The sequence below is a fragment of the Mycolicibacterium houstonense genome, from assembly GCF_900078665.2.
In the GTDB taxonomy this organism is placed as follows: Bacteria; Actinomycetota; Actinomycetes; order Mycobacteriales; family Mycobacteriaceae; genus Mycobacterium; species Mycobacterium houstonense.
Map to the genome: position 1 here is coordinate 4,231,860 of NZ_LT546207.1, position 55,855 is coordinate 4,287,714.

A 55,855-nucleotide genomic window follows, 5' to 3' on the forward strand; every position below is an offset into this window, starting at 1 on the left:
CGGCGGCCGATCCGGCCATGGCGAGGGCATCGTGACCGGCCACCCCGAGTTCGGCCAGAGCCTGCCGGTACAGCTCGGCGCCGGGGGCGCTCACGTCATCGGTGGTGACGACGGTTTCCACCAGTCCGTCGCCGACCAGCTGGCGCACCAGCGGCTCGGCCCAGCGGCGCCTGCCGTTGGCGACCACGCCGACCGGCAGGCCGGCCAGGAACGCGTCGTTCACCAGATCCTCCAGCCCTGGCCGGGGCGCCAGGCCGGCGTCGAGGATCATCTCGTCGAACATCAGGTCCTTGGTCATGCAGATCTCGTCGGCGAGCAGTTCGGTCAGCACGTCGCACTCCGGCCCCACGCACCGCTTCCGGAGTTCGGCGGCGACCCGCTGACGTTCGTCGTGCAGCGCGAGCAGCTGCTGATACCGGGTGACCCCCCAGTTGATGGGCAGACCGTGCGCGGCGAACGCGGCGTTGAACACGACGCGATGCCCGTCGACATCGAGGTCAGACAATGCGTCGAGGTCGAAGATCACCGCACGCAGCGGATGGGCGCTGTTGTCCGGCTGCGAACAGTCCCACCAGAACCGTCCGGCACGCCACGACTTCTCTTGTGTTGACGACACCACATGAGAGTGGCCCACGTCACATCGTCGCCGCGTCCCCCGTAGGGGGGATTGAGCCGGTCAAGTTGATCTACCGATAGCGGCACCACCCTTAGGGTGATGCCATGGCGCCCTCCATTCCAGTGCGCCTTGTGCTGGTCGACGACCATGAGATGGTCATCGAGGGTCTCAAGGCCATGCTTGCCGCGTTCGACGACCGAGTCGAGGTGGTCGGTCAGGCCGTCGGCGCCGAGCGCGCGCTGAGCGTGATCGAGACGCTCGATCCCGACATCGTGCTGTGCGACGTGCGCATGGAGGGCTCCAGCGGGCTGGACCTGTGCCGGGTGCTGCGCGAGCGCGACCCGGACCGCAAGGTGGTCATGCTGTCGGTCTACGACGACGAGCAGTACCTGTTCCAGGCGCTGCGGGTGGGCGCGGNCCCGGGTGCCCGATCACATCGAGCTGGCGTTGTACCGGATCGCCCAGGAATGCCTGCAGAACGTGGTCAAACACGCCGAGGCCGACCGGGCGCGACTCACCTTCGCCGTCGACGACGGGGTGGCCCGCCTCGAGATCGTGGATGACGGAAAGGGTTTCGACACGTTCGAGCATCCGCTGGGCAGCGATGAGATGGGCGGCTACGGGTTGCTGTCGATGGCCGAGCGGGCCGAGATCGTCGGCGGCCGGCTGCACATCCGGTCCCGGCCGGGCGCGGGCACCACGGTCACCGCGACCATCCCGCTGCCCGCTGCGACCGGGTAGCCGATGGGCCGGCCGGCGCTACGCTCGAAGCAGTAATTCCACGATCGAGGAGTTATCGGATGCCCGCTCCGCGCTGGATCGCCCGAGCCAACAAGGTCGGCCTGAATCGCCTCACCCGGTTCATCGCCCCGTGGGCACCGGGCTGGGCCGTCGTCATCCACCGCGGGCGCAGGTCCGGCCGGACCTTCCGGACCCCGCTGTGGGCGTTCCGCCGGGGACACGGATTCGTCATCGCACTGACCTACGGGTCCCAGGCCGACTGGGTGCGCAACGTGCTCGCGGCCGGCGGGTGCGAACTGGAGAGCCGACGCCGTCACTACACGATGACCGAGCCCGAGGTCTACCACGACGCGAACGCCACGGACATGCCCGCGTTCATCCGGTTCATGCTGCGCCGGGTGATCAAGGCCCCGGAGTTCCTCAGCCTGCGGATCGCGGATTAACCGCCGAGCTTCCCGGCGAGTTCAGGGCACTCGTACTTGAGCGCCACGGTCACGATCGTCATTAGTGCGTCGGGTGGCAGGTCGCTGCCCATCTGGATCAGCGTGTCGACGACGTCCTGCTTGGACGTGTTGAAGCTGCTCTCGCCCATGATGCAGGCGATGATGATCTGATCGCGGATCGCGGCGTCGGAACCCTCCAGGCCCGCGGCCCGCACCTCGGCATAGGCCTCCGGCGGCAGCTCCGCGGAACCACCGCCCGGCGCCGTGGGAGTTCGTGTCGGCTTCGACGTCGAAGTCAAGGGCGTGACGCCTTCGGGGGCGGTGGCCAGGCCGGCGGTGGTGTTACTGCAGGCGGTCATCACCAAGACAGCGAGGGCACCCAGCGCCGCACCGGCCCGCCTGGCGTTCATCCGCCTCTCCCCTCAACTACTTTCGAGGTTAGTGCGACACGCACCGCGCGGGCCGGTAATCGCGCTCAGAAATCACCCGAATGCCGGCGCAGCGTCTCGATGGAGGACACCAGGGCCTGCGATTGCTCGTCCGACATCCCGACATCGGCGAACACCTGCTCGTTGAGCGTGACGGTGGCGTCCTCGACGGTCGAGCGCCCGAGATCGGTGATGCGCACCAGCGTGGTCCGGCCATCGGTGGGGTGCGGGATGCGTTCCACCAGGCCGTTGGCCTCCAGTCGCCGGATGGCGTGCGTGACGCTGGTGACGTGGACCTGCAGCCGGTCGGAGGCCTTCGTGATGGGCAGCGCCCCGGCCCGGCTGAACGCCAGCAGCCGCAGCAGCTCGAACCGGGAGAAGCTCAGATCGTAGGGCCGCAGCGCGGTCTCCACCCTGGCCAGCAGGATCTGATGGGCCCGCATCACCGATGTCACCGCGACCATGCCACCGGCCACATCGCCCCAGCCGGCGGCCTCCCAGTTCGCGCGGGCCTGCGCGATGGGGTCCCGCTTGTCCGGTGGCGAAGTCACGCCTCTTCTTACCGCATCACCGCGCAGACGCGACACAACCGCGCGCATTGCGCACCGGCGTCCCGCTGCTCAGCAGGCGGCACCCACCGCGCCCAGCACCGCCCGGGTGGACTGCCGCGCCCCGACGGTGATCCGCACGCCACCGTCGGCGTAGTGGCGCAGTTGCAGCCCGGTGCCGTCGAACACCTCCGGCCACGGCGTGGACCGACCGGGCAGGAACAGGAAGTTGGCCTGCGCGTCGGTGCTGTAGACACCGAGCGCCCGCAGCCGCATCTGCAGATAGTGCCGTTCGGCGGCGATCATCCGGATACGTTGGCGCAGCTGGTTTTCCGCGGCGTAGGAGGCGGCGACCGCAACCTGTGCGCTGAGCCCGATACCGAACGGCACCTGCATCCGCCACAGCTCACGGCCGAGATCGGGGGCGCAGAAGCCGTAGCCGATCCGCAGCCCGGCCAGTCCGTACGCCTTCGAAAAGGTGCGTACCACCACGACATTGCCGAACCGGGAGACCAGGTCCGGTCCGTCGATCNCCGCCTCGAGCAGTGCCGAACGGGGCGCGGACATCAGCTGCGCCCGCCCCACCGGACCGCGGCGGCTCCGGCGAAGTCACCGGCGTGGGCGAAGGCGGCCATCAGCACGGTGTCACCGGCCTTCACCCGACCACCGGCGACAGCCCGGTCGAAGTTGACGGGAATGCCTGCGGCGAAGAGGTTTCCACACTCGTCGAAGGTGTCGACGTGACGTTCGGGCGGCAACTCCAGCGCGTCGCGCCAGTTGCGCAGGAAGGCCCGGTTGGGCTGGTTGGTCACCAGCAGGTCGATATCCTTGGGCGGTACGCCGATTCGATCGCACACGGCGTAGGACACCTCGGGAACCTGGCGGTTTCCCCGGGCCAGCACCTTGGTGATCTTGCTTTCGGTGAACCCGATGCAGGCCTCCCCCGGCCCGGCCTGCCACCACTGCCGCGGCGGGTCGATGGCCAGCGTCATGTCACCGGCGTACTCGCCGTACGTGCGGCATTCCACGTCGAGGATCGGCGAGGCATCCGACAGCGTCACCAGCCCGACCGCCGCACCGTCACCGGGGACGGCGGCCTGGGCCTTGGGCCGGATCGTCTTCTGATCGAACACCGTCCCGGCCGCGTTCTGGGCGATCGCGATCAGCGCACTGCGTCCTTCGCCGGAGGACAACAGGTTGCGGGCCAGCTTGAGCGCCAGCACGAACGCCGCGCAGCCTCCGTTGTGCAGGTCGATCACCCAGTTCGGTTTCATCCCCAGCCGGTGCGCCATTCCACCGCCGCCCCCGTAGAACGGCATGTCGGGCAGCTGGGTGTGGGTGATCAGCACGTCGGCCCCCGTCACCGCATCGGCGCCGTGACGTTCGGTCAACCCGGCAGCGGCCCGCTCCACCATGTCGATCGCGGTCTCGCCGTCGGCCACATGATGGCGGTACCTCGGCGCCCGGAACATCCGGTTCTCCCGCAGCTCGTCGGTTTCGGCGAACTGGGCGTAATACTCCGCACTGATCGGCTCACCCGGCAGGTAGGTGGACACGTCGATGAGACTGACGGGGCTCTTGTCGGGGAACATTTCCGGCCTCACTTCATCCAGTCCGGGGTGACCGGCAGGCCGTTGCGGTGCCGGTATTCGGCGATGGCCTTGAGGTTCCGCAGTTCCAGCAGATGCCCGGGGCCGAACATGTCCCAGAAGTCTCCGACCCATACCGGGCGGCCCGGGGGCGCCGTCTCCGGATAGGGGTTCTCGTCGTAGAACGGGTGGTGGCAGTTCGTCCACAGCACAACCGATCCCGGCTTGTCGAAGACCACTTGCGCGTCGACGATGCGCATGAGGTAGATCATCCACAGGTGCTTGCCCTGGTCCCAGGCGCAGTGATAATCGACGGTGAGCGCGTCGCGGTGGGCCACCGTGCGGGTGTAGATCGCACTGCCCGGGCTGGTCGGCCCGGCGCCGAGGCGGTCGTGCGCCAGCCACAGTGCGGGCTCCTCGGTCGGGGTGAACCCGCGCAGACTGTAGGTCCACTCCTCCAGGCAGCGGGTATCGGACAGGTAGTCGAACAACTCGTCGGGCGGACACTCGATGTACTCGTTGACCGTGCAGTATTGACCGAACACCTGGTCGTGCGGGTACACCGACCGCATCATGTCCATGATGATCGGGGTGGCCTTCTCCTTGGGCGAGGTCTCGATCCGGATCAGCCCGTCCAGCGGGGTCCGGGAGCCCCGGTGGGCCGTGATGTCCTCAAGCGCGGGCAGTGACATGGGACCTGTTCTCCTCTGCTGCGGTGGAATGGTTGTCGAGGTTCTTGGTGGTGAGAAAAGCGGCGAACGGCGGAATTTCGTCGGCCGAGCATTCGACGCTGACCACCGCCGGGCCGTCGACGGTCAAGGCCTTGGCCAGTGCGTCGGACAGCTCGCCGGCCTCGGCGACATCGACGGCGAGCAGGCCGGGGAACATGGTGGCCAGCCCGCCGCCCAGCCGGCTCGGCCCGAACCGGTTGTAGGAGTACCGGTCCTGGTAGAACAGCTGCTCGCGGGTGACGCACATGGCGTGGGCGTGATTGTCGAACAGCACGAAGGTGATCGGCAGCCGGTACTGCATCGCGGTGTGAATCTCCATGCCGTGCATGAAGAATGAGCCGTCGCCGGCGATCACCACGGTGCGCTGCTGCGCCGCGGTCGCGGCCCGGTGAAAGGTCATGCCGATGGCCGCGCCGAAGCTGTAGCCCATGCCGCCCATGCCGAGCGCCACCAGGAAGCGACCGCCGCGCCGGGCCGGCAGATAATGGATCGCCGAGGCTCCGATGTTGCCCGCGTCGACGACGATGTCGGTCCCGTCGGGCAGCGCCCCGTCGAGCACCGTCATCGCGTCGCGGTACCGGATGCCCGGCCCGCTGTGGATCGGCGGCTGTAACTCGTTGCGCGGCCCCAGATCCGGCACCCGAACCGGCGTGGGCCGGCCCGGCCCGGAGAGCGCAAGGGCCAGCTGCGCCAGCGATTCGCGCAGGTCGTCGGAATGCACGTGGGTGCACGCCGGGTAGGGCACCTGGGCACCGACGGAGTAGACCGGAACAGATCGCAGCGCCTCGTCGAGCCCGGCCCGGGCCGTCACCGACATGCGGGTACCGACCAGCAGACACATCGCGCTCTGCGCCGCGGCGACGGGCACTCCGGGATGGCCCATCACACCGGATACCCCCAGCGCGGAGGATGAGCCGAGCCCAGGGGTGCCCGCCACGTCCTTNGCCCCGACGGTGATCCGCACGCCACCGTCGGCGTAGTGGCGCAGTTGCAGCCCGGTGCCGTCGAACACCTCCGGCCACGGCGTGGACCGACCGGGCAGGAACAGGAAGTTGGCCTGCGCGTCGGTGCTGTAGACACCGAGCGCCCGCAGCCGCATCTGCAGATAGTGCCGTTCGGCGGCGATCATCCGGATACGTTGGCGCAGCTGGTTTTCCGCGGCGTAGGAGGCGGCGACCGCAACCTGTGCGCTGAGCCCGATACCGAACGGCACCTGCATCCGCCACAGCTCACGGCCGAGATCGGGGGCGCAGAAGCCGTAGCCGATCCGCAGCCCGGCCAGTCCGTACGCCTTCGAAAAGGTGCGTACCACCACGACATTGCCGAACCGGGAGACCAGGTCCGGTCCGTCGATCCGGTGTGCGGCGACCAGGAACTCCACGTAGGCCTCGTCCAGCAGCACGACGGTGTCCTCGGGCAGCCGCATCAGGAACCGCTCGATCTCGCCGGCCGGCTCGATGGTCCCCGTCGGGTTGTGCGGACGGCACACCACCACCACCCTGGCTTTCCTCGCGGCCTCGGCCATGGCCGCCAGATCGTGGTGGCCGTAGGCATCGAGCGGGACAGTGACCGCCTGCAGCCGGGCCATCTGCGCGAAGATCGGGTAGCCGTCGAATGTCGGCGCCGCCATCACCATGGTGTCGCCGGGGCTGGTCACCGCGTGCAGCACCTGCATGATGACCCCGGTGGCGCCGGCCCCGACGATCACTTGCTCCTCGGCCATCCCGTCGTGATCGGCGATCAACGAGCGCAACCGCTGCGGGAGGAACTCCGGATAGCGGTTGGCGGCCTCGTCGCANGGCGGCCAGCGCCTCGGGCAGCGCGGTCAGGATGTCGCGGGGCGTCATGACTCGGCGGCAGTACACCGAGACCGCCGAGAACAGCGTGTGTGCGTCCAGAGCCCCGTTGTCCCCGCTGGTGTCCTGGAAGGCGCCGTGCCCGTCGAGCGCGGTCGGGGCCTGCCCGATCAGCGCAAGCACCGGGACCCGGCTGGCCAGTGACTCCCCGAGCCCGGGGACGGTGTTGAGGCACCCGCCACCGGAGGTCGCTGCCACGACTCCGATGCCCGCCCCGCCGCGGCTGTAACCGTCAGCCATTGTGGCAGCGGAAAATTCGTGCTTGGCCAGGATCGCGGTGATGTCCTCGCGGAAGAACGCCGCATCGTAGAGATCCTCGATGTTGGCCCCGTCCACACCGAAGATGTGCGAGATGCCGTTCGCGGCCAGATAGCCGACGATGTGGTCGACCACTCTGCGACCTGTGACCATGTGTCACCTACTTCCGTGCTCTGTAGGTGACACGACCGGTAGATGAGCCCGGTTCACCGCCAGCCTGGATTTCTGGAAACTCCCGGCCACGCCCCAGGAGACAGCCAGACACCCGCGGCAGAACTGGGCATAGTGGAAGGCAGGGTCGACACGACTGACTCGAGCCGGATCGGAGGCAAACAGGTGACACAGCCGCAGATGGATTGGGACGACGCCTACCGGCAGGACACGCCGCCACCGTGGAGCATCGGCGCCCCGCAGCCCGAGCTCGCGCGGCTCATCGAGGAGGGCAAGGTGCGCGGCGAGGTGCTCGACTCCGGGTGCGGTCATGCCGCCCTCTCGCTGGCACTGGCCGAACGTGGATACACCNCCGGCGGGCCGGCGTCACTGCCCGGTGTGGAACGCGATGGAGCCGGGCACATCATGATGCCCGGCTTCCTGCTGAGCGCCCACAAGGAAGCCGCCAGCTGAACCGACGACGCTCACAGCTGTTTTTCCAGCAGCACCTTGCCCTCAGGGGACGTAACCAATTGCACCGCAGCGATATCCGCCATCGGCGTCTGGGTGTTGCCGCTGGGTAGCGCGGTCGCGCCGGACAATCCCAGCCACGTCGCGATCTCCTCGCGGTGACCGTCGCGGCCGATCACCACCATGCCCAGGTTCTGCGGCGGCGCGTCCTGCTTGCCCCAGTTCCCGTAACTGCAGGCCATGTCGATGCGGGTCCCCCAGGCGTAACTGGTCATCGCGATGCTCGCGTTGATGGGCGTATCCGACATCTTGGACATGGCCATCATGTCCGCACCCTGCTGTTCGGTGCCGGTCTGCAGACCGAACACCTCGGGCCGGATGCCGACCACCACACCCACGGCCAGCAGCGCGGCGGCCAGGCCGACCGCGGCCGTGGTGACCCACCGCGCACGGCGCCGGCGCCAGCTGACTTTGGCCAGCACGGACTGCAACACCTCGGGGCGCAGCGGCGGATCGGGCTGTTCGGATTCGAGGGCGAGCACGTCGTCCAGCTCCAGCATGGCCAGCAGCGCGGGCATACCGCTCAGCTCGGCCATCGCCGACCGGCATTGGGCGCAACCCTCCAGATGGGCCTCATACTCGCGTCGCTCCCCAGGGTCGAGCGATCCCAGCACGTAGGCCGCATCCCAGGTCCGATACCGGTCGGATTCCACCGGATCAGGAATGTGGGGCACACCGAACTGTGTCATCGTGTCACCCCCATTTCCTGCAAGTTCAGTCGTAGCGCGCGTACCGCGTAGTGCAACCGCGATTTCACGGTGCCCTCGGGTATCTGTAGATCGTCGGCGATCTGCCCGGTGGTCCAGCCTTGGTAATAGGCCCGGCGGACCACCGCCCGGTGTTCGTCGGAGAGCTGGCTCAGGGCCGTGCTCAGCAGGATTCTGTCCAACGCGGTATCCACCTGGTCGGGTGTGGCAGCGGCGCCGGAATGGTCTGCCACCTGTTCGGGATCGGGCACCCCGGTTTCGTTGCGAAAGCGGGCGCTCCGGCGTTCATCAATGATCATGTTCCGCGCGACGGTGAACAGCCAAGCCCTGGCCGATCGATCGGTGTCGGCGGTGACATCTGGGTGGCGCCAGGCACGCAACAACGTCTCCTGCACCACGTCCTCGGCCCGGGCTCGGTCACCCGTGAGCCGTAGGGCGTAGCGCCACAGCGCAGCAGCGTGCTCGTCGTAGAGCACCCGCATCATGGCGGCCTCCGGATCATCCACTTCCCTACCTCCGTCTGTGATACGACGTGGGGGGCGATCCGGTTCAATTACTACCTTTGCGCACGGGCGGGCGCCAGAGCTGGCGCGTGATTCAGGTAGTGATTGCTGGCGTTAATTACTGGGTGAGGATTCTGGGCCCGTCCTCGGTGACGGCGACGGTGTGCTCCCAGTGCGCCGCACGGGTGCCGTCGGCGGTGACGACGGTCCACTCGTCTTCGAGGATCACGGTCTCGGTGGTCCCCAGGGTGAGCATCGGTTCGATCGCCAGGACCGAACCCGGCTCCAGATACGGGCCGCGCCCGGGGGCACCCTCGTTCGGCAGGAACGGGTCCATGTGCATCTGCCTGCCGATGCCGTGGCCGCCGTAGCCGTCGACGATGCCGTACTTGCGGTCGTGGCGGGCCTCGGCCGCGTGGGTCTCGACCTCGATGGCGTGCGAGACGTCGGTGAGCCGGTTGCCGGGCAGCATCGCCGCAATACCGGCCTCCATCGCGGATTTCGTTGCGGCCGAAAGAGCTTCGTCCGCGGGGATGAGTGCTCCGATGCCGAAGGTGACGGCCGAGTCGCCGTGCCACCCGTCGACGATCGCGCCGCAGTCGATGGACACCAGATCGCCGGCGGCCAGTTTCTCGTCGGCCGACGGAATGCCGTGCACCACACGGTCATTGACCGACGAGCAAATACTGGCCGGGAAGCCGTGGTAACCGAGGAACGACGGGGTGCCGCCACCGTCGCGGATGACGGCCTCGGCGATCTGATCAAGTTCCAGCGTGGATACGCCCGGGGCCGCGGCTGCCCGCACCGCGCGCAGTGCCGAGGCGACCAGCGCCCCGGCCACGGCCATCGCGTCCAGTTCTCCGGCGCTGCGCTGCGCGACGACCTTGCGCTTGCGCAACCCCGGCAATCTGATCACTTACCCAGTGCGTGCAATGCGCGGGCGAACACCTCGTCGAGGGCACCCACCGCATCCACGGTCTTCAGGTCGTCGCGGTAGTACTCCAACAGCGGCTCGGTCTCGTCCTTGTAGACCTTCATCCGGTTGCGGATGACCTCGTCGGTGTCGTCGGCGCGACCGCGGCCCTTGAGCCGGGTCAGCAGCTCGTCCTCGGAGACCTGGAACTCGACCACCGCGTCCAGCTTGGTGTTGCGCGCGGCGAGCATGTCCTTGAGTGCGGCGGCCTGCTCGACCGAGCGCGGGTAGCCGTCCAGGATGAACCCGTCGGCGGCATCGGCCTGGTCGATGCGGTCCTCGACGAGCCGGTTGGTCAGCTCGGCGGGAACCAGGTCGCCGGCGTCCAGGTAGCGCTTGGCCTCCAGGCCGAGCGGGGTGCCGTCACCGATGTTCTTGCGGAACAGATCCCCGGTGGAGATTTGCGGGATGCCGAGCTTCTCGGACAGCTTCTCTGCCTGCGTGCCTTTGCCCGCACCGGGCGGTCCGAGTAGAACGACTCTCACTTCAGGAACCCTTCGTAGTTGCGTTGCATGAGCTGGCTCTCGATCTGTTTCACGGTGTCCAAGCCGACACCGATCATGATGAGAACAGCGGTTCCGCCGAACGGCAGATTCTGTACCGAACCTGTGTTACCGACCTGCAGGAACAGGTTGGGCAGGACGGCGATGACACCCAGGTAGATCGAGCCGGGCAGGGTGATCCGGCTGAGCACGTACCGCAGGTAGTCCGCGGTCGGCTTGCCGGGCCGGATGCCCGGGATGAACCCGCCGAACTTCTTCATCTCGTCGGCACGCTCGTCGGGGTTGAACGTGATCGAGACGTAGAAGTACGTGAAGAAGATGATCAGGCCGAAGTAGATCGCCACATAGACCGGGTCCGCCGGGTTCGTCAGGTAGTCGGCGACGAACTTGTCCCACCAGCCTGTGCCCGGATTGGAGCTACCGCTCTGGATCAGCTGAGTGATCAGGTGCGGGATGTAGATCAGCGATGACGCGAAGATCACCGGGATGACGCCGGCCTGGTTGACCTTCAGCGGCAGGTAGGTGGAGGTGCCGCCGTACATCTTGCGGCCCACCATGCGCTTGGCGTACTGCACCGGGATGCGGCGCTGGCCCTGCTCGACGAACACCACGCCGACGATGATGAGCAGCGTCGCGGCGACGACCGCGGTGAACACCAGGCCGCCGCGGCTCTCCAGGATGGTCTGGCCCTCGGCCGGGATCCGGGCCGCGATGCCGGCGAAGATCAGCAGCGACATGCCGTTGCCGATGCCGCGCTCGGTGACCAGCTCACCCATCCACATCACCAGCGCCGCGCCCGCGGTCATCACGAGCACGATGACGATCAGACCGAAGACCGAGCTGTCCTGGATGATGTCGAGGCTGCAGCCCTGCAGCAGGCCACCGTTGGCGGCCAGCGCCACGATGCTGGTGGCCTGCAGGACGGCCAGCGCGATCGACAGGTACCGGGTGTACTGCGTCATCTTGGCCTGGCCGGCCTGGCCCTCTTTCCTCAGCTGTTCGAAGCGAGGAATGACGACCGTGAGCAGCTGAACGATGATGCTGGCGGTGATGTAGGGCATGACCCCGACCGCGAACACCGTCAGCTGCAGCAGCGCGCCGCCCGAGAACAGGTTGATCAGCGAGTAGATCTGCGCCGAGTCACCGCCGCTGACCTGCTCGATGCACTTCTGGACGTTCGGGTAGTTGACCCCGGGAGACGGGATCGACGCGCCGACCCGGTACAGGATCACCAGGCCCAGCGTGAACAGGATCTTCCGTCTGAGGTCGGCCGTCCGCAGCGATGAGATGAAAGCCGAAAGCACTCTTCCTCCTGCGCAGCCGACCTCTCAGCGCGGCGTGCCAAATGGGGCTGGTGGGGCCAGCGTCTTGGTCAAAGTCATGTACGACCTGCCCTGCAAGCTCGCAGCCTGCGGACTCAGCCGTCAAATCAGTCTACGAGAGTAACAGTCGCAGACGAGACCACCCTGCATGCGCCTCCATCGGACCGCCGAACCGCGGACTAAGCCTGTCTTCAGATTCGCGGCGTACAGTCGTCGGCAGCTCGTTACATCGCCTAACTAACACGTTGATTCTGACTGAACAAAGGGGGATTCATGGCGCCGACCACCGCCCGATTCGATGGGGACACGTGGGACCTCACTTCCAGTGTGGGCGCCACGGCAACGATGGTCGCGGCAGCGCGCGCGATGGCCACTAATGCCGAGGATCCGGTGATCGACGATCCGTTCGCCGCTCCCCTGGTTCGCGCCGTCGGGATGGACTTCTTCACGAAGCTGGCCGACGAGTCCTTCACCACCGAGGGCCTCGACGAGGAGGCCGCGACCGGCCTGATCCGCTTCGCCAACGGGATGGCGGCCCGCACCCGCTTCTTCGACGACTTCTTCCTCGACGCCTGCCGTGCCGGAATCCGGCAAGCCGTGATCCTGGCGGCCGGGTTGGACTCCCGCGCCTATCGGCTGCCCTGGCCGGACGGCACCGTCGTCTACGAGGTCGACCAGCCCGAGGTGGTCCGGTTCAAGACCGACACCCTGGCCGAGCTCGGCGCGGCGCCGACGACCGACCTGCGCACCGTGTCCATGGACCTGCGGTTCGACTGGCCCGCGGCGCTGATCGCGGCCGGCTTCGACCCGTCGGTGCCGACGGCCTGGATCGCCGAGGGATTGCTCGGATACCTCCCGGGCGACGCCCAGGATCGTTTGCTGGACCAGGTCACCGAGCTCAGCGCACCCGGGAGCCGGCTCGGCGTCGAGGGCGTGCCCGCCACCGAGACCAATGACGAGGAATCGATCCGGGCGCGGATGCGGGAGTTCACCGACCGCTGGCGCGCGCACGGTCTGGACATGGACCTCAACGAGCTGATCTACCTCGGCGACCGCGCCGACGTGACCACGTATCTGGAAGGGCACGCCTGGAAGACCACCGGCGTCTCGTCCAACGATCTGCTGATCCGCACGGGCCTGCCGCCCATCGAGGATGAGGCCCACGCGGCATCGGTTCTCTACATCAGCGCCGAGCGGTAGTTCCGAGAGATCAGGGGGCGCACCATGGCACGTTCTGACACCGACAGTTGGGATCTGGCCTCCAGCGTGGGCGCGACGGCGACGATGGTCGCCGCGGCCCGCGCGATCGCCAGCGCCGAACCCGAGCCGCTGATCAACGATCCCTATGCCGCGAAGCTGGTACGCGCGGTCGGGGTCGAGTTCTTCACCAAACTCATCGACGGCGACATCGCCCTCGACGGGGAGCTGGCCGAGGGCGCGGAGCTGATGATCGGGATCATGGCCGTGCGGACGAAGTTCTTCGACGACTTCTTCGCCGACGCAGCGGCGGCGGGCATCCGACAGGCGGTGATCCTGGCCTCCGGTCTCGACTCGCGCGCCTACCGGCTGCCGTGGCCGGACGGCACCGTGGTCTACGAGATCGATCAGCCCGAGGTGATCGGTGCCAAGACCGCCACCATGAACCAGATCGGGGCGGCACCGTCGGCCGAACGCCGCACCGTGGCCGTCGACCTGCGTGACGACTGGCCCGCCGCGCTGCGCGCCGCCGGCTTGGATCCGGCCGCACCGAGTGCGTGGAGCGCCGAAGGTCTGCTGGCCTACCTTCCGCCGGCAGCCCAGGACCGGCTGTTCGACAACATCACCGCGCTCAGCGCCCCGGGCAGCAGGCTGGCCACCGAGTTCCATCCCGACATGGCGGCCAACCTGCGCGAGCGCGGCAACGCGATGAGCGAGCAGTGGCGCCAGCACGGTCTGGACCTCGATCTGGGCAACCTCTGGTACGACGGCGAACGCAATTCGGTGGTCGAATACCTCACCGACGCCGGTTGGTCGGTGACCGCCCGGCGGCGGCCCGAGCTGTTCGCCGAGTACGGCCGCACCTTTCCCGCCGGGGAAACCGCAGCGCACCAACGTAATTCACAAGCGATCATCGCCATCAGAAATTAGGAACACCATGACCCGCACCGAAGGCGACAGCTGGGATCTGGCCAGCAGCGTCGGGGTCACCGCGACCGGTGTCGCGGCATCCCGCGCGCTGGCCACCAAGCAGCCCGACCCACTCATCAATGACCCATACGCCGACGCGCTGGTGCGCGCGGTGGGAGTCGAGCACAGCATCCGGCTCGCCGACGGCGAGGTGTGCGTCGAGGGTGACCTGATGCTCGACCGGCAGCGGATGTGTGAACAGATCGCGGTCCGCACCCGGTTCTTCGACGACTTCTTCACCGATGCAACGGCATCCGGGATCCGGCAGGCGGTGATCCTGGCTTCGGGCTTGGACACCCGTGCCTACCGGTTGCCCTGGCCGACGGGCAGCGTGGTGTTCGAGGTGGACCAGCCCGCGGTGCTGGAGTTCAAGACCCGCACCCTGGCCGAGTTGGGCGCCGAGTCGGCAGCCGCGGTGCACACCGTGCCGGTCGACCTGCGCGACGACTGGCCGGCCGCCTTGCGGGCCAACGGTTTCGATGCGCAGGCTCCGACCGCGTGGATCGCCGAGGGTCTGCTGATCTACCTGCCGCCCGAAGCCCAGGACCGGCTGTTCGACCACATCACCGCGCTCAGCGCGCCGGGCAGCCGGCTGGCCACCGAACACATGGATACCGCGGCCATGTCGAAAGACTGGTCGCAGCGGGTCAGCGAATGGTCGCGCAAGGTCGGTACCGACGTGGACCTGATGGATCTGTTCTATTCGGGCGATCGCAACCAGGCCCGCGACTACCTCAGCGAGCAGGGCTGGACAGTCACGGTGCAGCCCACCCGGGCGGCCTATGAATCGCACGGCTTCGACTACCCCGACGAACTCGCCGATATCGCCGGTGATTCCGGTTATCTGTCGGCAACCCTCCACACCTCGAACTAGACACCGGGAGACGCAGGATGGCACGCACCGATGGCGACAGCTGGGATCTGGCCTCCAGCGTCGGCGCAACCGCAACGCTGGTGGCGACCGGGCGGGCGATCGCCAGCCGCGATTCGCACGGCCTGATCGATGACCCGTTCGCCGCGCCACTGGTGCGGGCGGTGGGAATCGAGGTCTTCACCAAGATGGTCGACGGCGAACTCGATCTGGCCGACCTGGCCCAGCTCGCACCGGATGCCGCCGAGCGAGCACGCGCCAATATCGATGAAATGGCCGTGCGCACCCGGTTTTTCGACGACTACTTCATCGGCTCGGGCGAAGCCGGGATTCGGCAGGCGGTGATCCTGGCCTCCGGGCTCGACTCACGTGCCTACCGGCTGCCCTGGCCCGAGGGCACCGTGGTCTACGAGATCGACCAGCCCGAGGTGATCGAGTTCAAGACCCGCACCCTGGCCGAGCTCGGCGCGGAACCGACCGCACAACGCCGGACGGTGCCCATCGACTTGCGCGACGACTGGCCGGCCGCCCTGCGGGCCGCGGGCTTCGATCCGGCCCAGCCGACCGCCTGGTGTGCCGAGGGCCTGCTGATCTATCTCCCGCCGGAGGCACAGGACCGGCTGTTCGACAACATCGCCGCGCTGAGCGCACCCGGCAGCGCCGTGGCCACCGAATTCGTGCCCGGACTCAAGGATTTCGATCCGGAGAAGGCTCGGGCCGCCACCGCGACGTTCAGCCAGATGGGGCTGAACATGGACATGCCGTCACTGATCTACCACGGCGAAAGACATTCGGCGGCAGACTATCTGAGCACCAAGGGCTGGAAGATGACCGGAGCCACCCGCTCGGAGCTGTTCGCCCGCCACGGCCTTCCGGTGCCCGCCCTCGACGAGAGCGATCCGATGGGCGAGATCGTCTACATCGACGGCACCCTGCCCTGAACTCAGGCCGCGCGGCCCGATGAGGTGTCGGCTTCGGCGTCGTATTCGACGGGCGGTGGCGCCTCCGGCGTCCCGGGAATCTCGGTACCGTTGATCGGGCAGCGCGCGGTCTCCGGGGTTTTCACCAGCGCCAGGGCGCCGATCACGCATGCGCCCATCATGTAATAGGCCGGCACCAGGTTCTCGCCGGTCACATTGACCAGCCAGTCGTTGATCGCCGGTGCGGTACCGCCGAATATCGACGTGGACACGTTGTAGGCGATCGCGAATCCCGCGTATCGCACCTGCGTGGGGAACATGGCCGGGAAGGTCGCCGAGATGGTGGCCAGCTGCGGCACGTACAGCAGGCCCAGCACCGCGAATCCGATCACCGCGCCAACCAGGTTCGTTCCCATCAACAGGAACATCGGCACACCGGCGACGAACAGGCCCACCAATGAGAACCACCACATCGGTTTTCGTCCCACCCGGTCGGACAGATGCCCGGCGAGCGGCAGGAACACCATCATCGACAGCATGCCGATGATGGGCACCACCAGCGATTGGTCGGTGGACAGCCCGATGGCGCTCTCCAGATACGTCGGCATGTAGGTCAACAGCGTGTAATTCACCACGTTGAGCGCGACGACCAGACCACCCAACCGCAGGACGGGTCCCCAGTACTGCAGCAGCAGATCCTTGAACTCCGTGGTCGGTTGCGGTTCCTCCTCGCCGGCTTCGGCGAGTTCACGGAACACCGGCGTCTCGGCCAGCCGGGTCCGCAGGTAGACACCGATCAAACCCAGCGGTGCGGCGACCAGGAACGGCAATCGCCAACCCCAGGAACCCATCTGGTCCTCGGTGAGCACCAGCGAGAAGCCCAGCATCATCAGCGCACCCAGCGAGAAGCCGGCCAGGGTGCCGAATTCCAGGAAACTGCCGAGGAATCCACGTCGCCGGGACGGGGCGTACTCCGCCATGAACGTCGCCGCGCCACCGTACTCACCGCCGGTCGAGAAGCCCTGGATCATCCGCAGCAGCACCATCAGGATAGGCGCCCAGATGCCGATCGTGGCGTAGGGCGGGACCAGGCCGACACACAGCGTGGCGCCGGCCATCAACAGAATCGTTATGGCCAGCACCTGTTTTCGACCGATTCGGTCCCCCAGCGGACCCCAGACGAAGCCGCCGAGGGGACGGACCAGGAACGACACCGCGAACGTCATCAGGGCGAGCAGCGTCGCACTCTGCGTGTCACCGGGAAAGATCGCCGCGGATATGTAGCTGACCCCGTAGGCGTAGATGCCGTAGTCGAACCATTCGGTGGCGTTACCGATCGCCGAGGCGGCGACGGCACGCCGTTGAACTTCGGGAGGAGTCTCCTCCACGGTGGCCGGTTCGGCCGTTTCCGACGAATCTGGCGTCTTGTCGGTACTGTCCGATTCCGCGGTGCCCACGGGAACCTCCTCGTGTCTGACGACACTGCTCCCGTCGGATCACACCTTCGACGTCGGCTGATTCAGATCAACACCGCAGGGCCAGACCGTAGTTTTATTGGCTACCTTCTGCTCCGCAGCCGACGTTACCGCGCGGGGCCACAGGATGCGAATCACCGCCGTCACCGGCGGGTCGGTCAGCCGGCGATCAGAACCGGTACTCCCCCAGCCAGAGTGCATTCACACCGGTCACGGTGCGTTCAGCCTGATCCAGGATGCCCAGCACCGACTGGCCGAGCAGGCTGCCGACCGCCTGCGGCAGCGATGCGGCCGCCGGCTGCGAGGAAGGCTTGGGCCGCAACATCTCCAGCCACGACGAACCGGGATAGCTGAACACCCGCACCTTGGTGTCCGGATCCAGCCCGGCGAGCACCTTGGCTCGTGTGATCGCGGCGCGCAGCCCGCCGAGCGAATCGACGAGCCCGCGGTCCTTGGCGTCCGCGCCGGTCCAGATCCGCCCCCGCGCCACCTCGTCGACCTGTTCGACGGTGAGCTTGCGTCCGTCGGCCACCCGCTCGACGAAATCGGTGTACACCAGGTCGGTCTCGGCTTCGATCTGGGCCTGCTGTTCGTCGGTGAACGGTGCGTTGGAGGACCAGGCGTCGGCATTGGTGTTGGTACGCAAGGTATCCGAACCGACACCGAGTTTGTCCTTGAGCTCCCGGGAAACCAGCTTGCCGGTGACGACGCCGATCGAACCGGTGATGGTGCCTGCGTTGGCGACGATCTCGTCGGCCGCCATCGACACGTAGTAGCCGCCGGACGCGGCGACCGCACCCATCGAGGCGACGACGGGCTTGCCGCGCTCACGGGCCCGAACCACCTCGCGCCAAATGGTTTCCGATCCGGTGACCGAACCACCCGGGCTGTCCACCCGCAGCACGATGGCTGACACGTCGTCGTCGGCGGCCGCCTCGCGCAGCGCCGCCGCGATGGTGTCGCCGCCTGCGCTGGAGTTCCCGATGGGCAGCACCTGCGGTCCGCCGCGGCCGCTGACGATCGGGCCGTTCAGGGTCACCACCGCGATGGCGGGCTTGCTCTTGAGGCCCGGGATCGGTGGGGTGGGCACCTTCGGCGCGGTGCGCGCATAACGCGAAAGGTAGAGCCGCGGCAGAGCATCCGGATGGTTGTCGGCGTCCGCACCGGCCTCGGTGGGGCCACCGGACAGCTCACCGATGCGGGAGTAGGCCTCGTCTCGGAACCCGATGCGGTCGATCAGCCCACTGGTGACCGCGTCGTCACGCAACACGGGAGCGCGGTCGGCGAGGGCATTGATCGCCTCCGGGGTCAGGTTCCGGGATTCGCCGATGGCCTGCCATACCTGCGATTGCAGGCTCTCGATCATCCGGCCGTCGGCTTCACGTTGCGCTTCGGTGTACCCGCCCTCGGTGAAAACGTTTGCGGCCGACTTGTATTCACCGCGCGCGACGAACTGCGCCTCGATGCCCGCCTTGTCGAGAGCGTCGCGCAGGAACATCGCATTGGTGGCGAACCCGACCAGGCCGACNAAGGCGAACATGCGCCGAGCCTACCGGCGGCCGGACAGTGGCCGTCAGACGCAAAGATCCCCGCACGTCTGGCGTGCGGGGATCTCGGTCTGCTCGCGCAGAGAAAACTACAGCACGGCGGCGAGCCGCCAATTACAGCACGGCGGCGAGCCGCCAATTACAGTTCGGTGGCCGAACCGCCGGCAGCGGTGATGGCCTCACGGGCGCTACCGCTGAACTTGTTGGCGGTGACGTCGACCTTGACGGCAAGCTTGCCGTCGCCGAGGACCTTCACCAGGCTGTTCTTGCGAACCAGGCCCTTGGCGACGAGTTCCTCGACACCGACGGTGCCGCCCTCCGGGAACGCCTTGTTGATGTCGCCGACGTTGACGACCTCATACTCGGTCCGGAAGCGGTTCTTGAAGCCCTTGAGCTTCGGCAGCCGCATGTGGATCGGCATCTGGCCACCCTCGAACATCACCGGGACGTTCTTGCGGGCCTTGGTGCCCTTGGTACCACGACCGGCGGTCTTACCCTTGGAGCCTTCACCACGACCGACGCGGGTCTTGGCGGTCTTCTCCCCGGGAGCGGGCCTCAGGTCGTGAAGCTTGATAACGCTCATTTGACTTCCTCCACCTCGACGAGGTGATGCACAACATTGATCAGACCACGGGTCTGGGCGTTGTCCTCACGAACCACGGACTGACGGATCTTCTTCAGCCCCAGGGTCCGCAGGCTCTCGCGCTGCTTCCAGCGTGCGCCGATGGTTCCGCGCACCTGGGTGATCTTGAGTTCTGCCATGGTTATGCCGATCCCTCACGCGCTGCTGCGGCAGCCAGCGCTTCGCTCTCGCGCCGGGCCTTCAGCATGCCGGCCGGCGCAACGTCCTCGAGCGGCAGACCGCGACGGGCCGCCACCTCTTCCGGCCGCTGGAGCATCTTCAGCGCGGCAACGGTGGCGTGCACCACGTTGATCGCGTTGTCGCTGCCCAGCGACTTGGCCAGGATGTCGTGCACGCCGGCGCATTCCAGCACCGCGCGGGCCGCACCACCGGCGATCACACCGGTACCGGGGCTGGCCGGACGCAGCATCACCACACCGGCAGCGGCTTCGCCCTGGACCGGGTGGACGATGGTGCCGCCGATCAGCGGAACCCGGAAGAAGCCCTTGCGGGCCTCCTCGACGCCCTTGGCGATGGCGGCCGGAACTTCCTTGGCCTTGCCGTAGCCGACGCCGACCATGCCGTGGCCGTCACCGACGATGACCAGCGCGGTGAAGCTGAAGCGCCGACCACCCTTGACCACCTTGGAGACGCGGTTGATCGACACCACGCGCTCGATGTAGTTGCTCTTCTCGCCGCTGTCGCGGCCGCCACGGCCACCGCGGTCGTCGCGACGACCACGGCCGCCACGGTTCTCCTGCGCCGGAGCGGCTCCTGCCTGCTCGGCCATCATGCAGTCCTCTCGTTGACAGTCATCAGAATTTCAGCCCGCCCTCGCGCGCGGCATCTGCCAGCGCGGCGATCCGGCCGCCATAGGTGTAGCCACCACGGTCGAATACCACGGTCTCGACGCCGGCGGCCTTGGCGCGCTCGGCGATCAGCTGACCGACCCGAACGCTGTGTGCCTTCTTGTCGCCCTCGACGGCGCGCACGTCGGCCTCGATCGAGCTGGCAGCCGCCAGCGTGACGCCCTGCAGGTCGTCGACGAGCTGGACGTGGATGTGCCGTGCCGAGCGGTTGACCACCAGGCGCGGGGTCTCGGCGGTGCCGGAGACCTTCTTGCGGAGCCGGGCGTGCCGACGCAGCCGGGAGTTGCGGCGGGTCTCAGAGATGTTCTGCCCCACCGGCTTACGGGCGGCTGCCGTACCTTCTGCTTTGGTAGCCATGGTTACTTACCTGTCTTTCCGACCTTGCGGCGGATCTGCTCACCCTCGTAACGCACGCCCTTGCCCTTGTACGGGTCGGGACGGCGCAGGCGGCGGATGACCGCGGAGATCTGACCGACTTTCTGCTTGTCGATGCCAGAGACCGAGAACTTGGTGGGGGTCTCGACGGCGAAGGTGATGCCTTCGGGCGCCTCGATCACCACGGGGTGGCTGTAGCCGAGTGCGAACTCCAGGTTGGAACCCTTGAGCTGCACGCGGTAGCCGACGCCGAAGATCTCCATCTTGCGGGTGTAGCCCTCGGTGACACCGGTGACCAGGTTGGCCACCAGGGTGCGGGAGAGGCCGTGCAGGGAGCGGCTGCGCCGCTCGTCGTCCGGACGGCTGACCACGATGGCGCCGTCTTCGTTGCGCTCGACGGTGATCGGCTCGGCGACATCCAGAGTCAGGGTGCCCTTGGGGCCCTTGACCGAGACGTTGCGGCCGTCGATCGTCACATCGACCCCGGCGGGAACCAGGACCGGCTGCTTACCAATACGCGACATGTTCTGCTGCCCCCTACCAGACGTAAGCGAGGACTTCGCCGCCCACGCCCTGTCGTGCTGCCTGGCGATCGGTCAGCAGGCCGGAGGACGTGGAGATGATCGCCACGCCCAGGCCGCCGAGCACCCGAGGCAGGTTGGTGGATTTTGCGTAGACCCGCAGGCCGGGCTTGGACACCCGGCGCAGGCCGGCGATGCTGCGCTCACGGCTGGGGCCGTACTTGAGCGACACCACCAGGGACTTGCCGACGCGAGCATCCTCGGTGCGGTAGTCGTTGATGTAGCCCTCTTTCTTGAGGATCTCGGCGATGTTCGCCTTGATCTTCGAGTGGGGCAGAGTCACCTCATCGTGGTACGCCGAATTGGCGTTGCGCAGACGTGTCAAAAAGTCTGCGATCGGGTCAGTCATCGTCATGACAACCGGCTCACCTTCCTCGCGGCGGTTCCCCGTGCCCAGATTTTGGGGAGGCCTTCCGCAACCTGTTGTTGTGGGGTCTGTTACCAGCTGGACTTCTGCACACCGGGCAGTTCACCGGCGTGCGCCATCTCGCGCAGGCAGATGCGGCACAGCCCGAACTTGCGGTAGACCGAGTGCGGACGACCGCACTTGTTGCACCGCGTGTACGCGCGGACCGCGAACTTGGGCTTCTTGTTGGCCTTGTGGATCAACGCCTTCTTTGCCATGTGCTCAGTTCTCCTTGAAGGGGAAGCCCAGCGCCTTCAGCAGCGCACGGCCTTCGTCGTCGTTGGTCGCCGAGGTGACGACGGTGATGTCCATGCCGCGGGGGCGGTCGATGGAATCCACATCGATCTCGTGGAACATCGACTGCTCGTTGAGGCCGAAGGTGTAGTTGCCGGTGCCGTCGAACTGCTTTCCGTTCAGGCCGCGGAAGTCGCGGATACGGGGCAGGGCGATGGAGATCAGCCGGTCGAGGAACTCCCACATCCGGTCGCCGCGCAGGGTGACGCGAGCGCCGATGGGCATGCCCTCACGCAGCTTGAACTGTGCGATGGACTTGCGGGCCTTGCGGATCTCCGGCTTCTGGCCGGTGATCAGGGCCAGGTCGTTGACCGCGCCGTTGATCAGCTTGGCGTCGCGGGCCGCGTCGCCGACACCCATGTTGACAACGACCTTGACGACGCCCGGAATCTGCATGACGTTGTCGAACTCGAACTGCTTCTGCAGCGACTCACGGATCTCTTCGCGGTAGCGCTGCTTCAGCCGGGGCTGAACCTTCTCTGGTGCAGTCATCAGATGTCCTTGCCATTGGTCTTGGCGATGCGGACCTTCTTGCCGGTCTCCTCATCGACGCGGTAACCCACGCGGGTCGGCTTGCCGTCGGAATCGACCACCATCACGTTGGACACGTGGATGGGGGCTTCCTGGGTGACGATGCCACCCGACGACGCGCCCCGCTCGTTCTGCGAAACAGCGGTGTGCTTCTTGATCCGGTTGACGCCCTCGACCAGAACCTTGTCGCGGGTCGGGTAGGCCTCGATGACCTTGCCCTTGGCGCCCTTGTCCTTGCCCGAGACCACCAGCACGGTGTCGCCCTTGTGGACCTTCATCACAAAACCTCCGGCGCCAGCGAGACGATCTTCATGAAGCGCTTCTCGCGCAGTTCGCGGCCGACGGGCCCGAAGATGCGGGTTCCGCGCGGGTCGTTGTCGGCCTTGATGATGACGGCGGCGTTCTCGTCGAACTTGATGTAGCTGCCGTCGGCGCGGCGGCGCTCCTTGACGGTGCGCACGACGACGGCCTTGACCACGTCGCCGCGCTTGACGTTGCCGCCGGGGATGGCGTCCTTGACGGTGGCGACGATGACGTCACCGATGCCGGCGTAGCGTCGCGATGAGCCACCGAGCACACGGATGCACAAGATCTCCTTGGCGCCCGTGTTGTCGGCGACCTTCAACCGCGATTCTTGCTGAATCACTCGATCTCCTGACCTGGTTTTGTATGCACGCCAGATACCGACCTGGACGTGCGCGGTCTTTGTTTCCGAAGGGCACGCGGGGCTGACTCAGAACAGCAGTCAACCGAGGTCTGCCCAAGGCAACCCCTACATACTAGGTGAGCACGTCGAATGCGCCAAATCGTCGAGATTTGCCGCCGAGCGTGCGGTGAGATCGCGGTTGGGCTGGGAAACGCGATCTGGGCGCACCCTCGGTGCGGGAGCCCTTCCCGCTCAGCTCACCACGCAGCGGAAACCGATGTGCGTGGTGGCGCTGTCCTGCGATTGGGGCGAGCGGGCCGCCGGTCGATACCGGTGACAGTACTCGGGCGCGCACAGGTGCGAACCGCCCTTGAGCACCTGGTTCACCGTCGGATCGGCCCCGGCGGGCGGGCAGCAAGCGGGCGCGTCGGCCCCCGGCCGGTGCTGTCCGGCGAACCGCGTGGTGGTCCACTCCCACACGTTGCCGATCATGTCCGACAGCCCGAAGGCGTTGGCCGGGAAGCTGCCGACCGGCGACGTGCCGCGCCAGCCGAGTGCCCCGTCGTTGCGGTAGGGGAAGCGCCCCTGCCAGGTGTTGGCCATGAGCACACCGTCCGGGTTCACGTCGTCGCCCCACGCGTAGGTGCCCTCGACTCCCCCGCGCGCGGCGTACTCCCACTCAGCCTCGGTCGGCAGCCGGCGCCCGGCCCAGGCCGCGTATGCCGCGGCATCCGGGTAGGCCACCTGTACGACGGGGTGGTCGTCGGCAGCTGGGTCCCGATCGGGCCCGAACGGGCGTCGCCAGTTGGCGCCGGGCGCCCAGTCCCACCATCGGCGACGTCGTCGCCGGAAGTGTGGTGACCGGCGCGGCGGTGACGGTGGAGGCGAACGGGCCCTCGACAACGCGACTTCCGCCCCCGCAGGCCGTCGCCGCCACGACCACCGACACTGCGGCACCGATCCGGGTCACCACAGGTTTCATCGGGTCAGTCCTTGGCGAAGGCCGCGGCGAGCTCGCGCTCGAGATCCTGGTACGGCCGGCCGGACAGGTCGACGGTGACCCGCCCGATGGTGCCGCCGGTGAATGCGAACGGGGCCCGATAGCGCCGTGACACCGCGGATCCGGGATTGCGACCGATACAGATGCCGCCGCCGGCGAGCGCGAACATGCCGGGATGGGTCTGCATGCCGGTCAGTTCGGCCACCGTGACGCCGTCGATGAACAGCGCGGTGTCCCCGAGCGGGGTGTGGCTGCCCTCGACGGTGCCGTCCCGTACGAATTGCACACCGAAGATGTGACGTCCCAACGGAATCGGATCCGCAGAGCTGAGCACCTGTTCGTGCTCACCGAGAAAGTTGTAGACGTAGTGCAGCCGGCCTTCGGCCAGGTACAGCACGTGGCCACCGTGGGCCCCGCCCTGCTTGAACAACACGCCATGCGCCTCCCCGCCGGTCACGGTGACATCGGCCAGCACGGTGAATGACTGTCCGCGCAGTTCGGCCGCCGCACCGAGCCCGACCTCGGCGGTGTGGGGGTAGTAGGTGTAGCTGGACCGCTCCCCCGCCAGGTACGGACGCCACCGGGTCATGGTCTCCAGGATGTTCAGGTCGGCCAGCGGGCACCCGTTGTACTTGTCGGCCTCGCTGAACCACAGGGCCTTGAGTTCTTCGAGTTTCTCGGGCTGCTCGGCAGCCAGGTCGTGGCACTGGCTGCGGTCGGACTCGATGTGGAAGAGCTCCCAGCGGTCGGCATCGAAGTGCGACCAGCCCGACGGGGTGGCGGCGTGCACCGTGTTGGCGAACCAGCCCTTGTGCCAGATTCCACGGGTGCCGAGCATCGTGTAGAACTGGGTTTCCTTGCCCGTCGGGGCGTCCGGATCATCCAGCGCCACTTTGAAACTCACTCCGTCAAGCGGCTTCTGCGGAATGCCGCGCACGCTGGCCGGCGGGGTGAGGCCGAGCAGGTCGTACACCGTGGGGGTGATGTCGCAGACGTTGACGTAGTTGTCCCGCACCGCGCCGTGGGCGCGGATCCCGTTGGGCCAGGAGATGATCGCCGTGTCGGCGATCCCCCCTTCGTGGGAGGCGTACCGCTTGAACAGCTTGTAGGGAGTGTTGAACGCCATCGCCCAGCCGATCGGATAGTGGTTATAGGTCTCCGGCGAACCCAGCCGGTCGACGAATCTCAGCCCCTCCTCGGCGGTGTCGATGTAACCGTTGAAGAACTTCGTCTCGTTGACCGATCCGTTCGGCCCGCCCTCGCCGCTGGCACCGTTGTCGGAGATCACCACGATGATCGTGTTGTCGAGCTGCCCGGTGTCCTCCAAGAAGTCCAGGATCCGGCCGATCTGGGCGTCGGTGTAGGACAGGAAGCCGGCGAACACCTCGGCCATCCGGGCGAACAACCGCTTCTCGTTCGCCGTGAGCGATTCCCACGGCCGGACGGTGTCCTGCGCCGGCCATGGTTCACCGTTGGGCCCCTTGACTTCCGCGTACGGGTTGACCGGGGAGAGCTCGGTGTCGGGCGGCACGATCCCCAGCCGTTTCTGGTTCGCCAGCACCACGTCCCGATAGGCCTCGTAGCCCATGTCGAACCGCCCGGAGTACCGGTCGGCCCATTCCTTGAACACATGGTGCGGGGCGTGCCCGGCTCCCGGGCACAGGTAGGTGAACCAGGGTTTGTCGGGGGCGATCACCAACGCGTCACGGATGAACTCGATGGTCTTGTCGGCCAGGTCCTGTGACAGGTGGTAGCCCTGCTCAGGGGTGGCGGGCGGATCGACCGGGTGGTTGTCGTACACCAGGTCCGGGTACCACTGATCGGTCTCTCCGCCCAAGAAGCCGTAGAACCGTTCAAATCCGCGTGAGCACGGCCAATGACGTTTGGTGGCAGCGAGGTTGGACTCCTCCAGCGGGGTCAGATGCCACTTGCCCACGCAGTAGGTGTTGTAACCGTGCTCGGCGAGCACCTCCGACAGTAGGGCGGTCTCGAACGGTATCCGCCCGTTGCAGTTCGGGAATCCGTCGGTGAACTCCTCGATGGTGGCCATCCCGACCGTGGTGGCATTGCGACCGGTCAGCAGCGAAGCTCTGGTCGGTGAGCACAGCGCGGTGGTGTGGAACTGCGACAACCGGACGCCGCGCTCGGCGATGCGGCTCATCGCGGGCATGTCCACCAAGCCGCCGAAGCAATCCCAGGTCGCGATGCCGGTGTCGTCCCAGACCAGATACAGCACATTGGGTGCGCCTGCGGCTGCCGTGGGCGCCGCGTAGGGCCCCCAATCCGGTTCGGAGTCCCTGATATCCAGTTCGATCTTGCCGTTGAACGCTGAGTTGAAGCCGGCAGCCATGGGCTTACCTTTCTCCCGGTTGGCGATTCGGCACCGGTAAGGCTGATCGCGGAGGAGATTACACCTGCCCGCCGGCACTCGTCGGGGAAACTGACGTTGCGTTCAATATGGGCGTCGAAGCGGCCGAACCCTGCTCGGCACCCACGTCGGGGTCGGTTCCTGTCGGCGGCGGATCGGTGAGCCCCTTCAGCGGACCGCCCATCCGAGCCACGAGGGGGCTGCAGGCGGCGAGCGTCGCCAGTATCGCCGACACCACGACCGCGCCGACTGCCCCGTGCGCGTCGGCCGCAACGCCTGCGAGTGCGGTGCCCGCGGCCCCGCCGCCGAGTGCGGCGCTGTTGAGCCAGCCGAACGCCTCCGTCGCGGAGTGCTCGGCGATTTCGCGGGAAACCATGAGATACAAGGCCGACATCGCGGGAGCGAAGCCCAGCCCCGACACGAACAAGGCGGCGAACTGCAGGCCGAGGTTGTCGACGATGCCGAAGACGGCCGTCCCGATCGCCACGATGCCCAGTGCGGCGACGAGACCGAGGAGCCCAAATCGACGGTGCCCGAATACCAGGCCGCCGATGAGGGATCCGACGCTCGCCACCGCGATCGCGAGACCGGCGGTGAGGCCGGTGCGTCCGAGCGCGGCGACGATGCCGACTTCCAGGGCCATGAACGAGGCCACCAGCGCGAGGCTGGCGATCATCGCGAGGATGACGGCCCGATTCGCCATCACCCGGCCGAACGCCGAGGCGCCCTTCGTCGGGGCCGGCCGCAGATGCCGGGCACTCAGCAGGAACCAGCCGGTCCCGATGACGGTGACGAACGCGGATGCGACCAACGGGATCGCGGTCGACAGCGCCGAGGCGAGGAAGGTCGTGGCCACCGGACCGACAACCCAGATCAGTTCCTGCGCAGTGGTATCGAACGCGAACAGGGCGCGAACACCGTCCCGGGGAACCAGTTGCGGGTAGAGCGCGCGGACCACCGGCATCAGGGGCGGCACCGACGCGCCGATCACCCCGCCAAGGATGAGCAGCGGCGCCGGAGCCGAACCGGCGAAGGCCAGGGCCAGCATCGCGGCGCCGTTCGCCAGCGCCGCGACGACCAGTGTCGCCGACCGGACCCGCCCGGCCAGCCGGGCGGTGACCGGCATTGCCACCGCTTCCCCCACGCTGACACATGCCACCGCGGCACCGGCCAACGCGTAGGACCCGGTCTTGGACTGGACGTGCAGCAGGATCGCCAGGTTCAGCATGCCCAACGGAAGCCGGGCGAACAGCTGTGAGGCAGTCACGTTCAGCACGCCCGGGACCCGGAGCACGTCGCGATACACCCGCATGACCGGCTCCCTTCACTGACCACCGAACGAGACCGGCCAACTATACCGTCCAGACGGTACAGTTCATATGGCATTGTCGTAAGCTCCTGAGCATGGCTTCGTCGCGGGACCGCATCCTCGATGCCTACGCGGACCTGCTCGCCGTCGAGGGCGAGCGTTACGCCACCCTCGACGCGGTGGCCGCAAAGGCCGGCGTCTCGAAAGGCGGGCTGCTCTACCACTTTCCGTCGAAGGACCGGCTCGCCGGCGCGCTGTGCGAACGCCTGCTGACACTGGCGGCCGACGATGTACGAACGATGCGCACCGCCCCCGAAGGACCGGCCCGTTACTACATCCGGACCTCGAACTACGAGGGCACCCCGCTCGACCGGGCGCTGGTCGCGGTATCGCGACTACAGCAGGCAGGCGACGAGCAGGCCCGGACGGTCATCGAGTCGGTTTCGGGTGACTGGCTCAACGTGCTGCACGAGACACTGGGCGACCGGGACGTCGCCCGCGCGGTCAAGCTCATGGGTGACGGCCTCTACTACAGCGCTCTGCACCGCGCGCTCGGCGGCCACGTGGTCAGCACCGACGCGGACGAAGGACTGCTGGCCGTGATCGACCGGATCACCGCCGACTCAGACGTGGGCAGGTGATCGCCTGCCCTCACTTCCGGTAGGCCTGCAGGCGCGCGGCGATACCGTCGAGCAACAGCTCCAAGGCCGACTCGCAGGCGCTCTGTCTCATCGACTCGTCGAGTAGGCGGCTGCTGGCGGCGATGTTCGGGTGCGTCTCGGCGGGCAATTGCCCGTAGGTGTCGCGCCACTTGTCCTCATCGCGCCGCTGATGCTCGGCGGGCAGAGCCTCGAACGCGGCGTCGAGCGCAGCGAACCCCAGCATCTGGTCGATGAAGGCGTGATACACCTCGACGGCTTCGCGCTCCGGGAATCCGGCCGACCGTAGGATCCCCAAAACCGTTTCGATGACGTGGATCTCGTGTGCACTCCCGGTCACCCGGCTCGCCGCCAGCACTCCGGCCTGGGGATGTTCGAGGTAGACACGGTGCACGCGCAATCCGAGCTCACGCATGTCCTCCCGCCACCGACCGGTCGGTTCCCAGCCTTCGACGACACGTCGCAGCAACTCGTCGGTGATGGCCAGCACCACGTCCTCGATCCCGGGGAAGTAGCGGTACAGCGCGGTGGGGTCGGCACCGAGTGCGGTACCGAGGCGCCGGACGGTCAGGCCCACCGCGCCGTGATGCTGCAACACCCGCAACGCGGCCTCGACGATGAGCTGCTCGGACAGCACCACCCCCTGCTTCGTCTGCCTCCGCCGCTGTCGCGGAGATTGCGACTTCAAGGTCCGACCCATCCGCCTTGCCTTCCGGTGCTTACGTCAACACCCTTGACCCATTTTGCGGCGCGCCGGCGCGGCGGCGCACGACAATTGTCTTCTGGGTCCGGCGATGGCCCCGAGTGGGCGCGTCGCGTCACCGGCAAGACAGATCACCGCGCAGGCCTAGGCGAGGTAGACCTTCCGCAGCGTCTCGCGCACCGTCCAGGTGGTGTGTTGCCCCGCGTACAGGCGAACGAGGCTACCGGGACGCAGCGCGATCGACGGGGAACCGTCGTCGAACGCGACGGTCGCGTCGCCGCTGAGGACGACGAACACCTCGTCGGCCTCGACATCGCGGGACACCCCGGGCGTATGTTCCCAGACCCCGACGGCCAGGCCGGAGAACTCGATCAGGTCGCGATGCCCCGTCGTCGGCGTTCCGTCCACCACCAGCTCGTCGGCGAGCGGCGTGTGGTCGAGCGCCAACGCGACCGTGTCGATGGCGTTGCCGGGCAGCGCCGCGTTCTCGCTCACGAGTCGAACCCCAGACCCACCGCGTCGAGCGCCTTGAGCAGGATGTTGCGCCGCCCCTCACTGTGGTCGGCCCGGTCCAGCGCCCAGCGGGTGGCCTGAATACCGGCCGATGCCAACGGTTCCGGCGGGAATGGCAGCGGCATCGACTTGACCATCTCGACCTCGGTGCGCGGCGTGGGCTTTCCGGCGAAACGGTCGAGGATGACCTCGGCGGCGAACCGCGTGGCCGCCACGCCGAGCCCGGTGAACCCGGCGGCGTACCCGACCCGGCCTCCGTACGCGGAGCCGAAGAACGCGCAGAACCGCGTCGAGGTGTCGATCACGCCGCCCCACCGATGGGTGAAGCTGACATCCTCCAGTTGCGGGAATGTCGTGAAGAAGTGGCCGGCGATCCGACGATACGTGGCGTCCCGGTCCTCATACTCCGGCCGGATATGTCCGCCGAAGTGATAGACGGCGTCGTATCCGCCCCACAGGATGCGGTTGTCCTTCGACAGCCGGTAGTAGTGGAATTGGTTCGACATGTCGCTGATGCCCTGCCGGTTGCTCCAACCGATCTCGGCCAGCTGGGCATCGGACAGCGGCTCGGTCATCAACGCGTAGTCGTAGACCGGCACCGTGTGATACCGGTATCGCTTCAGCAGCGACGGAAAACCGTTGGTCGCCAAGACCACTCGGTCGGCCTGCACGGCCGCCCGCTCGGTGCGGACCGTGAGCGGCCCACCGGGGCGGCTGCGGCCGAGGCCCAGCACCTTGCTGTTCTCATAGATCTCCACACCCAGTTCCGTTGCGGCACGAGCAAGTTCGCTGGCCAACTTGGCTGGATGCACCATCGCGGTGGTGTCCTTCGACCACACCCCGGCCAGGTACGTCGGTGAGTCGACCTCGGCGCGGATCGCCTGCTGGTCGAGGTAGACCTGACCTGGCTTCACGGCTGCCGACGCCAGTTCGGCGGCCTGGTAGGGCTCGAGCGCCACCGCGAGCGAACCGGTCCGCTCGAAGTCGCAATCGAGACCCAGCGAATGGACGGTGTTCTCGATGCCGTCGAGGTTCTCCAGCCCCAATCGGTCGAGGACATCCATTTCGTCGGGCCATCGGTTGCGGCCGTTCTCCTCGCCGTGGGTGAGCGACGCTTCGACGAAGCCGCCGTTGCGGCCCGAGGCCGCCCAACCGATGGTCTGGCCCTCGATCAGGGCGACCCGGATGCCCGGATCCCGCTGCTTTGCCACCAACGCCGACCACAGACCGGTGTACCCGCCGCCGACCACCACCAGGTCGTAACGCGAGGATGCTTTGGTCAACACCGGATAGCGGGCCTGAACAGGCAAGTCATCGAGCCAGAAGGGTTGAAGAGTGGAGTTGGCCAGCGCTCGGTCGACGAGAGCCGCAGCGGGGGTGTTGCGTTCGAAAACGGTTTGCACGGGTATCTTCCTAGGCAATGAGCTACCACCAGTAAGAAGCATTTCCCGCACTACCTCAAGGGTGTTGACGTAAGCGCAGCAACTCGGGGATCAACACCCGGGTGTCCGGCACGAACGGCCACTCCGGGTCGGCAAGGTGGGCGGCCAACTCCTCATCGGTCCACCACCAACCGTCGACGATCTCCTCGGGTTGGTGACGGACCGGACCGTCCCACCGCGCCTCGAACGCAAACAGGTGACAGCGCATGGGTTTTCCGGCCCACCACCCGTCCCAGGCCACGCTGGCCAATGGTGTCAAAGCGGGCCCACTGATGCCGAGTTCCTCGGCCAGCTCCCGGGTCGCGGCCTGCGTCGGCGTCTCCCCCGGATCCACCACGCCACCGGCCAGACAATCGTGCATGCCGGCGAACACCGCCTTGGTCATCGTGCGCCGGTGGACGTAGATCCGGGACCCGTCGACCGAACGCACCAGCACCCCGGCGCTGGCATGCCACAGCCCCTCGGCATAGACACGGGAACGTGACGCCGTGCCAACCACATTGGCGTCGGCGTCATACACGGCGACGAGTTCGTCGGCCACGCTAACGGTCGATCCGGTTGATCGCCTGCCGCCGGTTGGCCGCACCGAGCTTGCGATAGATCGACCGCTGATGCGTCTTGAGAGTGTTGACCGAGATGGACATCTTGTCGGCGATCTCCTGCATGGTCATCGCGGTGCGCAGGAAGGCCAGGATCTCCCGCTCGCGAGGGGTCAGATCGGCCACTCGGGTACCGGCCCGGTCGTGTTCGCACGCCAGTAGCGCTTCCTCTACGAAATCCGGACGTGAGGTGCAGGACAGGTGCGCGGCCAGCAGTTCCTTGCCTGCGGGATCCGGATTGTCGGCGAATTGGTAGCGCACCCGCTCCGGGCCTGCCACGGTTATCACCTGCTCCATCCGCTGGTGAGCCACCACCGCGTCTCCGCGCATCCAGGCCAGCAGTGCCAAGGTGTGCAGCGCGTACGCCGCGACGTTCCCGGGCACCTGCGGTTCCAGCGCCTGGTGGGCCAGACGATCGGCCAGGTCGGGCGCCCCGAGGCGTCGGCACATTCCCGAGAGCACAGCCGACACCATGGGAAGGTGATCCGAACCCACCACTGCGGCAGCGATTTCCAGCGCCAGCTGTTGATCGCCACGGGCCTCGGCCAACCTCGCCCGACTCGCTGCCCGGTAGCTGACCCACGGCACGCCATGGGTATCCGCATCAGGCATTCGGGCGACGGCCGCCTCGGCGATGTTCAACACATCGGCGTCGTGCAGAGTCGATGCGGTGAAGGCCAGGAACATCCGCGCGGTGTCCGGGTATCCGACTCCGGCCGCCGCATCCGCCGCGATGAAATGTTCCTTGGCCGAATCCATCTCACCGCGCCAAAACTGGATCCAGCCGGCGGTGAATCGGTCGATACCGTCGCCGTCGTGCGACAGCCACAGTTCGGGGGTGGACTCGTCGGACGCCACGACCAGCTGTAGCGCCCGCTCGGCGCGGCCGAGCTCACCGGCGTGAGCGAGCGCGAATGCCAGGTTCTGCCGGGCCCGGTGGGCGACCTCCGGGAGCCCCAATGCGGTGCACTCGTGCACCGCGGCCTCGAGCAGGTCCGAACCGCGTGTCGGACTGCGCCGCGTCCGCGAATCCGCCCATCCGAGAACGAATAGCGCACACGCATAGATGCGCGGGCTGACCACATCCCGGTTGGTCAGCGCCGCCTCGACGCGACCCGCCGCGGTCGCCATCACTTCGCGGTCATCGGAGATCAGCAACTGGGTCACGTCGGCGATGAACTCCAGCCGTCCCGTTGTCGCCACCGACTGCGATATCGCCCCGGCCCGCTCGAACAGCAGTGCTGCCGTGACAGCATCGCCGGCCACCGCGCGGCAGCCGGACCGGATCATCAGGGTCTCCGGGTTCTCCCCGAACGCCTCGCACAGCCGCAGGCAGGCCAGATCGAGCGCGGCGGACCGTGATTGCAGCAGCAGCTCCAGCCAGTGATCGGCGACCACATCATGGCCGAGGCGGTCCTCGGCGCGGATCGCGTGCTCGATGGCCTCCAGCGGATACTTCTGCCCCAGCTCGACGGCCGCCAACCGGTTCAGCCGCTTCCACTCCCCCGGGTGGCGGCGCCGCAGGATCTCCTGGCAGTGCGTGACGAACATCGAATGCCATTGATAGACAGCGCTTTCCCTGGTGCCGATCCGCTCGAGGAACAAGCCGGCGGTGACACAGTCATCGAGCAGTTCCGCACTGTCCGGGCGATCGGTGAGCACGCGGGCCAGATGCGCGTCGACCCGTGCGCACACGGTCACCTTGAGCGCGAAATCGGCCAGGTCAGGGCGCATCCGGGCGAGCACTGCGGTAGCGATGTAGTCGGTGAGGTCAACGCCGTCGGCAAATGACGGTGCGCCGTCGCCGCCGACCAGGACGAGCCGAACGGCCGCGGGCCAGCCCCCGGTTGCGGCAAGGACGCGGTCGATGTCCTCAGCTGTGAGCGAGGTATCGGTCAACCCCACAAGGGTGCGGACATCGTCATGGGTGAAAGCCAGTTCATCGGTTCCGATCACCGCCACCTTGTCGTGGAGCCGTAGCCGCGCCCACGCCGCGCCCACCGGGTCGGTGGTGATCAGGACGAATCGCAGCCACTGCGGGCCGTTTTCGACCAGCCCGACGACATCGGCGTCCGGCCACACCGACCGGGCCAGCTGGAAATCGTCGATCACGACGGTCACGTTCCTGGGCGGTTCGATGACCCTGAGGACGTCGACCGCCTCGTCGTACGACGTCGAATCGAACACCGCGGACAACGACTGGTCCAGTGAGCTGTCCGCCACTTCTCGTGCCGTGTTCAGCAGCGCGGTCAGCACGCCGCGCAACACGTCGGTGCGGTCACCGACCCGGTCGGTCAGCGTCAGCCATGCCACCGAGCCGGGCCGGTCACGACGGTGTTCGTCCGCCCACTGCGACACCGCGACGGTCTTGCCGAACCCCGACGGGGCAGCCACCAGCACCGCACGTTTGCCGGCGAGATCCGCGTCGAGCCGGTCCATGATCGCCCGGCGTTGCAGCATGTCCGGATTCGACGACGGTGTGGTGGCCAGGAACCACGGCACCGGCTGCATCCCTGACGTACCGGTGGGCTGCACTGCGGGTCCTAACCGTGGGCCGGGCTGAAATGGCGTGTTGCCCCTGCGCCGCAGCGGCAACACGCCATTATCCCAGCTACGGGGTGACGATGTTGAACCAGAACGGGAAGGTGTCCATCAGTCCGATGAAGTCGGTCACCGAGTCGCGGTTTCCGTCGACCTTCACCTTGTTCTGATTGATGGCGTCGTCGAGTTTGAGGTTGCCCATCTGGATCTGGTTCATCGTCGCCTTCGAGAGGGTCAGGCTCGCGTTGGCGTCGGGGATCTTTCCCGGCGCGTAGTTCAGCACGCCGTTCTCGACGAACAAGGTGTAATCCGCCTTCAGATCGTCGAACGTGACATTGAGCTTGATGTTCTTCCCGGCCGCCTTCGGACCGTTCAGCCGCACACCCAGGTAGTCGAACATCATCTCGGGCGGCATGGCTTCGATGGTGTCGGGGCTCGCGGTATCGGTGCCGCCCGAGGTCGGCACGCCGTTGCGCAACTCGTAGGCGCCCTGCAGATACACCGACCGCCAGGGACCGGACTCAGCCTGATAGCCGAGCTGCTCGTAGCTGTCGGCCAGCAGGTTCTTGCCGTTGACACTGTCGGGGTTGGCGAACACGACCTGCTTGAGCACCATCGCGGTCCAGCGGTAGTTGCCGTTGTCGAAATCGTTCTTGGCCTTGTCCAGGATCGCGTCCTCGCCGCCCATGTACTCGACGTACTTCTTGGCGGCCTCTTGCGGCGGCAGGTCGTCGAGGTCGGACGGGTTGCCGTCATACCAGCCCATGTAGCGCTGGTACACCGCGCGCGAATTGTGCTTGAGCGTGCCGTAGTAGCCCCGGTCGGGCCAGAAGTTCCCGATCTCGGGCGGGAACTGGATCTCCTCGGCGATCTCGGAGCCGACGAGGCCCTGGTTCATCATTCGCACCGACTGGTCGTGCATGTACTTGTACATGTCACGCTGCTTCTTCCAGTAGTCGATGATCTTTTCGCGGCCCCACATGGGCCAGTGATGGCTCTGGAACTTCACGTCGGTGTTGGGCCCGTACGTCCGGATGGTGTCGTCCAGGAATTTCGCCCAGATACGGGCGTCGCGCACCTGGGCACCTCGCAGCGTCAGCAGGTTGTGCATGGTGTTGGTGGTGTTCTCCGCCATCCACATCGCCTTGAACTGCGGGAAGAACGTGTTCATCTCGGTCGGAGCCTCGGTGCCCGGAGTCATCTGGAACTCCATCTCCACACCGTCGACGGTCATCTTCGTACCCGTGGTGCTGATGATGTCGGTGGGGATGATCAGCGTGGGGACCCCGGTCGACACCGTCATCCCCAGACCACCGTTGACGCCGCCCTCCGCGTTGCGCGGCAGCAGGGCACCGTACATGTAGATCGCGCGCCGAGACATGGCATTGCCGGCGATCACGTTCTCACTCACCGCGTCCTCGACAAACGCCTGCGGGGCAATGATCTTCACCTTGCCGGAGTCGACATCGGCTTGATTGACGATGCCACGCACGCCGCCGTAGTGGTCGACGTGGGAGTGACTGTGGACGACCGCGACGATGGGCCGGGCCCCGAGATGTTGGTTCGTCAGGTCCAATGCGGCCTTGGCGGTCTCGGGCGAGATCGCGGTGTCGACGACGATCCAGCCCGTGTCGCCGCGTACGAACGTGACGTTGGACAGGTCATAACCACGGACCTGATAGATGCGGTCAGGAACCACCTCGAACAGGCCGTACTCCATGCACAGCTGCGCGTTGCGCCACAGGCTCGGATTGACGGTGTCCGGCGCGGGCTTGTCGTCGGCGATGTAGCCCTTGTACTGCTCAAGATCCCAAACCACGTCGCCGTTGGCGTTCTTGATCGTGAGGGTGTCAGGACGGGAGAGCAGGCCACGCTTGGCATCCTCGAAGTCGCTGCGGTCGTTGAACGGCAAGGTGTCCAGCACCTTCTGATTGGCCGCCTTGGTGGCCTCGGTGGCGCCCTTGACCTTGTTGTCGGTGTTCAAATCGCCGCCGCCCCCGGCTGATCCACCGGAACCGTCGTCGCACGCGGCGATCAGCGTGGTCGCGACGCCCGCGACGGCCAGACCGCCGAGCATCCTGCGCCGCGGGAGCTGCGCACGCAATTCGTCAGGCTTATCGGCTTGATATGACTTCGAATTGGGATCCATGCACGTAAATTATGCCGCCGCCCAACGGGATATGCGTGCAAAACACCGGACCGATCAATTTCGGCGCCCATGCCTACGCGGCACATCGTGCAGCAGGCAAACAAGCGCCTGCGTTGCGGACAACCATCGAAATCGGACTGCGCCCGCGGCGAAAAACGCGGGCAATCACTCAGCCAGAAGGTGCTGATCAGGATCCTCGCCCAGCGCATCGGCGGAAACGATCGCGTTGGTTGACATAATTCAAACCCCTCACCCGAAAAGGGTGATCTCACGCGGAATCGAATACCGTCATTTCTTACGCCGAGCCACCCGTTTTCGCGACCGAGAAACACTTCTGTTCGTATCGGATCGACATACTCCGTGAGACCATCGACCTCATGGCTGACGATGTGAGTTCAGAATTCCCGCTGCACCTCGATCGCTATCACCTGCCGGAGCCGGAGTGGACGTTCCCGAACGCGACGATCAACCTCTACGCGCAGGATTCAAGCCGTGACTTCCCACCGGTGCGCCAGACTGCCGCCGGCTCACCCAACATCCTGCTGGCGCTGCTCGACGATGTCGGATTCGGCTGGCCCAGCGTCAACGGCGGTCTGGTCCGCATGCCGACAGCCGAACGGCTGCACAACATGGCTTGTTCTACAACCAGTTTCACACCACCGCACTGTGCTCGCCCACACGCGCGCCGCGCTGTTGACCGGGCGCAACCACCACTCGGTGGCCACCGGCGTCATTCAGGAGATGGCCACCGGCGACCCCGGCTACTGCGGCATCATCCCCAAGAGTTGCGCAACCATGGGTGAACTGCCCAAGCAAGCCGGCTACACCTGCGCCTGGTGGTCACACGGTCCACCAATTCACGCCGTCGGAGATCACCGTGACGGCCGTGCCGTGGCTCAGCGTCAACTGGGCTTCGGAGTCGATGTGCTGGCCCTTCGACGCTCTGAGCGCGGCGTCGACACCTGAGATGTTCTTGACCGTGTAGCGGCGGGTGTTGTCCGCGGCAGTGGGCAGCGTGACCGTGGCCGCGTCTGAAGTCAGCAGGTAGAAGTACTCGGCCGCCGGCCCGCTCTCGAGCGTGCTGTCGCCAGACAGTGTGATGACTACGGGTGCTGGCGGCGTCGCCAGATTCCCCGATGTGTTGCCCGCGATCCCGACGTTGCTGCCCTCGGCCCGCACCGGGGCGATCGCATATCCGTTGTTGTCCCATTGGTTTCCGGAAATCGCGATGTCGTCGACATACCGGGCGTCCACCGCATAGCTCCAGCCCGCGCCCTCGTCGGTATTGGCGATGAAGTTGCCGGTGATGTTGAACCCTCTGGTCCGGCGGTCGGCGTCAGCCGAATAGATGCCGATCGCGGGATACTGGTTCGGCGCGCCCTTGCCGCCGTTCGTGATGTTGTTGCCGACGATCGCGACCTGCTCGTCATCGGACTCCAGCCAGGACGGCGTCGTGAAAACGATGGCCTCCCGGCGCGCGCCTTCGCAGATGTTGCCGATGATCGTCAGTTGCTTGTTGCCGCGCAGCTCGATGTTGTTCTGCGGCTCGCCGTTGAGATGGTTGGCGAGCACCCGCACCGGGCCGGCCTCGATCGACAGGTTAGGCCCCGTCGATCCGATGTTGTTGTTCACAATCCACGAGTCGTAGAAGCGGTAGGTCGTGTAGATGCCGTAGCCGGTGGCCTGTTCGATGAAGTTATCGTCGATCCAATTCAGCAGGCCCTCGGTGGTGGCATTGATCCGCATGCCGTAGTCGGTCCATCCGAGGATCCAGCAATGTTTGACGTAGCTCTTGTCCAGGTCGACGTCGAGTCCGGGCGCGCCGTGGTGATCGGCATCGATCTTGAGGTTCTCGATGCGGCTCTCGATCCAGCGCCCACTGATCGGTGCGACATTCGCCGTCACCCGCAACCGCGCCGCACGTTCACCGTCGCCGAGCAGCCAGACGTGGGAGAACCCGTCGGCGCTGTTTCCGATCGAACCCGACAACGCATACTCACCGGCCGGGAAGAACACCGTGCCGCCGCCGGCACCGACCGCCTGGCGGATGGCGGCCATCACGGCCGGATGGTCGTCAGATGTCCCGTCCCCGGTAGCGCCGTGCGACTTCACATCGATCACAGCCATGCTGCCAATCTATGGCCGACACCGCCCGTTGAATCGGCGATCCGGTGCAACTGCAGCACACGACGATGAAAAGATGAAGCTGCCGGCCAACCACAGGATCGCCAGTTTAGGGGACCTCAGATGGTTCGATTCGCAGTCCTGCTGTCAATCGCTCTCGTTGCCCTCACCGCGTGTGGCAGCTCTTCGGACCGGGCCGGCAACGAACGTCCCGACGATGCCGGCCACGTGATCTCCCAGGCCCAGCTCGACAACCTCGTACCAGAACTGCGGGAGGCCAGTTCTTCTGCCGTGACGATCACGTATGCCTCCCGCAACGGGGTAAACGACGCCGTCTCACACGTGACCGGGACGGTTTTCGTACCCAAGGATGACCCTGACAAGGATGGCTTTCCGGTGGTAGCCCTGGGGCACCGGACCGCGGGGACGGCTGCCGACTGCGCTCCGTCGCTGTCGCCCGACCTGCGCGGCGAGGCGAGCACCGTGGTGGCGTTGCTGAAGGCTGGTTATGTCGTCGCCGTGCCCGATTATCAGGGCCTGGGAAAGCCGAGCGAACCCGACGAATACGACTTCCACCCGTACCTGGACTCCACCACGGCCGGCTACAACATGATCGACGCCGTGCGGGCCGCACGGTCGATCGTGCCCGAGGCCTCCACGTTGTGGGCCGCGCTGGGCGCCCGGGAAGGCGGTCAAGCCGCGTGGGCGGCCAACGAACTCATCGACAACTACGGCTATGACCTCAAACTCGTCGCTACCGCGAGCCTGGCCCCGATGGCGAACATCAACGGCCTCGCGGACGCTGCCATGGCCGGTACGTTGACCCCCGAGCAGAAGCTCGCCTACGTCGGCTTTCTGGCCGCCCTGAAAGACCAGTACTACTACGACTTCGAACTCGACAACTACCGGCGTGGTGCGGCACACGAGAATTGGGACGTCATGCTCGCGTGCAACGACGCCGCACGACGAATGTCACTGGCCGCGAGGCTGTCCCCGGACGACCTGCGTCCGGCCAGCCCCGAGGCCCTCAAGACTTTGCGTGGGTACCTACAGAAGACCAACCTCCCGCAAGGGCCTACCGCGGCACCGATGTATGTGATCTACGGCGGTAGAGACGCAGTGGTCCCGGCCGCCTGGACCGATCAGTCACTCATCCAGGCCTGCAAGATGGGCGACGGCATCCAGATCGCCTTCTGGCCCGACCAGACCCGTGACCAGATTGAACCCGTCGCCGCACTGGGTTGGCTCAATGACCGGATGAAATCCATTCCGGCAGCTAATGACTGCCCGGCCTACATCGCAGGCCACCAACGATGACAGACTGACCGGAACGGGAGTAACACCGATGTCACTGATCAGCGGCTGGATCCCGATAACGCTCGAGTTGCTCGCGCTCGTGGCACTGGCATGCACGATCGGACGTCAACCCCGATCCACGCTGCTGCGGTGGGTGACGATCGCACTGCTAGCCGGTGTGCTGTTCGCAGTGGTTGTCCGCTTGACCGTCAAGTTCCAAGGCTGGTCGGAGCGGCCCGCCTCGTTGGGCGCCGTAATCTGGGTCACCGTCATCGGATTTGCCTCCGCCATCATGATTCTGGCGTGGCGGGGCCGGCGTTGGCGGCGCCGGCTCCTCTCGGTGGTGGCCGTCGTGCTGGCGATAGTGTGCGCATTGGCAGAACTGAACAGCGCGACTGGATACTTCCCTACCGTGCAAGCCCTGTGGCAGCGCGTGACCGGATCCGAGCCTGCGCAGTGGATCGACGAGGCTGAGCTGGCCGCCATGCGCCAGCGCGGCGAAGAACCGACGCGGGGCACTATGGCGTGGATACAGACTCCCAGCGACGCTTCGGGATTCGGACATCGACGCGAACTGGTTTATCTCCCGCCGGCATGGTTCCGGTCCGACCCCCCACCAAGGTTGCCCGCCGTGATGGCCATCGGCGCCGAGTTCAGTCACCCATCGGACTGGCCGCAGTCCGGGAGCGCCCTCAAGACGCTCGACCAATTCACGGCGTTCCACAACGGGTACTCGCCGGTGGTCGTGTTTCCCGACGCGACCGGCGCGTTCAACAACGACACCGAGTGCGTCAACGGCCCGCGCGGCAACGCCGCCGATCACCTCACGAAAGAGGTACGCCCGTATGTGGTCTCACGCTTCGGTGTCAGCGGCGACCCGGCCAATTGGGGACTGGCAGGGTGGTCATCAGGCGGGACTTGCGCATTGATGCTGGCCGTGCGGAATCCGGAATTGTTCAGCGCCTTTGTTTCCCTCGACGGACAACTCGGGCCCAACAGCGGTACCAAGAATCAGACGATCGCCCGGTTGTTCGGTGGGGACGCGGAAGCGTGGGCCTCCTTCGACCCCAAGACCCTCATCGAGAAGCACGGCCGTTTCGACAACACGTCGGCATGGTTGGGCGTTTCGGAGAGGACGGCGACTATCCACCGTGACGCGGGCAGCTCCGTCGACGATCCCAACGTCATCGCCGGATGGGATTCATACTCCGAGGATCACGCCGCCAACGCCAACAAGCTGTGTCTGCTATTGAGTGCCCACAATGTGGAATGTTCGGTAGTCGGTTATCCCGGCTCACACACGTTCACGGCCGCAGGCGTCGGGTTCGAGGCAGCGCTGCCGTGGCTGGCGGCCACACTGGGAACCCCGAACGTTGAGCCGGCAGCGCTGCCCCGCTAGCCGCGTGCGACTGGTTGGTTCACACGGTACAGCCGCCAATCCGGTTGACCGTCACCGTCATTGAGGATCTCCAACTCCAGCGTCGCGACCTCGGCGCCGGTATCGTACAGCGTCGGGTAGCGAACGTTGAGCGCATCGGCGGTGCCCCGTCCGGTTGCGGGCACCGCGAGCAGATACCGGATCCCGTTGGCGGGGGGATCGTTGAGCAGCTCGGTGAAATCCGGGTCTGACGGGATCACGAAAACCCTCGGCCGGCTCGAGGCGGCCAGGATGCCGAAACCGTAGACGGTATCGGTGATCACCGAGCTGTCCGGCAGATTCAGGTTCTCCAGGTACTGGGCGATCTTGCGCTCGGTACCGAAGGTCCTGGCGATCCGGTGCTCGGTGGCCTTACGGTCGGTGACGTTGTACGGATCTGGGTTCAGTATCGCGCCGAGCCCATATTCCTGTGGCGCATATTCAGGTTGCGCCATGCCGAACAACGTCAGTGGAATGCCCAGGGCAACCGTTGCGGCGACGGCGATGTACCGCGCCGCCGAACCGCGCCGCGGTGTCTCGGCCGGCGCCGGTGGCGCGTACCTACCGCGCCGGGTCGGCTCTCTGAGTACACCATCTGGGACCGCGAGCATCGCCAGGCAGGCGGTCAGCGGAATGGCAATGATGAAGAACCGCAGGAATGGGAACGTCGAACCGGTTGCGTAGCTGTAAGTCTGGAAACCCAGCACGGCGCCGAACATCGTCAGCGGCACGACGAGCACCTGCCAGTTCGGGCGCCCCCAGCGTTGCATCGCCACCCACAAGGCCAGCGGTAGCATGGTCGGCGCCAGCAGCATGATGCAGACCATGGCGAACTCGACCCCGTCGCCGAAGTTGGGCGCCGTCTGCCCGGATTGCTCGAGGATGGCGGTGTTGCCGTATTGCGAAGTGAATTGCGCGAACGCCTCACCGGTGATCAGCCAGCCCGCGGCCGCCCACCCGAAGAACGCCAGCACACCGGGGCCGCTCACGATCAGCATGTCCAAGACGGCCCGTCGCATCCTTGGCGCCGGATTGGCGCGCAGGTACGTGGTGATCCCCACGAGCAGCCCCGCGGACCCGACCGAGGCGAGCGCGTCGTAGCGGGTGAGGTAGGCCAGCCCCATCGCGATGCCGCCGGCGGTGATGAGATGGTGCACATCGTCATCGACCATCCACATGATGAGCCGGCGCACTGCCCACGACATGAAGAAGATGAACGGCGCTTCACTCATCCCGTTGGAGCCATAGAAGACGATCATCGGGTTGAGCGCGAACAGCAGCGTGATGGTCACCGAATACGCCCGTGGCAGACCGCGGTCGGTGCCCATGCTCAGGATCTGCACGGCGGCGCCGGCCATGAACAACGAGGACATGATCGTCCCCGCGAAGGCCCGGACTGCCAAGTCCGGCCACCATTGGCTCAATAGGACACCCGGAATCTGGACCATGGCCGAAACCGGGGTGAAGATGAAACCCAACGCAGCCAGGTGCGGATCGCGGCTGAACAACACGGATTGGGTGGCGACCACGCGAGACAGGGTGTCGCCCATGATGAAGTCGTGGCCGACCTGCAGCCAATAGCCGACGGCGAGGTAGACGACCACGAACGCGAAATAGACCGTGATCTTGAGCCGGCGGTCCGAGCCGCCGAGCATGGCCCCGGTCACGCCACGGCCTTCGCTTCGGCGGCCGCCTCCCCTGGGCGCCCGGCCAAACCGTGAAACGTCTTCTCCCAGTACGACGGCTGGCGGATCAACTGGTACAGGCCCTTGGCCGCAGCCACGCTCATCATGAGCCAGAACAGCGGGACGCTGAGTGCCGCCAGAAGAAGATCCGACCGGTCATCCTCGCGCAGTGCGATCATGTTCATGTACATCACGGTCACATTGCCGATCACCATCGCGATGAGGGCCGGGAAATAGATCAGCGGTGGGAACACCTGCGCGACAACCCCGGGTTGACCGAGAAACCACAGTACGGTGATGAACCAGAACAGCAGGTTGAGCACCGCGATGATCGGGGTGCCCGCGAGCACCAGGTTGAATCGGACGAAGCTGCGTAACCCCAAGGTGCGGTACAACTTCAGCGGCTCACGGATGTGCACCAGCCAGGTCTGCAGGTAGCCCTTGTACCAACGTGAGCGCTGACGGATCCAGTTGATCGCGTCGCTGTTGGCTTCCTCCAACGTGTACGAGTCGATCACAGCCGTGCGATATCCGTACGACGCGATGCGCAGACCGAGATCGGCGTCCTCTGTGACGTTGAACGGGTCCCAGGCGCCGATCTCTTGCAGGATGTCGCGGCGCAGGTGATTGGACGTGCCGCCCAACGGAATCGGCGACGAGCTCACCATCATGCCGGGCAGCAGGTAGCCGAACCACAACGCATACTCGGCGGTGAACCAGGCGGTCAGCAGGTTCTGGTGCCCGTTGTGATACACCAGCTTCGCCTGCACACAGGCCACGTCGTCGGGAAGGTCGCGGAACGCCGCGACCACCCGACGCAGCTGCAGCGGCTCAGGCAGATCCTCGGCGTCGAAGATCGTGACGATCTCCCCCGTGGCGAAATGCAGACCGTAGTTGCACGCTTTGGGCTTGGTCCGCGGATCCGCCGGTGGCACCAGCAGGATGGTGATGACCTCTGACTCTCCGCATGCTTTCGCTGCTTCGATCGTCACGTGATCGTCGGCCTCCAACAGCAGGAGTACCTGCAAGCGGTCCCTCGGATACTCCAGAGCATCCATCGCCGCAATCAGGTCGGCCACCACTTCCGGCTCGTTATAGGCCGGCACCAGGATGGTGTACGGCGGCAACTCGTCCTCCGGAATGGCGCGCGCCACATCGTCGGGAATGACGATGGGTCGTGACGCGAGGCCGCGCTTGAAAATCAACACCCGGTCGCCGAGAGTCAAAAGATAAGCCAGCGTGCACAACCCGATCAGCACCACCACGGTTTCCAGCGGCTTCCAGATGCCGAGGGCAACCACGATGACCAGCACGGCCACGATCACCGGCCGCTGCCAACCCATCAGCGGCTTCGACGCCGAATGCATCGGCTCGTCATCGCGCAGGCCGTTGATCGCCCGGTCGAGTGCGTACGCCCGCTGCTCCTCGGTGACACTGTCCGCATCGAACGTCCCGCTGAATGTCACCGGGCGGCCTCCGCGTGCGCGAACTGCGCGGCGACGAATGCGCGGCCGAACTCCGTCAGCAGCTCCTCGTCTTTGAAAGACGGCCGGCTCTGGACCAGCACCGCATTTCCCCGGAACAGCACGGTCAGTAGATTGCGGAGGGTGGACACCAGACCGTGTTGGGGAATCGGGAACGGCGCGTCCGGCAGGTGATTGTCGACGGCGAAGATGTCGACAACCTGCTCCTCGTCCTGGTCTCCCCAGGCGAACCGCAACACATCCCACGTCACCAGCAGACGGTCATCGACGGCCGACACCAGCTTCCCGGTGACCCCATGCCCGAGGTCGATCGACAGCTGACTGCTCAGCCGGGCGGCCGTGGTGTCATAGAGCACCTGCCCGGGATAGGCGTCGAAGGAGAACGGCAGTTCACTGACGATGCTGTCCACCACGACGGTGCGCGGCGCCGACAACTTGTCGAACCGTGGGTCACCGACATCGGCGGTCAGCTTCTGCCGGACGAGTTGCGCGTCGTCACCGTAATACCGGGACACATCGGTGACGGTGTGCTCCTCGGTGATCGTCCAACCCGGCGGTGCCGCCATCGGCCGGCCGGGCACCAGATCGAAGGGGACGGTGCGACTGATCAGCGTCGTGCTCGTCTGCGTCGGCAACGGCATGAACGCCAGTGCCACCGCGACCGCCACCACCACCGGGATGGCCGCCCAGATCTGTTTGGCGGCAAGCGGTTCGACCTTCCGGCTGAACAGCTCCTTGGTCAGGTTCCGGCGTCGGTACACGAACTCGCCCCCGCCGACGGCCACGATCGAGGTCAACGACGGAATCATCTGAAATGCCAGGATCGGCGCCTCAGGAGCGAGAAACTCCATCCCGACGAGAATCAACAGGCCGAAGACGAATGACACAGCAGCCCCGATGGCTGCGCGCTTGCGCGTGCTGCCCACCGTGATCGCCGACGCGGCGGCCGCGATCAACAACGTCCCGATCCCGGCGGCGAACTTCCCGCCGCCGAGCAGAATCACGACCACCTGGTACGGCAGTGCGGAGGACACCCCCATCAGCGCCCAGGCCCAGCCGAATCTGGCCACCGGGCGGATCCCGAACAACACCAGTGCGCTGCTGACTACGAAAACCCACATCGCGAAGATGTCGAGGCGCACCAGATGAAAGAACTCGGAGTACCGCTTGATCAAGACACCTTGGACCATGAGCGCCAGACCAAGGCCGATGACACCGACGATCACATCGGTCTGGCGGTCATGGATGGGTAGTTCCGTCCGGCGGCGAAAATTGATCCCCAGGGCGGCCAGTGCGGCCGCGATCGGAACCATCCACATGTAGCCGATCAGGCCGCCGGCCAGCGTGGTCTGCCACAGGTTGACCAGACTGTGCCGGAATGCCACCGCGGTGAGCACCAGGATGAGGGTCCAACGGGCGGTCAGCCGGACCGCTGGATTCAGCGAAAACCACCACGCCGCCAGCCGGTCCCACTCGCCGCGGGTGTCTGCGACGGTCGTCACGGCGTACCCCGGGACCGCCCACGCCAAGCGACCAGCCCGGCGCCCAGCGCCGCGAGCCCCACAGCGCCGGCTCCGACCCACAGTCGCAGCGACTTTCGACCCGAGACGGCCGCAGCTTCGGGCTCGGCGACCGGCGTGGTCAGCGCGAAGGGTTCGCGCCCCGGCATTGCCAGCGCGGCGTTGCCGGATAATCCCGACCACCGCTCCACGTCGCCGCCCAACCAGCCCAGCAGCCGGTCCAGCTCGGCAGGAGCTTTGCTGGAGGTAGCGATCAGTACCGACCGCCCATCCGTGTACACCGACTGCAGTGACCCGAAGCCAACCTTCGGATCCAGGGTCAGCGTGGTCGAGTTGCCTGACCCGTCAACGTCTTCGACGGTGATGATGCCTTCGGAATCCACTGCGACGGGCAGCACGATCCGTTTGTCGTTCCAGCCGTCGGCACTGATCAGCAAGGCAGGGTTGGACGAGGCAACCGCGTCGGCCACCGAGCGAACCTCCGCCTCGAACGGACGCGAGCTCAGGCGCTGCAGCCCGGTCAGGATCTGGACCGCACGCCGGAGATTGGCGAACCCTTCGTCCATGCCCACCTCGACCCGCGGCATCAGCGCCTGCGGCAGCGACTGGAAGCCGCCAGGCACAGGGGGTTTCGCCAGTTTGCTCTCCACCGGGCTCTCGCCGTCGATCGTCAGCGTGATCGGCTGGAACTCACCGCACCGGCCGGTGTTGCCTGCGGCATCGATCGCGACGTCCAAGTTGGTGTAGCGCCGCAGCAGCCCGTCCGGCACGTCGACCCACCTGTCGATCCGGCCATTCGCCTCGGTCGGCCACCGATCTATGGTCTGCCCACCGATGCCGACCACTACTTGGCCCGCGATGCCGGCCGGCAGTGGGGTGTAGGAGCCCTGCAGATGAATCCGCACATCGTGCACCGTCCGGCCGAGCCGGGTCTGATCCAGTGGGATGGTGACCCGCGGGTTGACCAGTGCGGTCGCGTTGACTCCGGGCTGACCGAGCTGACGGATCGTGGTGTGCTCAGCGGGCAGCTGCGGGGTGTTGGACAGCGGCCCCACAACGGCCTTCGACTGCACGGCAAGTTTCGAAATGTCGCTGGACAGCAACCGGGCCTGGTTCGTCACCTCTCCAGCGGGTCCCGAAATCAGCAGCGCCGGAACCGTATTCGGGCCCTGCAGGTTCAGGCCGGGTGCGTCGCCCTCGCGCACGATAACCTGGCGCTCCAGTGGCTGCGGCGCCGCGACCGGTCCCCCGTCTGTCGTGACGATGTCGACCGCCGGCCGCTGGAAGCTGTAGCGGGCCACCACCGCCGTCGCGACCCGGATTGCCGCATCGGACTCGGACCGCGACGGATTCGGCGGGACGAAAAGCGTCAGCTTGTCCAGCACCGGCGGCAGGAAGTCGGCGATCACCGTCGGCGGGAGTTCCAGACCGGTGAACCGCACGTCACTGTTGATCAGCCGCAACGGATTGTGCAGCTCGTATGCGCAGTATCCGTCGGGCATGGTCAGGTAGCTGTTCAACTGCACCGTCACCGCATTCCCCACCACCCGCGCACCCGTGAGGGGAACGGTGATCGCCGCCTGATCCGGTGGCAGCGGCACTCGGGACAGCACCCGCTGATCCTGAGTCACCTCCAGAGTCCCGCCGCGGGTGTTGACCGGAAGTTGCACCGTGCCGGTCAGCTCGGCGGGTGTTAGTCCGCGTGGCACCGGGACGGTGAGGGTCTGCGAACCTTGAAGGCCGTACAGCGCGATGTCCGAATCGACACCGAGCGTCCGGAGGTTGAGCGTCGGGGAACTGACCAGCGACGGGTCGTCGCCCGGGGCGGCCGTGGCCGTCCCTGGCATGACGGCCGCGGATGCGACGAGGGCGGTGGCAAACAGCCGAGAGATGCGGGCAGTCACTCGATGCAGCTTATGCCGCACGTAAGGACTTAGCTGGATGAACGGAAAAGGTTATCCAATGTACACCCACCGCGCGGCTCGAACTCACCGGGAGGCTCGTTCGCCGGCCGGGGCCACTCACGTCAGCGAAAGCCGGGCCACCATCTCCCCCGTCGGCTGGGGCGACCCACCCTCGGGTTCCACGGTGAACGCCAACGCGGTCGAATCCCCGAGATCGCGCACCATGGCCGTGGTCGAAGGGGTGATGGCCCCCATCGTCCCCGCCGACTCGGGGCCCCGATCGGTCATCAGCCACATCTGATAAACCATTCCCGGCGGTGGCGGGGCCGCGTTGTTCAGCAGCAGGACACCGGTCCGCTCGTCGCGCGAGTACACGAAGGTCGCGGTGCCGCCGGCGCGCAGCTGTCCGGTCGCCGTGCGGACATCGCCCGCCGCCATCACCTGTTCGGCGGTGGTCGGCNGCGGTCGCCAGGTCCGGCAGCTCGGGATCTCCTGTCATGTCACCCCCAGACAATCACGGAGCCTGCGCAACCCGTCGCGCATCCGGGTTTTGACCGTGCCCAGACTCGTCGACAGCCGTTCGGAAACCTGCGGGTAGGTCAGACCGTCGTAGTACGCCAGCTCGATGGCCTGCCGCTGCAGATCGGTCAGCGAACCGAGACAATCGGCCACCTGTCGCTGCTCGTCGGAGCGGATCGCAGAGTCGGCGACCACATCGCTGTCGGGTTCGGTGTTCACCGCGACGTAGTGAGCCTCGCGCCGGCTGGAGGCCACCTCGGACCGCACGCGGTCCACCGCACGGCGATGGGCCAACGTCATCAACCACGACAGCGCGGACCCCTGCTCCGGGTCGTACTCCGCGGCCCGCCGCCACACTTGGGCGTAGACGTCCTGTGCGGTCTCCTCGCTGTACCCGGGATCGCGCAGGATGCGCAGGATCAACCCGTACACCCGGGCGCTGGTGGCGTCGTACAGCCCCGCGAACGCCTCGGCGTCACCACGGGCGACCCGGCGCAGTTGAGCGTCGAGCACGTTGCTCACATCCGGCAAACGGGCCATCGATCGGTAGCCTAGCGCCAGGTCGGCGGCGCGCATCGCCGGTCACCCGTAGGTGAACGAGAAAGCCTGCAGCCCTTGGCTCAACCGCACCTCGATCTCGCCGCGATGTACATCGCGATCGCTGACGATCTGCCGTAGCGTGGGCGGACCGCTGACCGGCACCGTCGTCGTCTCACCGCCGCGCACCACGGTCACGGTGCCGGTCCCACCCACCACGAGGTACACGTCTGCGGCCCGGTAACTCAGCTTGATGGCCGAATCGGCGCCCTGGGCGGTTGCGCCCTGGTAGTCCAGGCGCCACGGCCCCTGCAGGCCGAACGAGTCAGCGGGCAGGCTCGGCGGGTAGGCGAACCGCGCGTCGCCCTCGTCGTACGTGCCGGGGCCGGCGTAGTTGATCTCCTTGCCCACCCCCAGATAGGTCTCGGGGGTCAGCACCGATGTCGGCGTCACATCCGGGGCGTTCACCGGGGCAGGCAAGTTGGTGTCCTTGGCCTGCATCAGCAGCTCCCGGATCAACCGCTCCGTGTTGTCGTAGCCGCCCTCGCCGAACTTCACGTGCCGCACAACACCGTTCGCGTCGATCAAGTACTCGGCCGGCCAGTACCGATTCTGGTAGTTCGTCCACGTGGAGTACGAATTGTCCAGCGCGACCGGGTAAGTGATGCCCAGATCGGCTGCGCCACCGGCCACGTTGCCAGGCACCCGCTCGAACGCGTATTCCGGGGTATGCACCCCGATCACCGTCAGACCCGAGTCCTTGTAGCGGTCGTACCAGTCCACGACGTGCGGAATCGCGCGCTGGCAGTTGATGCACGAATAGGCCCAGAAGTCGATCAGCACCACCTTGCCCCGCAACGAACTCAGGTCGACGGGTGCTCCCCCAGGCGTGTTGAGCCACTGAGCGATTCCGGTGATCTCCGGTGCCGCACCGCAGTTCTGGAGCTCCTCGGCACCGTCGGCGCATTGTGACAACTCTCCGTCACCGGCCGGGCCCAGCCGGCCGGCCACCTCGCCGGCAGTGGCCACCCGGTCCTGCAGCCCGCTGGTGTAGTCCGGGATCGCCCGCTGCAGCTTCGCCGGCACGTCGGCGGCCAGCGCCACCGCGAACACCAGCATCACCACGCCAGCCACCAGCCGGATCTTGCGCTGCCTGCGGCGGAATGCGTTGACCCGCTCGACAACCCGGCGCCCGGCGAGCGCGAAGGCCAGAAGCGGCAGCGCGGCACCGATGGCGAACGACAGGGTCAGGGCGACGGTGTTGGCGCCGATCGAACCGGTTGCGCCCGCGACGACGATCGCCGCGAGCACTGGACCCGCGCACGGCACGTAGAGCACGCCGAGCGCCAGGCCCAGGCCGAAACCGCTACTGCCGGAACCGAACTGCTTCTGCGGGATCCAGGTGAACGGCTTCTCCAGCAGCTGTTCGATGCGCGGGAAGATCAGTCCGAGTCCGATCAGCGTCAGGGCCAGCAGGCCGGCCCAGCGCAGTGCGTCCGGCGGCAGGTGCAACAACTGCAGCAGGGCCGAGCCGGCCAGCGTCACGACGCTGAAGCTCAGTACCAGTCCGGCGATCACCCGGTAGGGGCGCAGCGTCTCGGCCAATGTCGGTTTCGCCGCGACGATCGTCGCGCCGTTCGACTCGGTGACGCGCGCACTCTGCGCTCCCGAGAAGAAGATGACGGGCAGTACCGGCAGGATGCACGGCGAGATGCCGGTGATCAGGCCGCCGAGGAATCCGATGAGCACCAATGTGTACATGCCCGGTATTCGGTGCGGCCGTCCTGCCGGATTGGTCGGAATCTGAACCCATCCGGCCACCCGGCGGCTCCGAATCCCCATTGACCGAGATAGTGACGGCGGTCACCGCCAATCACCCATAGGGAGTCGGAAAATGTTGATCCTTCAATACAAGATGGCCGCGGTGGCGGGACTGGCAGCCGCGGCGATGTTCGCGCTGCCCGCCTGCGCGAATGACACCGCACGATCCGCACCGGTGACGCCGGAGGCCACCACTGCGCCCGCGGCCCCGATGGCCGGTGACCCGGCGTCAGACCTGGTGGGCCCGGGCTGCGCCTCCTACGCGGAAAAGGTGCCGTCCGGCCCGGGGTCGGTGATCGGGATGGCGCAGGATCCGGTCACCGTCGCCGCGTCGAACAACCCGCTGCTGACGACGCTGACCGCGGCGGTGTCCGGAAAGCTGAATCCGAACGTCGACCTGGTGGACACCCTCAACGGAGCTGAATTCACCGTCTTCGCGCCGACCGACGACGCATTCGCCAAGATAGACCCGGCCACCATCGAGGTACTCAAGTCGGATTCGGCGCTGCTGACCAAGATCCTGACCTATCACGTCGTTCCCGGCCAGGCCAGCCCGGCCAAGGTCGTCGGCAGCCGCCCGACCGTGCAGGGCGCGCCGGTAACGGTGACCGGATCGGGGGACGCTCTGAAAGTCAATGACGCATCGGTGATCTGCGGCGGGGTCCACACCGCCAACGCGACCGTCTATCTCATCGACACGGTGCTGATGCCACCCACCTGAGACGCAAAAGTGCCCCAAACCCGTTGGGCTTGGGGCACTTTCTGTGTCTGCTCGCGCAGGAGGGATCGAGCCTTTACTTGGCCTTCTCCAAAACCTCGACCAGCCGCCAGCGCTTGCTCGCGGACATCGGCCGGGTCTCCATCAGCGAGACGCGGTCGCCGATGCCGGCGTCGCCGTTCTCGTCGTGCGCCTTGACCTTCTTGGTGGTCCGGATGATCTTGCCGTAGAGCGGGTGGCTCTTACGATCTTCCAGTTCGACCACGATGGTCTTCTGCATCTTGTCGCTCACCACGTAGCCGATGGCGGTCTTGCGACGGCCACGGGTCTCTTCGGTGCGCGGAGTGTGCTTGGGGCCCTTAGTCTCCGCCATTAGCTTTCCTCACCTCCGGGCCCGGAAGCCAGACCCAACTCACGTTCACGCAGCACGGTGTAAACCCGTGCGATCTCCTGGCGCACCGTGCGCAGCCGACGGTTGTTGGCCAGCTGACCGGTCGCCATCTGGAAGCGCAGGTTGAACAGCTCTTCCTTCGACTCGCGCAGCTTGTCCTTCAACTCGGTGTCGGACAGTTCGCGCAGTTCACCAGGCGTAGTTCCCACTGCCATCAGAACTGCTCCTCTCGAGTCACGATGCGTGCCTTGATCGGCAACTTGTGGATCGCGCGGGTCAGCGCGTCCCGGGCGATCTTCTCGTCCGGGTAGCTGAGCTCGAAGAGCACGCGACCGGGCTTGACGTTGGCGACCCACCACTCCGGCGAACCCTTACCGGAACCCATGCGGGTCTCGGCGGGCTTCTTGGTCAGCGGACGGTCCGGGAAGATGTTGATCCACACCTTGCCGCCACGCTTGATGTGCCGGTTGATGGCGATACGAGCGGACTCGATCTGCCGGTTGGTGATGTAGGCGTGCTCCAGTGCCTGGATGCCGTAGTCACCGAAGCTCACCGAGGTACCGCCGCTGGCGATGCCACGCTGCCGTGGGTGATGCTGCTTGCGGTGCTTGACCTTGCGGGGAATCAGCATGATTAGCTCTCCGTGCTCTCAGCTGCGGGTGCGCTGGCAGCCGCGGCCTCGGTTGCGGACGAAGCATCGTCACCGGTCGCGGCGCGGCCGGCCTCGGTGCTCGTCGCCGTGGTGCCCGAGGAACCGCTGCGACGCGGCCGGGTGCCCGACGGACGCTCACGACGCGGCCGGTCGCTGGCCGGCGCGGAGGCGGTGAGCTCGCGCTTGCCACCCACGATGTCGCCCTTGTAAATCCACACCTTCACGCCGATCCGGCCGAAGGTGGTCTTGGCCTCGTACAGGCCGTAGTCGATGTCCGCACGCAGCGTGTGCAGCGGAACCCGACCCTCGCGGTAGAACTCCGAGCGGCTCATCTCAGCACCGCCGAGGCGACCCGAGCACTGCACCCGGATGCCCTTGACGTTGGGCTGACGCATGGCCGACTGGATCGCCTTGCGCATCGCGCGACGGAACGCCACGCGGTTGCTCAGCTGCTCGGCAACACCCTGGGCGACGAGCTGAGCCTGCGACTCAGGGTTCTTCACCTCGAGGATGTTGAGCTGAACCTGCTTGCCGGTCAGCTTCTCCAGGTCGGCACGGATGCGGTCGGCCTCGGTGCCGCGGCGACCGATGACGATGCCGGGGCGCGCGGTGTGGATGTCAACGCGAACCCGGTCCCGGGTGCGCTCGATCTCCACGTCGGCGATGCCGGCGCGCTCCAGACCCGTGGCCAGCAGACGCCGGATCGCGACGTCTTCCTTCACGTAGTCCTTGTACTGCTTGTCGGCGTACCACCGGGACTTCCACTCGGTCGTGATACCGAGCCGGAAGCCGTGGGGATTGATCTTCTGGCCCACTACTCCGAGCCTCCCTTCGTCTCGGCAGACTTCTTCGTGGCGGCGGCCTTGCTGCCCTGAGCGCGACGGCTACGCGCCGAACCCGCGGCTGCCTTCTGCTTGGGCGGGCGGCTTTCGACGATCACCGTGATGTGGCTGGTGCGCTTGCGAATCCGGAACGCACGCCCCTGGGCACGCGGCCGGATGCGCTTGGCCGTCGGACCCTCGTCTGCGTAGACGGTGGCGACCACCAGGGTCGTCGGGTCCAGGCCCTCGTTGTTCTGCGCGTTGGCGGCGGCGCTGGCGATCACCTTGGCGACCGGCTCGCTGGCAGCCTGCGGCGCCCACCGCAAGATGTCGAGGGCTTCCTCGACGCTCTTGCCGCGGACCAGATCGATGACGCGACGCGCCTTGCTGGCCGAGACGCGCACGAAGCGCGCCTTTGCCTGGGCGGACGGATATTCAGTGACAGTGCTCATCGACGCTTGCTCTTCCGGTCGTCCTTGATGTGACCCTTGAAGGTGCGCGTCGGGGCGAACTCGCCGAGCTTGTGCCCGACCATCGCCTCGGTGACGAACACCGGGACATGCTTGCGGCCGTCATGCACCGCAAAGGTGTGCCCGATGAAGTCGGGGAGGATGGTCGACCGACGCGACCAGGTCTTGATGACCTGCTTGGTGTTCTTCTCGTTCTGGACGTCGACCTTCTTGAGCAGATGGTCGTCGACGAACGGACCCTTTTTAAGACTACGAGGCATCGCTGCTACTCCTTCCGCGGCCTAGCGCTTCTTGCCGGTGCGCCGGCGACGGACGATGAGCTTGTCGCTCGGCTTGTTGGGCTTGCGGGTGCGGCCCTCGGGCTTGCCCCACGGGCTGACCGGGTGGCGGCCACCGGAGGTCTTGCCTTCACCACCACCGTGCGGGTGGTCAACCGGGTTCATCACGACACCACGGACGGTCGGGCGCTTGCCCTTCCACCGCATACGGCCGGCCTTGCCCCAGTTGATGTTCGCCTGCTCGGCGTTGCCCACCTCGCCGACGGTGGCGCGGCAGCGCACGTCGACGCGACGGATCTCACCGGACGGCATACGCAGCGAGGCGTAGGTGCCTTCCTTACCCAGCAGCTGGATGCTGACGCCGGCCGAGCGGGCCAGCTTGGCACCGCCACCGGGCCGCAGCTCCACAGCGTGGATCACGGTGCCGGCGGGGATGTTGCGCAGCGGCAGGTTGTTGCCGGGCTTGATGTCGGCGTTGGCACCCGACTCGATCACGTCGCCCTGCTTCAGACCCTGCGGCGCGATGATGTAGCGCTTCTCGCCGTCCAGGAAGTGCAGCAGCGCGATGTTCGCGGTGCGGTTGGGGTCGTACTCGATGTGCGCGACCTTCGCGTTGACCCCGTCCTTGTCATGGCGACGGAAGTCGATGACACGGTAGGCACGCTTGTGGCCACCGCCCTTGTGCCGGGTGGTGATGCGGCCGTGGGCGTTACGACCACCCTTGCCGTGCAGCGGGCGAACCAGCGACTTCTCCGGAGTCGAACGAGTGATCTCGGCGAAATCGGAGACGCTGGCACCGCGACGACCCGGGGTCGTCGGCTTGTACTTGCGAATTCCCATATCAGTTAAATCCTCTTTGTTCCCGGCTTTACGCCGGTGCTCCGAACAGGTCGATCGGCTTGCTGCCCTCGGCCAGCGTGACGATGGCGCGCTTGGTGTCCTTGCGCTTGCCGAATCCGGTGCGGGTGCGCTTGCGCTTACCCTGCCGGTTGGCGGTGTTCACCGAGCTGACCTTGACGTCGAAGATCTTCTCGATCGCGATCTTGATCTGCGTCTTGTTCGAGTCCGGATGCACGATGAACGTGTACACGTTGTCCTCGATCAGCCCGTAGGACTTCTCCGAGATGACCGGGGCCAGGATGATGTCGCGGGGGTCTGTAATCGTTGCCATCAGACCGACGCTCCTTCTTTGGTATTCGCCGAGATGTAGGCGTTCAGGGCCTCGACCGAGAACACCACGTCGTCAGCGTTGAGCACGTCGTAGGTGTTCAGCTGATCCGGCGAGATCACGTGCACACCGGGCAGGTTGCGAACGCTCTTGGCGCCGACCTCGTCGGTGCGGCCGATCACGACCAGGACCTTCTTGTTGTCCGTCAGGGAGCCCAGGAACGCCTTGGCGCTCTTGGTCGACGGGGTCTGGCCCTCGATCAGCTCGGTGATCGCGTGGATCCGCTCGTTGCGGGCCCGGTCCGAGAGCGCACCGCGCAGCGCGGCGGCGATCATCTTCTTCGGGGTCCGCTGGCTGTAGTCACGCGGCTGCGGGCCGTGGACGATGCCACCGCCGGTGAACTGCGGTGCGCGGGTCGAACCCTGACGCGCCCGGCCGGTGCCCTTCTGCCGGTACGGCTTCTTGCCGCCACCGGAGACCTCACCGCGGGTCTTCGTCGAGTGGGTGCCCTGGCGCTTGGCGGCCAACTGAGCGTTGACGACCTGGTGCATCAGAGCGATGTTGG

At 66.5% G+C, this 55,855-nt stretch carries 56 protein-coding genes and 10 pseudogenes (1 of these 66 running past the window's edge); 14 read left to right on the plus strand and 52 right to left on the minus strand.

Features of this window, described 5'->3' with window-relative positions; translation table 11 throughout:
* Positions 1-616: HAD family hydrolase (locus tag BN4332_RS21155; protein ID WP_200820330.1), on the minus strand; the 616-nt coding region annotated here is incomplete at its 3' end.
* A gap of 104 nt (positions 617-720) precedes the next feature.
* On the opposite strand from BN4332_RS21155, the pseudogene BN4332_RS21160 reads away from it, so the two are divergent.
* From BN4332_RS21160 to BN4332_RS21170, 3 genes and pseudogenes are all read left to right on the plus strand, one after another.
* A pseudogene (locus BN4332_RS21160) lies at positions 721-1,032 on the plus strand (response regulator); the annotation flags it as partial.
* Positions 1,028-1,357: pseudogene (locus BN4332_RS21165) on the plus strand (sensor histidine kinase); the annotation flags it as partial. The pseudogenes BN4332_RS21160 and BN4332_RS21165, both read left to right, overlap by 5 nt.
* A 59-nt stretch (positions 1,358-1,416) precedes the next feature.
* Positions 1,417-1,800: a nitroreductase family deazaflavin-dependent oxidoreductase gene (locus tag BN4332_RS21170; protein ID WP_066901344.1), complete on the plus strand. Its 384-nt coding sequence runs from the start codon at positions 1,417-1,419 to the stop codon at positions 1,798-1,800.
* Here the strand turns inward: BN4332_RS21170 and BN4332_RS21175 are convergent.
* The 8 genes and pseudogenes from BN4332_RS21175 to BN4332_RS21205 all read right to left on the minus strand — a co-directional run.
* The gene (locus BN4332_RS21175) at positions 1,797-2,210 is read right to left on the minus strand and encodes a hypothetical protein (RefSeq protein WP_066901346.1); all 414 of its coding nucleotides are present in this window, start codon (positions 2,208-2,210) and stop codon (positions 1,797-1,799) included. The genes BN4332_RS21170 and BN4332_RS21175 overlap by 4 nt on opposite strands.
* A 65-nt stretch (positions 2,211-2,275) precedes the next feature.
* Entirely contained in the window at positions 2,276-2,779 is a 504-nt protein-coding gene (locus BN4332_RS21180; protein WP_074133138.1) for a MarR family winged helix-turn-helix transcriptional regulator, read from the minus strand.
* Positions 2,780-2,848: 69 nt separating this feature from the next.
* Positions 2,849-3,307 (minus strand): annotated as a pseudogene (locus tag BN4332_RS21185) (aminotransferase class I/II-fold pyridoxal phosphate-dependent enzyme); the annotation flags it as partial.
* Positions 3,308-3,342: 35 nt separating this feature from the next.
* Positions 3,343-4,368 (minus strand): 3-oxoacyl-ACP synthase III family protein, encoded by a 1,026-nt coding sequence (locus BN4332_RS21190; protein ID WP_066901350.1) that lies wholly within the window; start codon positions 4,366-4,368, stop codon positions 3,343-3,345.
* Positions 4,369-4,376: 8 nt separating this feature from the next.
* Positions 4,377-5,057, minus strand: coding sequence for a hypothetical protein (locus BN4332_RS21195; protein WP_066901352.1), 681 nt, complete (start codon positions 5,055-5,057; stop codon positions 4,377-4,379).
* Positions 5,038-6,087 (minus strand): annotated as a pseudogene (locus tag BN4332_RS35575) (thiamine pyrophosphate-dependent enzyme); the annotation flags it as partial. The pseudogene BN4332_RS35575 and the gene BN4332_RS21195, both read right to left, overlap by 20 nt.
* Before the next feature lie 102 nt (positions 6,088-6,189).
* Positions 6,190-6,849, minus strand: a pseudogene (locus tag BN4332_RS35580) (pyridoxal phosphate-dependent aminotransferase); the annotation flags it as partial.
* 34 nt (positions 6,850-6,883) lie between these two features.
* Positions 6,884-7,363 (minus strand): annotated as a pseudogene (locus tag BN4332_RS21205) (thiamine pyrophosphate-binding protein); the annotation flags it as partial.
* 183 nt (positions 7,364-7,546) lie between these two features.
* On the opposite strand from BN4332_RS21205, the pseudogene BN4332_RS34545 reads away from it, so the two are divergent.
* Positions 7,547-7,741: pseudogene (locus tag BN4332_RS34545) on the plus strand (SAM-dependent methyltransferase); the annotation flags it as partial.
* Positions 7,742-7,845: 104 nt separating this feature from the next.
* Here BN4332_RS34545 and BN4332_RS21215 read toward each other — a convergent pair.
* From BN4332_RS21215 to secY, 5 genes are all read right to left on the minus strand, one after another.
* The gene (locus tag BN4332_RS21215; protein WP_066901356.1) at positions 7,846-8,580 is read right to left on the minus strand and encodes an anti-sigma factor family protein; all 735 of its coding nucleotides are present in this window, start codon (positions 8,578-8,580) and stop codon (positions 7,846-7,848) included.
* Positions 8,577-9,104, minus strand: coding sequence for a sigma-70 family RNA polymerase sigma factor (locus tag BN4332_RS21220; RefSeq protein WP_066901358.1), 528 nt, complete (start codon positions 9,102-9,104; stop codon positions 8,577-8,579). The genes BN4332_RS21215 and BN4332_RS21220 overlap by 4 nt, the downstream gene beginning before the upstream one ends.
* Positions 9,105-9,219: 115 nt before the next feature.
* A complete protein-coding gene (gene map / locus BN4332_RS21225; protein ID WP_066901360.1) occupies positions 9,220-10,017 on the minus strand; it encodes a type I methionyl aminopeptidase in 798 nt (265 codons plus the stop codon).
* Positions 10,014-10,559: an adenylate kinase gene (locus BN4332_RS21230; protein WP_066901362.1), complete on the minus strand. Its 546-nt coding sequence runs from the start codon at positions 10,557-10,559 to the stop codon at positions 10,014-10,016. Before BN4332_RS21230 ends, map begins: the two co-directional genes overlap by 4 nt.
* Entirely contained in the window at positions 10,556-11,881 is a 1,326-nt protein-coding gene (gene secY, locus BN4332_RS21235; RefSeq protein ID WP_066901364.1) for a preprotein translocase subunit SecY, read from the minus strand. Before secY ends, BN4332_RS21230 begins: the two co-directional genes overlap by 4 nt.
* 291 nt (positions 11,882-12,172) lie before the next feature.
* On the opposite strand from secY, the gene BN4332_RS21240 reads away from it, so the two are divergent.
* The 4 genes from BN4332_RS21240 to BN4332_RS21255 are packed head-to-tail and all read left to right on the plus strand — an operon-like array spanning position 12,173 to position 15,877.
* Complete coding sequence (locus BN4332_RS21240) at positions 12,173-13,099, plus strand: class I SAM-dependent methyltransferase (protein WP_066901366.1); 927 nt, start codon at positions 12,173-12,175, stop codon at positions 13,097-13,099.
* A gap of 24 nt (positions 13,100-13,123) precedes the next feature.
* Positions 13,124-14,026 carry an SAM-dependent methyltransferase gene (locus BN4332_RS21245; protein ID WP_066901368.1) on the plus strand — a complete coding sequence of 301 codons (903 nt, stop codon included), beginning with the start codon at positions 13,124-13,126 and terminating at the stop codon, positions 14,024-14,026.
* Positions 14,027-14,033: 7 nt separating this feature from the next.
* Positions 14,034-14,939, plus strand: a complete 906-nt coding sequence (locus BN4332_RS21250; protein WP_066901370.1) for a class I SAM-dependent methyltransferase — start codon at positions 14,034-14,036, stop codon at positions 14,937-14,939.
* A gap of 17 nt (positions 14,940-14,956) precedes the next feature.
* Positions 14,957-15,877: a class I SAM-dependent methyltransferase gene (locus tag BN4332_RS21255; RefSeq protein WP_066901372.1), complete on the plus strand. Its 921-nt coding sequence runs from the start codon at positions 14,957-14,959 to the stop codon at positions 15,875-15,877.
* Between the two features lie 2 nt (positions 15,878-15,879).
* On the opposite strand, the gene BN4332_RS21260 is transcribed toward BN4332_RS21255, so the two are convergent.
* From BN4332_RS21260 to BN4332_RS21330, 15 genes and pseudogenes are all read right to left on the minus strand, one after another.
* Positions 15,880-17,244, minus strand: a complete 1,365-nt coding sequence (locus tag BN4332_RS21260; protein WP_066901444.1) for an MFS transporter — start codon at positions 17,242-17,244, stop codon at positions 15,880-15,882.
* 256 nt (positions 17,245-17,500) lie between these two features.
* A pseudogene (sppA, locus tag BN4332_RS21265) lies at positions 17,501-18,859 on the minus strand (signal peptide peptidase SppA); the annotation flags it as partial.
* Between the two features lie 158 nt (positions 18,860-19,017).
* Complete coding sequence (gene rplO / locus BN4332_RS21270; RefSeq protein ID WP_066901376.1) at positions 19,018-19,461, minus strand: 50S ribosomal protein L15; 444 nt, start codon at positions 19,459-19,461, stop codon at positions 19,018-19,020.
* On the minus strand, positions 19,458-19,640 hold the full coding sequence (rpmD, locus tag BN4332_RS21275; protein ID WP_019346190.1) for a 50S ribosomal protein L30: 183 nt from the start codon (positions 19,638-19,640) through the stop codon (positions 19,458-19,460). Before rpmD ends, rplO begins: the two co-directional genes overlap by 4 nt.
* Positions 19,641-19,642: 2 nt before the next feature.
* The gene (rpsE, locus tag BN4332_RS21280; RefSeq protein WP_074133140.1) at positions 19,643-20,290 is read right to left on the minus strand and encodes a 30S ribosomal protein S5; all 648 of its coding nucleotides are present in this window, start codon (positions 20,288-20,290) and stop codon (positions 19,643-19,645) included.
* 25 nt (positions 20,291-20,315) lie between these two features.
* A complete protein-coding gene (gene rplR / locus BN4332_RS21285) occupies positions 20,316-20,726 on the minus strand; it encodes a 50S ribosomal protein L18 (RefSeq protein ID WP_066901380.1) in 411 nt (136 codons plus the stop codon).
* A gap of 2 nt (positions 20,727-20,728) precedes the next feature.
* Positions 20,729-21,268 carry a 50S ribosomal protein L6 gene (gene rplF / locus BN4332_RS21290; protein WP_066901384.1) on the minus strand — a complete coding sequence of 180 codons (540 nt, stop codon included), beginning with the start codon at positions 21,266-21,268 and terminating at the stop codon, positions 20,729-20,731.
* Between the two features lie 13 nt (positions 21,269-21,281).
* The gene (gene rpsH / locus BN4332_RS21295) at positions 21,282-21,680 is read right to left on the minus strand and encodes a 30S ribosomal protein S8 (RefSeq protein WP_036441169.1); all 399 of its coding nucleotides are present in this window, start codon (positions 21,678-21,680) and stop codon (positions 21,282-21,284) included.
* Positions 21,681-21,763: 83 nt separating this feature from the next.
* Positions 21,764-21,949, minus strand: a complete 186-nt coding sequence (locus BN4332_RS21300) for a type Z 30S ribosomal protein S14 (protein ID WP_003883429.1) — start codon at positions 21,947-21,949, stop codon at positions 21,764-21,766.
* A gap of 4 nt (positions 21,950-21,953) precedes the next feature.
* Positions 21,954-22,517: a 50S ribosomal protein L5 gene (rplE, locus tag BN4332_RS21305; protein WP_066901385.1), complete on the minus strand. Its 564-nt coding sequence runs from the start codon at positions 22,515-22,517 to the stop codon at positions 21,954-21,956.
* On the minus strand, positions 22,517-22,834 hold the full coding sequence (gene rplX, locus BN4332_RS21310) for a 50S ribosomal protein L24 (protein WP_066901387.1): 318 nt from the start codon (positions 22,832-22,834) through the stop codon (positions 22,517-22,519). Before rplX ends, rplE begins: the two co-directional genes overlap by 1 nt.
* On the minus strand, positions 22,834-23,202 hold the full coding sequence (gene rplN, locus BN4332_RS21315) for a 50S ribosomal protein L14 (protein WP_003883432.1): 369 nt from the start codon (positions 23,200-23,202) through the stop codon (positions 22,834-22,836). Before rplN ends, rplX begins: the two co-directional genes overlap by 1 nt.
* A gap of 252 nt (positions 23,203-23,454) precedes the next feature.
* Positions 23,455-24,042: pseudogene (locus tag BN4332_RS21320) on the minus strand (SUMF1/EgtB/PvdO family nonheme iron enzyme); the annotation flags it as partial.
* Between the two features lie 146 nt (positions 24,043-24,188).
* The gene (locus BN4332_RS21325) at positions 24,189-26,552 is read right to left on the minus strand and encodes an arylsulfatase (protein ID WP_066901389.1); all 2,364 of its coding nucleotides are present in this window, start codon (positions 26,550-26,552) and stop codon (positions 24,189-24,191) included.
* Between the two features lie 58 nt (positions 26,553-26,610).
* Complete coding sequence (locus tag BN4332_RS21330) at positions 26,611-27,882, minus strand: MFS transporter (RefSeq protein ID WP_066901391.1); 1,272 nt, start codon at positions 27,880-27,882, stop codon at positions 26,611-26,613.
* A gap of 92 nt (positions 27,883-27,974) precedes the next feature.
* On the opposite strand from BN4332_RS21330, the gene BN4332_RS21335 reads away from it, so the two are divergent.
* The gene (locus BN4332_RS21335) at positions 27,975-28,520 is read left to right on the plus strand and encodes a TetR/AcrR family transcriptional regulator (protein ID WP_066901393.1); all 546 of its coding nucleotides are present in this window, start codon (positions 27,975-27,977) and stop codon (positions 28,518-28,520) included.
* A 10-nt stretch (positions 28,521-28,530) separates the two neighbouring features.
* Here the strand turns inward: BN4332_RS21335 and BN4332_RS21340 are convergent, their stop codons facing one another.
* From BN4332_RS21340 to BN4332_RS21365, 6 genes are all read right to left on the minus strand, one after another.
* Complete coding sequence (locus tag BN4332_RS21340) at positions 28,531-29,175, minus strand: TetR/AcrR family transcriptional regulator (protein ID WP_235654163.1); 645 nt, start codon at positions 29,173-29,175, stop codon at positions 28,531-28,533.
* 210 nt (positions 29,176-29,385) lie between these two features.
* Entirely contained in the window at positions 29,386-29,736 is a 351-nt protein-coding gene (locus BN4332_RS21345) for a cupin domain-containing protein (RefSeq protein ID WP_235654164.1), read from the minus strand.
* Positions 29,733-31,199, minus strand: coding sequence for an NAD(P)/FAD-dependent oxidoreductase (locus BN4332_RS21350; protein WP_066901397.1), 1,467 nt, complete (start codon positions 31,197-31,199; stop codon positions 29,733-29,735). The genes BN4332_RS21345 and BN4332_RS21350 overlap by 4 nt, the downstream gene beginning before the upstream one ends.
* A 13-nt stretch (positions 31,200-31,212) precedes the next feature.
* Positions 31,213-31,737: an NUDIX domain-containing protein gene (locus BN4332_RS21355; RefSeq protein ID WP_066901398.1), complete on the minus strand. Its 525-nt coding sequence runs from the start codon at positions 31,735-31,737 to the stop codon at positions 31,213-31,215.
* Between the two features lies 1 nt (position 31,738).
* A complete protein-coding gene (locus BN4332_RS21360; protein WP_160110904.1) occupies positions 31,739-34,330 on the minus strand; it encodes a helix-turn-helix transcriptional regulator in 2,592 nt (863 codons plus the stop codon).
* Between the two features lie 76 nt (positions 34,331-34,406).
* Positions 34,407-36,485: an alkyl/aryl-sulfatase gene (locus BN4332_RS21365; protein WP_235654165.1), complete on the minus strand. Its 2,079-nt coding sequence runs from the start codon at positions 36,483-36,485 to the stop codon at positions 34,407-34,409.
* Between the two features lie 87 nt (positions 36,486-36,572).
* Between BN4332_RS21365 and BN4332_RS33305 the strand changes: the two genes are divergently transcribed.
* Both BN4332_RS33305 and BN4332_RS21370 read left to right on the plus strand, forming a co-directional pair.
* Positions 36,573-36,719: a hypothetical protein gene (locus tag BN4332_RS33305; RefSeq protein WP_160110905.1), complete on the plus strand. Its 147-nt coding sequence runs from the start codon at positions 36,573-36,575 to the stop codon at positions 36,717-36,719.
* 143 nt (positions 36,720-36,862) lie between these two features.
* Positions 36,863-37,288 (plus strand): alkaline phosphatase family protein, encoded by a 426-nt coding sequence (locus BN4332_RS21370; RefSeq protein WP_066901402.1) that lies wholly within the window; start codon positions 36,863-36,865, stop codon positions 37,286-37,288.
* A 37-nt stretch (positions 37,289-37,325) separates the two neighbouring features.
* Here BN4332_RS21370 and BN4332_RS21375 read toward each other — a convergent pair whose 3' ends face one another.
* A complete protein-coding gene (locus BN4332_RS21375) occupies positions 37,326-38,612 on the minus strand; it encodes a glycosyl hydrolase family 28-related protein (RefSeq protein ID WP_066901403.1) in 1,287 nt (428 codons plus the stop codon).
* Positions 38,613-38,732: 120 nt separating this feature from the next.
* On the opposite strand from BN4332_RS21375, the gene BN4332_RS21380 reads away from it, so the two are divergent.
* The gene (locus BN4332_RS21380) at positions 38,733-39,926 is read left to right on the plus strand and encodes a lipase family protein (RefSeq protein ID WP_066901405.1); all 1,194 of its coding nucleotides are present in this window, start codon (positions 38,733-38,735) and stop codon (positions 39,924-39,926) included.
* A gap of 28 nt (positions 39,927-39,954) precedes the next feature.
* Entirely contained in the window at positions 39,955-41,304 is a 1,350-nt protein-coding gene (locus BN4332_RS21385) for an alpha/beta hydrolase (protein ID WP_066901407.1), read from the plus strand.
* Here BN4332_RS21385 and BN4332_RS21390 read toward each other — a convergent pair.
* From BN4332_RS21390 to BN4332_RS21420, 7 genes and pseudogenes are all read right to left on the minus strand, one after another.
* Complete coding sequence (locus tag BN4332_RS21390; RefSeq protein ID WP_066901450.1) at positions 41,301-42,977, minus strand: ABC transporter; 1,677 nt, start codon at positions 42,975-42,977, stop codon at positions 41,301-41,303. The genes BN4332_RS21385 and BN4332_RS21390 overlap by 4 nt on opposite strands.
* An 8-nt stretch (positions 42,978-42,985) precedes the next feature.
* Positions 42,986-44,473: a glycosyltransferase gene (locus tag BN4332_RS21395; RefSeq protein ID WP_066901409.1), complete on the minus strand. Its 1,488-nt coding sequence runs from the start codon at positions 44,471-44,473 to the stop codon at positions 42,986-42,988.
* On the minus strand, positions 44,470-45,993 hold the full coding sequence (locus tag BN4332_RS21400; RefSeq protein ID WP_074133141.1) for a hypothetical protein: 1,524 nt from the start codon (positions 45,991-45,993) through the stop codon (positions 44,470-44,472). Before BN4332_RS21400 ends, BN4332_RS21395 begins: the two co-directional genes overlap by 4 nt.
* Positions 45,990-47,915 (minus strand): cellulose biosynthesis cyclic di-GMP-binding regulatory protein BcsB, encoded by a 1,926-nt coding sequence (locus BN4332_RS21405; protein WP_235654166.1) that lies wholly within the window; start codon positions 47,913-47,915, stop codon positions 45,990-45,992. Before BN4332_RS21405 ends, BN4332_RS21400 begins: the two co-directional genes overlap by 4 nt.
* Positions 47,916-48,032: 117 nt before the next feature.
* Positions 48,033-48,386: pseudogene (locus tag BN4332_RS21410) on the minus strand (anti-sigma factor); the annotation flags it as partial.
* 24 nt (positions 48,387-48,410) lie between these two features.
* Positions 48,411-48,974 carry a sigma-70 family RNA polymerase sigma factor gene (locus BN4332_RS21415; RefSeq protein WP_066901454.1) on the minus strand — a complete coding sequence of 188 codons (564 nt, stop codon included), beginning with the start codon at positions 48,972-48,974 and terminating at the stop codon, positions 48,411-48,413.
* 42 nt (positions 48,975-49,016) lie between these two features.
* The gene (locus BN4332_RS21420; protein ID WP_066901415.1) at positions 49,017-50,732 is read right to left on the minus strand and encodes a cytochrome c biogenesis protein DipZ; all 1,716 of its coding nucleotides are present in this window, start codon (positions 50,730-50,732) and stop codon (positions 49,017-49,019) included.
* A gap of 133 nt (positions 50,733-50,865) precedes the next feature.
* Between BN4332_RS21420 and BN4332_RS21425 the strand changes: the two genes are divergently transcribed.
* On the plus strand, positions 50,866-51,513 hold the full coding sequence (locus BN4332_RS21425) for a fasciclin domain-containing protein (RefSeq protein ID WP_066901417.1): 648 nt from the start codon (positions 50,866-50,868) through the stop codon (positions 51,511-51,513).
* 73 nt (positions 51,514-51,586) lie between these two features.
* Here the strand turns inward: BN4332_RS21425 and rpsQ are convergent, their stop codons facing one another.
* The 9 genes in view from rpsQ to rplD are tightly spaced (at most 28 nt apart) and all read right to left on the minus strand, a layout consistent with a single transcriptional unit that may run on beyond the window.
* Complete coding sequence (gene rpsQ / locus BN4332_RS21430) at positions 51,587-51,883, minus strand: 30S ribosomal protein S17 (RefSeq protein ID WP_066901419.1); 297 nt, start codon at positions 51,881-51,883, stop codon at positions 51,587-51,589.
* Positions 51,883-52,116 carry a 50S ribosomal protein L29 gene (rpmC, locus tag BN4332_RS21435; RefSeq protein ID WP_036441250.1) on the minus strand — a complete coding sequence of 78 codons (234 nt, stop codon included), beginning with the start codon at positions 52,114-52,116 and terminating at the stop codon, positions 51,883-51,885. The genes rpsQ and rpmC overlap by 1 nt, the downstream gene beginning before the upstream one ends.
* A complete protein-coding gene (gene rplP / locus BN4332_RS21440) occupies positions 52,116-52,532 on the minus strand; it encodes a 50S ribosomal protein L16 (protein WP_065461613.1) in 417 nt (138 codons plus the stop codon). The genes rpmC and rplP overlap by 1 nt, the downstream gene beginning before the upstream one ends.
* Positions 52,533-52,534: 2 nt before the next feature.
* Positions 52,535-53,368, minus strand: coding sequence for a 30S ribosomal protein S3 (rpsC, locus tag BN4332_RS21445; RefSeq protein ID WP_066901420.1), 834 nt, complete (start codon positions 53,366-53,368; stop codon positions 52,535-52,537).
* A complete protein-coding gene (gene rplV / locus BN4332_RS21450; protein WP_066901422.1) occupies positions 53,368-53,826 on the minus strand; it encodes a 50S ribosomal protein L22 in 459 nt (152 codons plus the stop codon). Before rplV ends, rpsC begins: the two co-directional genes overlap by 1 nt.
* Entirely contained in the window at positions 53,823-54,104 is a 282-nt protein-coding gene (rpsS, locus tag BN4332_RS21455) for a 30S ribosomal protein S19 (RefSeq protein ID WP_003883480.1), read from the minus strand. Before rpsS ends, rplV begins: the two co-directional genes overlap by 4 nt.
* Positions 54,105-54,125: 21 nt before the next feature.
* Entirely contained in the window at positions 54,126-54,962 is an 837-nt protein-coding gene (gene rplB, locus BN4332_RS21460) for a 50S ribosomal protein L2 (protein WP_066901425.1), read from the minus strand.
* Positions 54,963-54,990: 28 nt separating this feature from the next.
* On the minus strand, positions 54,991-55,293 hold the full coding sequence (gene rplW / locus BN4332_RS21465; RefSeq protein WP_066901427.1) for a 50S ribosomal protein L23: 303 nt from the start codon (positions 55,291-55,293) through the stop codon (positions 54,991-54,993).
* Positions 55,293-55,855 carry the 3' portion of a 50S ribosomal protein L4 gene (rplD, locus tag BN4332_RS21470; protein ID WP_066901429.1) on the minus strand. 85 nt of this gene lie beyond the right edge of the window, so 563 of the gene's 648 nt are visible here — the last part of the coding sequence; its start codon lies off the right edge, out of view; it ends in the stop codon at positions 55,293-55,295. Before rplD ends, rplW begins: the two co-directional genes overlap by 1 nt.

Bases quoted from the DNA above. Each gene is read 5' to 3' on its own strand.
- BN4332_RS21170 (WP_066901344.1), top strand. From the start codon at position 1,417: ATGCCCGCTCCGCGCTGGATCGCCCGAGCCAACAAGGTCGGCCTGAAT.
- BN4332_RS21175 (WP_066901346.1), bottom strand. From the start codon at position 2,210: ATGAACGCCAGGCGGGCCGGTGCGGCGCTGGGTGCCCTCGCTGTCTTG.
- BN4332_RS21190 (WP_066901350.1), bottom strand. From the start codon at position 4,368: ATGTTCCCCGACAAGAGCCCCGTCAGTCTCATCGACGTGTCCACCTAC.
- BN4332_RS21195 (WP_066901352.1), bottom strand. From the start codon at position 5,057: ATGTCACTGCCCGCGCTTGAGGACATCACGGCCCACCGGGGCTCCCGG.
- BN4332_RS21215 (WP_066901356.1), bottom strand. From the start codon at position 8,580: ATGACACAGTTCGGTGTGCCCCACATTCCTGATCCGGTGGAATCCGAC.
- BN4332_RS21240 (WP_066901366.1), top strand. From the start codon at position 12,173: ATGGCGCCGACCACCGCCCGATTCGATGGGGACACGTGGGACCTCACT.
- BN4332_RS21245 (WP_066901368.1), top strand. From the start codon at position 13,124: ATGGCACGTTCTGACACCGACAGTTGGGATCTGGCCTCCAGCGTGGGC.
- BN4332_RS21250 (WP_066901370.1), top strand. From the start codon at position 14,034: ATGACCCGCACCGAAGGCGACAGCTGGGATCTGGCCAGCAGCGTCGGG.
- BN4332_RS21255 (WP_066901372.1), top strand. From the start codon at position 14,957: ATGGCACGCACCGATGGCGACAGCTGGGATCTGGCCTCCAGCGTCGGC.
- rplO (WP_066901376.1), bottom strand. From the start codon at position 19,461: ATGAGCGTTATCAAGCTTCACGACCTGAGGCCCGCTCCCGGGGAGAAG.
- rpmD (WP_019346190.1), bottom strand. From the start codon at position 19,640: ATGGCAGAACTCAAGATCACCCAGGTGCGCGGAACCATCGGCGCACGC.
- rpsE (WP_074133140.1), bottom strand. From the start codon at position 20,290: ATGGCCGAGCAGGCAGGAGCCGCTCCGGCGCAGGAGAACCGTGGCGGC.
- rplR (WP_066901380.1), bottom strand. From the start codon at position 20,726: ATGGCTACCAAAGCAGAAGGTACGGCAGCCGCCCGTAAGCCGGTGGGG.
- rplF (WP_066901384.1), bottom strand. From the start codon at position 21,268: ATGTCGCGTATTGGTAAGCAGCCGGTCCTGGTTCCCGCCGGGGTCGAT.
- rpsH (WP_036441169.1), bottom strand. From the start codon at position 21,680: ATGACGATGACTGACCCGATCGCAGACTTTTTGACACGTCTGCGCAAC.
- BN4332_RS21300 (WP_003883429.1), bottom strand. From the start codon at position 21,949: ATGGCAAAGAAGGCGTTGATCCACAAGGCCAACAAGAAGCCCAAGTTC.
- rplE (WP_066901385.1), bottom strand. From the start codon at position 22,517: ATGACTGCACCAGAGAAGGTTCAGCCCCGGCTGAAGCAGCGCTACCGC.
- rplX (WP_066901387.1), bottom strand. From the start codon at position 22,834: ATGAAGGTCCACAAGGGCGACACCGTGCTGGTGGTCTCGGGCAAGGAC.
- BN4332_RS21325 (WP_066901389.1), bottom strand. From the start codon at position 26,552: ATGGCTGCCGGCTTCAACTCAGCGTTCAACGGCAAGATCGAACTGGAT.
- BN4332_RS21330 (WP_066901391.1), bottom strand. From the start codon at position 27,882: ATGCGGGTGTATCGCGACGTGCTCCGGGTCCCGGGCGTGCTGAACGTG.
- BN4332_RS21335 (WP_066901393.1), top strand. From the start codon at position 27,975: ATGGCTTCGTCGCGGGACCGCATCCTCGATGCCTACGCGGACCTGCTC.
- BN4332_RS21350 (WP_066901397.1), bottom strand. From the start codon at position 31,199: ATGCTTCTTACTGGTGGTAGCTCATTGCCTAGGAAGATACCCGTGCAA.
- BN4332_RS21365 (WP_235654165.1), bottom strand. From the start codon at position 36,485: ATGGATCCCAATTCGAAGTCATATCAAGCCGATAAGCCTGACGAATTG.
- BN4332_RS21370 (WP_066901402.1), top strand. From the start codon at position 36,863: ATGGCTGACGATGTGAGTTCAGAATTCCCGCTGCACCTCGATCGCTAT.
- BN4332_RS21375 (WP_066901403.1), bottom strand. From the start codon at position 38,612: ATGGCTGTGATCGATGTGAAGTCGCACGGCGCTACCGGGGACGGGACA.
- BN4332_RS21380 (WP_066901405.1), top strand. From the start codon at position 38,733: ATGGTTCGATTCGCAGTCCTGCTGTCAATCGCTCTCGTTGCCCTCACC.
- BN4332_RS21385 (WP_066901407.1), top strand. From the start codon at position 39,955: ATGTCACTGATCAGCGGCTGGATCCCGATAACGCTCGAGTTGCTCGCG.
- BN4332_RS21390 (WP_066901450.1), bottom strand. From the start codon at position 42,977: ATGCTCGGCGGCTCGGACCGCCGGCTCAAGATCACGGTCTATTTCGCG.
- BN4332_RS21415 (WP_066901454.1), bottom strand. From the start codon at position 48,974: ATGGCCCGTTTGCCGGATGTGAGCAACGTGCTCGACGCTCAACTGCGC.
- BN4332_RS21420 (WP_066901415.1), bottom strand. From the start codon at position 50,732: ATGTACACATTGGTGCTCATCGGATTCCTCGGCGGCCTGATCACCGGC.
- BN4332_RS21425 (WP_066901417.1), top strand. From the start codon at position 50,866: ATGTTGATCCTTCAATACAAGATGGCCGCGGTGGCGGGACTGGCAGCC.
- rpsQ (WP_066901419.1), bottom strand. From the start codon at position 51,883: ATGGCGGAGACTAAGGGCCCCAAGCACACTCCGCGCACCGAAGAGACC.
- rpmC (WP_036441250.1), bottom strand. From the start codon at position 52,116: ATGGCAGTGGGAACTACGCCTGGTGAACTGCGCGAACTGTCCGACACC.
- rplP (WP_065461613.1), bottom strand. From the start codon at position 52,532: ATGCTGATTCCCCGCAAGGTCAAGCACCGCAAGCAGCATCACCCACGG.
- rplV (WP_066901422.1), bottom strand. From the start codon at position 53,826: ATGAGCACTGTCACTGAATATCCGTCCGCCCAGGCAAAGGCGCGCTTC.
- rpsS (WP_003883480.1), bottom strand. From the start codon at position 54,104: ATGCCTCGTAGTCTTAAAAAGGGTCCGTTCGTCGACGACCATCTGCTC.
- rplB (WP_066901425.1), bottom strand. From the start codon at position 54,962: ATGGGAATTCGCAAGTACAAGCCGACGACCCCGGGTCGTCGCGGTGCC.
- rplW (WP_066901427.1), bottom strand. From the start codon at position 55,293: ATGGCAACGATTACAGACCCCCGCGACATCATCCTGGCCCCGGTCATC.